Origin of the sequence: Bacillus sp. FSL K6-1003 (assembly GCF_037964945.1) — a bacterium.
Classification (GTDB): domain Bacteria; phylum Bacillota; class Bacilli; order Bacillales; family Bacillaceae; genus Bacillus; species Bacillus mojavensis.
Window position 1 is genome coordinate 1 of sequence record NZ_CP150176.1, and the last position, 57,671, is coordinate 57,671.

Consider the following 57,671-nt stretch of genomic DNA (forward strand, 5'->3'; position numbering starts at 1 on the left):
ATGGAAAATATATTAGACCTGTGGAACCAAGCCCTTGCTCAAATTGAAAAAAAATTGAGCAAACCGAGTTTCGAGACTTGGATGAAATCAACGAAAGCCCACTCACTGCAAGGGGATACATTGACAATTACCGCTCCTAATGAATTTGCCAGAGACTGGCTGGAGTCCAGGTACTTGCATCTCATTGCAGATACTATATATGAATTAACCGGGGAAGAATTGAGCATTAAATTTGTCATTCCTCAAAATCAAGATGTCGAAGACTTTATGCCAAAACCGCAAGTCAAAAAAGCGGTAAAAGAAGATACATCTGATTTTCCTCAAAATATGCTCAACCCAAAGTATACATTTGATACTTTTGTCATCGGATCTGGAAACCGATTCGCTCACGCAGCTTCCCTAGCAGTAGCGGAAGCACCTGCAAAAGCATACAACCCTTTATTTATCTACGGAGGCGTTGGATTAGGGAAAACACACTTAATGCATGCGATCGGCCATTATGTAATAGATCATAATCCTTCTGCCAAAGTGGTTTATCTGTCTTCTGAGAAATTTACTAACGAGTTCATCAACTCTATTCGGGATAATAAAGCAGTTGATTTCCGCAATCGCTACCGAAATGTTGATGTGCTTTTGATAGATGATATTCAATTTTTAGCCGGGAAAGAACAAACGCAAGAAGAATTTTTCCATACTTTCAACACGCTGCACGAAGAAAGCAAACAAATCGTCATTTCAAGTGATAGACCGCCTAAAGAAATTCCGACACTTGAAGACAGATTGCGTTCACGCTTTGAATGGGGTCTGATTACAGATATCACGCCTCCTGATTTAGAAACGAGAATTGCGATTTTAAGAAAAAAAGCCAAAGCGGAAGGCTTGGATATTCCGAACGAGGTTATGCTTTATATCGCAAATCAAATCGACAGCAACATTCGGGAGCTGGAAGGGGCATTAATCAGGGTCGTTGCGTATTCATCTTTAATTAATAAAGACATTAATGCCGATCTGGCCGCTGAGGCATTAAAAGATATTATTCCTTCCTCAAAACCGAAAGTGATTACAATAAAAGAAATTCAGAGAGTAGTAGGCCAGCAATTCAATATTAAGCTTGAGGATTTCAAAGCAAAAAAACGGACAAAATCGGTAGCATTCCCGCGTCAAATCGCTATGTACTTATCGAGAGAAATGACTGACTCCTCTCTCCCTAAAATTGGGGAGGAATTCGGTGGCCGTGACCATACAACCGTTATTCATGCACATGAAAAAATCTCAAAACTGATGGCAGATGATGAACAGCTTCAGCAGCATGTAAAAGAAATTAAGGAACAGCTTAAATAATAGGGTCGGGGATAAATCGGGAGAAGTGTGAATAACTTTTCTAAAGTCATGCACAGTCTGTCCACATGTGGATAGGCTGTGTTTCCTGTCTTTTTCACAACTTATCCACAAATCCACAAGCCCTACTATTACTTCTACTACTTTTTTTAAAAAAAATATATATATTAATACATTATCCGTTAGGAGGATAAAAATGAAATTTACGATTCAAAAAGATCGTCTTGTTGAAAGTGTCCAAGATGTGTTAAAAGCAGTTTCATCCAGAACTACAATTCCGATTTTGACCGGTATTAAGATCGTTGCCTCAGATGAAGGGGTATCTTTTACAGGAAGCGATTCAGATATTTCCATCGAGTCTTTTATTCCGAAAGAAGAAGGAGATAAAGAAATCGTTACGATTGAACAGCCAGGCAGCATTGTATTACAAGCCCGCTTCTTTAGCGAAATTGTAAAAAAACTCCCGATGGCAGCTGTAGAAATCGAAGTGCAAAATCAATATCTGACGATTATCCGCTCTGGAAAAGCCGAATTTAACCTAAATGGACTTGATGCTGATGAATATCCGCATTTGCCGCAGATCGAAGAGCATCATGCGATTCAGATTCCTACGGATTTGTTAAAAAACCTAATTAGACAAACAGTGTTTGCGGTGTCCACCTCAGAAACACGTCCTATATTGACAGGTGTAAACTGGAAAGTGGAGAAAAGTGAATTATTATGCACTGCGACGGATAGCCACCGTTTGGCTTTAAGAAAAGCCAAACTTGATATTTCAGAAGACAGATCCTATAACGTCGTGATTCCGGGTAAGAGCTTAACTGAACTCAGCAAAATTTTAGATGACAACCAAGAACTAGTAGATATCGTCATTACAGAAACCCAGGTTCTGTTTAAAGCAAAAAACGTCTTGTTCTTCTCGCGCCTGCTGGATGGAAATTACCCAGATACAACGAGCCTTATTCCGCAAGAAAGCAAGACAGAAATCATTGTGAACACAAAAGAATTCCTTCAGGCGATTGATCGTGCATCTCTATTAGCCAGAGAAGGACGCAATAACGTGGTGAAGCTTTCTGCAAAGCCTGCTGAATCAATTGAGATTTCTTCTAATTCACCTGAAATCGGAAAAGTTGTGGAAGCAGTTCTTGCAGATCAGATTGAGGGTGAGGAATTAAATATCTCTTTTAGTCCAAAATATATGCTGGATGCATTAAAGGTGCTTGAAGGAGCAGAGATACGTGTCAGCTTTACAGGAGCTATGAGACCTTTCTTAATTCGCACGCCGAATGATGAAACAATCGTACAGCTTATCCTCCCTGTCAGAACCTATTAATCCGATATACGGCTGCCGACCTGTTCGGCAGCTTTTCTATTCGGTATCTGCTCCGTCAAGTTTTCCCTTTCCCTAATTCGTTTTTTTTTAGTACAATTAGATATTAGTGATATTTGAAAGAGGTCGATATAATGGCAAATCCGATTTCTATTGATACAGAGATGATTACACTCGGTCAATTTCTGAAATTAGCCGATGTGATTCAGTCAGGCGGTATGGCAAAGTGGTTTTTGAGCGAGCATGAAGTGCTTGTAAACAATGAGCCGGACAATCGCCGCGGCAGAAAGCTGTATGTTGGAGATGTGGTAGAGATTGAAGGATTTGGTTCATTTCAAGTCGTCAATTAAAGCGGGTGACACTGATTGCATATCCAGAACTTAGAACTGACATCTTACCGCAACTACGAACATGCTGAACTTCAATTTGAAAATAAAGTAAATGTGATCATTGGAGAAAATGCCCAGGGGAAAACAAACCTCATGGAAGCGATCTATGTCTTGTCCATGGCGAAATCGCATCGGACTTCAAATGACAAAGAACTTATCCGATGGGACAAAGACTATGCTAAAATAGAGGGAAGAGTGATGAAGATAAACGGAGCGATTCCGATGCAGCTCGTCATCTCCAAAAAGGGTAAAAAGGGCAAGGTCAATCATATCGAACAGCAAAAGCTCAGCCAGTATGTCGGTGCCCTCAACACCATCATGTTTGCGCCGGAAGATTTAAACCTTGTAAAGGGAAGCCCTCAAGTGAGACGGAGGTTTCTTGACATGGAAATCGGCCAAGTTTCTCCCGTCTACCTGTATGACCTTTCTCTTTACCAGAAGATTCTTTCCCAGCGAAATCATTTTCTGAAGCAGCTGCAAACAAGAAAACAAACTGACAGAACAATGCTTGATGTTCTGACTGATCAGCTTATTGAAGTTGCCGCAAAAGTCGTCGTAAAACGTCTGCAATTCACGGCACAGCTCGAAAAATGGGCGCAGCCTATCCATTCGGGCATCTCAAGAGGGCTTGAGGAACTGACGCTGAAGTACCATACGGCTCTTGAGGTATCAGATCCTGAAGACTTGTCGAAAATAGGAGATAGCTATCAAGAAGCGTTTTCTAAATTAAGAGAAAAAGAAATTGAGCGTGGCGTCACGCTGTCTGGACCTCATCGGGATGATGTTCTTTTCTATGTGAACGGACGCGATGTGCAGACGTACGGTTCTCAAGGACAGCAGCGGACGACGGCATTATCCCTTAAGCTGGCTGAGATTGACCTGATCCATGAAGAAATCGGAGAATATCCCATTTTACTATTGGATGATGTGCTGAGTGAGCTGGATGATTATCGCCAATCGCACTTGCTTCATACCATCCAGGGCCGTGTACAAACGTTTGTCACAACGACAAGCGTTGATGGCATTGATCACGAAACCTTACGGCAAGCAGGAATGTTCCGTGTGCAAAACGGTGCGTTAGTGAAGTGAAGAAATGAGGTGGGCAATTGTATATTCATTTAGGTGATGATTTTGTGGTTTCAACATGCGATATTATTGGCATTTTTGATTTTAAAGCCAACATGTCGCCAATTGTTGAAGAATTTCTGAAAAAACAGAAACACAAGCTGGTGCCTTCCGTAAACGGCACACCCAAATCTATCGTAGTCACGGTTCAGAATATATATTACTCTCCCTTATCTTCCAGCACATTAAAAAAACGTGCGCAATTTATGGTTGAAATAGATTCTTAGTGATTTTTATAACGAATATATTGTTTAAGAAAAGTGTAGGTGAATAACGTGGCTATGGAACAGCAGCAAAATAGTTATGATGAAAATCAGATACAGGTACTAGAAGGATTGGAAGCTGTTCGTAAAAGACCGGGGATGTACATCGGTTCAACTAACAGTAAAGGTCTTCACCATCTGGTATGGGAAATTGTCGACAATAGTATTGACGAAGCCCTGGCCGGTTATTGTACAGATATCAATATCCTAATTGAAAAAGACAACAGCATCACAGTAATTGATAATGGCCGCGGGATTCCAGTCGGTATTCATGAGAAAATGGGCCGTCCTGCGGTTGAAGTCATTATGACTGTGCTTCACGCCGGAGGGAAATTTGACGGAAGCGGATATAAAGTGTCCGGAGGTTTGCACGGTGTAGGTGCCTCGGTCGTTAACGCGTTATCAACAGAGCTTGATGTGACTGTTCACCGTGACGGAAAAATCCATCGTCAAGTCTATAACCGCGGTATCCCGGTTTCTGATCTCGAGGTTATTGGCGAAACGGATCATACCGGAACGACTACACATTTTGTTCCAGATCCTGAAATTTTCACGGAAACAACTGAGTATGAATATGATCTGCTTGCTAACCGTGTTCGTGAACTAGCCTTTTTGACAAAAGGCGTAAACATCACGATTGAAGATAAACGTGAAGGACAAGAACGCAAAAATGAGTATCATTACGAAGGCGGAATAAAAAGCTATGTAGAGTATTTAAACCGCTCCAAAGAAGTTGTCCATGAAGAGCCGATTTATATTGAAGGCGAAAAGGACGGCATTACGGTTGAAGTCGCTCTGCAATACAATGACGGCTACACAAGCAATATTTACTCATTTACAAACAATATCAACACGTACGAAGGCGGTACCCATGAAGCCGGTTTTAAAACAGGGCTGACTCGTGTCATCAATGATTACGCCAGAAAAAAAGGACTCATAAAAGAAAATGATCCAAACTTGAGCGGAGATGATGTGAGAGAAGGGCTTACCGCGATTATCTCGATCAAACACCCGGATCCGCAGTTCGAAGGCCAAACGAAAACAAAATTAGGCAACTCAGAGGCACGGACTATCACAGATACGTTATTTTCTGCGGCGTTGGAAACATTTATGCTGGAAAATCCAGATGCGGCCAGAAAAATCGTTGACAAAGGTTTAATGGCAGCAAGAGCAAGAATGGCTGCGAAAAAAGCACGTGAATTAACGCGCCGCAAAAGCGCTTTGGAGATTTCAAACCTTCCCGGTAAATTAGCGGACTGCTCTTCGAAAGACCCGAGCATCTCCGAGTTATATATCGTAGAGGGTGACTCTGCCGGAGGATCTGCAAAACAGGGGCGTGACAGACATTTCCAGGCCATTTTGCCGCTTAGAGGTAAAATCCTGAACGTTGAAAAAGCAAGGCTTGATAAAATTCTTTCTAACAACGAAGTTCGTTCTATGATTACTGCACTCGGCACAGGTATCGGGGAAGATTTCAACTTGGAAAAAGCCCGTTATCACAAAGTTGTCATTATGACAGATGCCGACGTTGACGGCGCGCACATCAGAACATTGCTGTTGACGTTCTTTTACAGATATATGCGTCAGATTATCGAAAACGGCTATGTGTACATCGCGCAGCCGCCGCTCTACAAAGTCCAGCAGGGTAAACGTGTTGAATATGCCTACAATGACAAGCAGCTTGAGGAACTGTTGCAAACTCTTCCTCAAACGCCTAAGCCTGGATTGCAGCGTTACAAAGGTCTTGGTGAAATGAATGCCACCCAGCTTTGGGAGACAACTATGGATCCGAGCTCAAGAACGCTTCTGCAGGTGACTCTAGAGGATGCAATGGATGCAGATGAAACGTTCGAAATGCTGATGGGAGACAAAGTAGAACCGCGCAGAAATTTCATAGAAGCAAATGCGAGATACGTGAAAAATCTCGACATCTAATAATAAAAAGCCTTATTTCCAATTAGAAATAAGGCTTTTTTCTGAACTGGACAGTACCCAGGAATTCTTATAAAACCTATATATTCTAGTAATTTAATGTGTATAAGTATAAGTTTATTGATATAATGGAGAATAGCGAAATCGTATTGAAGATCATAATGGACAATCTACTCCCACATAATTTCATGTGATACTTCAGGGAGGTTTTTTAATGAGTGAACAAAACACACCAAAAGTTCGTGAAATAAATATCAGTCAGGAAATGCGCACGTCCTTTCTGGATTATGCGATGAGCGTTATCGTATCCCGGGCACTGCCGGATGTGCGTGACGGTTTAAAACCGGTTCACAGACGGATTTTATACGCGATGAATGATTTAGGCATGACGAGTGACAAGCCGTATAAAAAATCGGCTCGTATCGTCGGAGAAGTTATCGGGAAATACCATCCTCACGGTGATTCAGCGGTATATGAATCTATGGTCAGAATGGCGCAGGATTTCAACTACCGTTATATGCTTGTCGACGGTCATGGAAACTTTGGTTCTGTAGACGGAGACTCAGCCGCTGCGATGCGTTACACCGAAGCCAGAATGTCTAAGATCGCCATGGAAATTCTGCGAGACATTACAAAAGACACGATTGATTATCAAGATAACTATGATGGGTCAGAGAGAGAACCTGTTGTCATGCCGTCAAGATTCCCAAACCTGCTTGTAAATGGAGCAGCCGGAATTGCAGTCGGAATGGCTACAAATATTCCGCCGCACCAGCTTGGAGAAATTATTGACGGAGTGCTTGCTGTAAGCGAGAACAAGGACATAACAATCCAAGAGCTGATGGAATTCATTCCTGGACCGGATTTCCCGACTGCCGGACAAATTTTAGGCAGAAGCGGAATCCGCAAGGCATATGAATCCGGAAGAGGTTCTATTACGATTCGGGCAAAAGCAGAAATTGAAGAAACTTCTTCAGGGAAAGAAAGAATTTTAGTAACAGAACTCCCTTATCAGGTGAATAAAGCGCGTCTAATTGAGAAGATTGCTGATCTTGTCAGGGATAAGAAAATTGAAGGAATAACTGATTTGCGTGATGAATCTGACCGTAACGGTATGCGGATTGTCATTGAAATCAGACGAGATGCCAATGCGCATGTTATCCTGAACAACCTGTACAAACAGACAGCCCTGCAAACTTCCTTCGGGATTAATATGCTGGCGCTTGTTGACGGCGAGCCGAAGGTATTAAATTTAAAGCAATGCCTGGTGCATTACCTCGATCACCAAAAAGTCGTTATCAGACGCCGTACTGCTTATGAATTGCGTAAAGCGGAGGCGAGAGCGCATATTTTGGAAGGATTAAGGATTGCTCTTGATCATCTTGATGCAGTTATATCCCTTATCCGTAGCTCTCAAACGGCTGAAATTGCGAGAACAGGGTTAATTGAACAATTCTCGCTGACCGAAAAGCAAGCCCAAGCTATTCTAGACATGAGGCTCCAGCGTTTAACAGGATTGGAAAGAGAAAAGATTGAAGAAGAATACCAATCCCTTATTAAATTAATTGCAGAGCTTAAAGAAATCTTAGCCAATGAAGAAAAAGTGCTTGAGATCATCCGTGAAGAGCTTACAGAAATTAAAGAGCGTTTCAACGATGAAAGACGCACTGAGATCGTTACTGCCGGTCTTGAAACAATTGAAGATGAAGATCTCATCGAAAGAGAGAACATCGTTGTCACCCTGACACATAACGGATATATCAAACGTCTGCCTGCTTCGACCTACCGCAGTCAAAAGCGCGGAGGAAAAGGCGTTCAGGGAATGGGAACAAACGAAGATGATTTCGTTGAACATTTGATCTCTACTTCAACACATGACACGATTCTCTTCTTCTCCAACAAAGGGAAAGTGTATCGTGCAAAAGGGTATGAAATCCCTGAATACGGTAGAACCGCTAAGGGAATCCCGATTATCAATCTGTTGGAGGTAGAAAAAGGTGAATGGATTAACGCAATTATCCCAGTCACTGCATTCGAAGAAGATCTCTATCTCTTCTTCACAACAAAACATGGGATTTCAAAACGCACTTCACTGTCTCAGTTTGCTAATATCCGTAACAACGGCTTAATTGCGCTGAGCTTGCGGGAAGATGATGAATTAATGGGTGTCCGGCTTACTGACGGCACAAAACAAATCATCATCGGAACGAAAAACGGCCTGCTGATTCGTTTCTCTGAAACAGATGTTAGGGAAATGGGAAGAACAGCGGCAGGCGTAAAAGGCATCACCCTTACTGACGACGATATTGTCGTCGGCATGGAAATATTAGAGGAAGAATCTGATGTCCTTATCGTGACTGAGAAAGGTTACGGTAAACGAACTCCGGCTGAAGAATACAGAACCCAAAGCCGAGGCGGAAAAGGACTGAAAACATGTAAAATCACGGAGAACAACGGCCATTTAGTAGCAGTGAAAGCTACCAAAGGTGAAGAGGATCTGATGATTATTACTGCCAGCGGTGTACTGATCAGAATGGATATCAATGATATCTCAACTACCGGACGCGTAACTCAAGGCGTACGTCTCATCAGAATGGCGGAACAAGAGCATGTTGCCACAGTCGCATTAGTTGAGAAAAACGATGATAATGAAGAAAACGAGCAAGAAGAGACGCAAGAAAGTTAAAGAAAAAGCGCGGCTATATCAGCTGCGCTTTTTTATATCAAAAACTCTTTACAGTGAGAAGAATTATGGTATAATCATTTCTGTTGTCTTTTAAAAAAGACATGACATTACTAGATGAAAACATTTTTTTTAAAAAAGTGTTGACCTAGTTAACTAAAAATGTTATTATTAAGTAGTCGCTTCGAGAGAGGCGCGCAAAGTTCTTTGAAAACTAAACAAGACAAAACGTACCTGTTAATTCAAGTTTTAAATAAATCGCACAGTAATGTGCGTAGTCAGTCAAACTAAGGCCTGCAGGATGCAGGTCGCGCAGATGTTACCACAGGATGTGGCGAACTTAATCTGTGATCCATTATCGGAGAGTTTGATCCTGGCTCAGGACGAACGCTGGCGGCGTGCCTAATACATGCAAGTCGAGCGGACAGATGGGAGCTTGCTCCCTGATGTTAGCGGCGGACGGGTGAGTAACACGTGGGTAACCTGCCTGTAAGACTGGGATAACTCCGGGAAACCGGGGCTAATACCGGATGCTTGTTTGAACCGCATGGTTCAAACATAAAAGGTGGCTTCGGCTACCACTTACAGATGGACCCGCGGCGCATTAGCTAGTTGGTGAGGTAACGGCTCACCAAGGCAACGATGCGTAGCCGACCTGAGAGGGTGATCGGCCACACTGGGACTGAGACACGGCCCAGACTCCTACGGGAGGCAGCAGTAGGGAATCTTCCGCAATGGACGAAAGTCTGACGGAGCAACGCCGCGTGAGTGATGAAGGTTTTCGGATCGTAAAGCTCTGTTGTTAGGGAAGAACAAGTACCGTTCGAATAGGGCGGTACCTTGACGGTACCTAACCAGAAAGCCACGGCTAACTACGTGCCAGCAGCCGCGGTAATACGTAGGTGGCAAGCGTTGTCCGGAATTATTGGGCGTAAAGGGCTCGCAGGCGGTTCCTTAAGTCTGATGTGAAAGCCCCCGGCTCAACCGGGGAGGGTCATTGGAAACTGGGGAACTTGAGTGCAGAAGAGGAGAGTGGAATTCCACGTGTAGCGGTGAAATGCGTAGAGATGTGGAGGAACACCAGTGGCGAAGGCGACTCTCTGGTCTGTAACTGACGCTGAGGAGCGAAAGCGTGGGGAGCGAACAGGATTAGATACCCTGGTAGTCCACGCCGTAAACGATGAGTGCTAAGTGTTAGGGGGTTTCCGCCCCTTAGTGCTGCAGCTAACGCATTAAGCACTCCGCCTGGGGAGTACGGTCGCAAGACTGAAACTCAAAGGAATTGACGGGGGCCCGCACAAGCGGTGGAGCATGTGGTTTAATTCGAAGCAACGCGAAGAACCTTACCAGGTCTTGACATCCTCTGACAATCCTAGAGATAGGACGTCCCCTTCGGGGGCAGAGTGACAGGTGGTGCATGGTTGTCGTCAGCTCGTGTCGTGAGATGTTGGGTTAAGTCCCGCAACGAGCGCAACCCTTGATCTTAGTTGCCAGCATTCAGTTGGGCACTCTAAGGTGACTGCCGGTGACAAACCGGAGGAAGGTGGGGATGACGTCAAATCATCATGCCCCTTATGACCTGGGCTACACACGTGCTACAATGGACAGAACAAAGGGCAGCAAAACCGCGAGGTTAAGCCAATCCCACAAATCTGTTCTCAGTTCGGATCGCAGTCTGCAACTCGACTGCGTGAAGCTGGAATCGCTAGTAATCGCGGATCAGCATGCCGCGGTGAATACGTTCCCGGGCCTTGTACACACCGCCCGTCACACCACGAGAGTTTGTAACACCCGAAGTCGGTGAGGTAACCTTTATGGAGCCAGCCGCCGAAGGTGGGACAGATGATTGGGGTGAAGTCGTAACAAGGTAGCCGTATCGGAAGGTGCGGCTGGATCACCTCCTTTCTAAGGATATTTACGGAATATAAGACCTTGGGTCTTATAAACAGAACGTTCCCTGTCTTGTTTAGTTTTGAAGGAACTTTGTTCCTTGAACAAGTTAAGATGGGCCTGTAGCTCAGCTGGTTAGAGCGCACGCCTGATAAGCGTGAGGTCGGTGGTTCGAGTCCACTCAGGCCCACCATCTTATACAAATGGGGCCTTAGCTCAGCTGGGAGAGCGCCTGCTTTGCACGCAGGAGGTCAGCGGTTCGATCCCGCTAGGCTCCACCAACGTGTTCTTTGAAAACTAGATAACAGTAGACATCACATTCAATTAGTAACACAAGATATCACATAGTGATTCTTTTTAACGGTTAAGTTAGAAAGGGCGCACGGTGGATGCCTTGGCACTAGGAGCCGATGAAGGACGGGACGAACACCGATATGCTTCGGGGAGCTGTAAGCAAGCTTTGATCCGGAGATTTCCGAATGGGGAAACCCACCACTCGTAATGGAGTGGTATCCATATCTGAATTCATAGGATATGAGAAGGCAGACCCGGGGAACTGAAACATCTAAGTACCCGGAGGAAGAGAAAGCAAATGCGATTCCCTGAGTAGCGGCGAGCGAAACGGGATTAGCCCAAACCAAGAGGCTTGCCTCTTGGGGTTGTAGGACACTCTATACGGAGTTACAAAGGAACGAGGTAGATGAAGAGGTCTGGAAAGGCCCGCCATAGAAGGTAACAGCCCTGTAGTCAAAACTTCGTTCTCTCCAGAGTGGATCCTGAGTACGGCGGAACACGTGAAATTCCGTCGGAATCCGGGAGGACCATCTCCCAAGGCTAAATACTCCCTAGTGACCGATAGTGAACCAGTACCGTGAGGGAAAGGTGAAAAGCACCCCGGAAGGGGAGTGAAAGAGATCCTGAAACCGTGTGCCTACAAGTAGTCAGAGCCCGTTAACGGGTGATGGCGTGCCTTTTGTAGAATGAACCGGCGAGTTACGATCCCGTGCAAGGTTAAGCAGAAGATGCGGAGCCGCAGCGAAAGCGAGTCTGAATAGGGCGCATGAGTACGTGGTCGTAGACCCGAAACCAGGTGATCTACCCATGTCCAGGGTGAAGTTCAGGTAACACTGAATGGAGGCCCGAACCCACGCACGTTGAAAAGTGCGGGGATGAGGTGTGGGTAGGGGTGAAATGCCAATCGAACCTGGAGATAGCTGGTTCTCTCCGAAATAGCTTTAGGGCTAGCCTCAAGGTAAGAGTCTTGGAGGTAGAGCACTGATTGGACTAGGGGCCCCTACCGGGTTACCGAATTCAGTCAAACTCCGAATGCCAATGACTTATCCTTGGGAGTCAGACTGCGAGTGATAAGATCCGTAGTCGAAAGGGAAACAGCCCAGACCGCCAGCTAAGGTCCCAAAGTATACGTTAAGTGGAAAAGGATGTGGAGTTGCTTAGACAACCAGGATGTTGGCTTAGAAGCAGCCACCATTTAAAGAGTGCGTAATAGCTCACTGGTCGAGTGACTCTGCGCCGAAAATGTACCGGGGCTAAACGTATCACCGAAGCTGCGGACTGTTCTTCGAACAGTGGTAGGAGAGCGTTCTAAGGGCTGTGAAGCCAGACCGGAAGGACTGGTGGAGCGCTTAGAAGTGAGAATGCCGGTATGAGTAGCGAAAGAGGGGTGAGAATCCCCTCCACCGAATGCCTAAGGTTTCCTGAGGAAGGCTCGTCCGCTCAGGGTTAGTCGGGACCTAAGCCGAGGCCGAAAGGCGTAGGCGATGGACAACAGGTTGATATTCCTGTACCACCTCCTCACCATTTGAGCAATGGGGGGACGCAGGAGGATAGGGTAAGCGCGGTATTGGATATCCGCGTCCAAGCAGTTAGGCTGGGAAATAGGCAAATCCGTTTCCCATAAGGCTGAGCTGTGATGGCGAGCGAAATTTAGTAGCGAAGTTCCTGATTCCACACTGCCAAGAAAAGCCTCTAGCGAGGTGAGAGGTGCCCGTACCGCAAACCGACACAGGTAGGCGAGGAGAGAATCCTAAGGTGATCGAGAGAACTCTCGTTAAGGAACTCGGCAAAATGACCCCGTAACTTCGGGAGAAGGGGTGCTCTGTTAGGGTGCAAGCCCGAGAGAGCCGCAGTGAATAGGCCCAGGCGACTGTTTAGCAAAAACACAGGTCTCTGCGAAGCCGTAAGGCGAAGTATAGGGGCTGACGCCTGCCCGGTGCTGGAAGGTTAAGAGGAGCGCTTAGCGTAAGCGAAGGTGCGAATTGAAGCCCCAGTAAACGGCGGCCGTAACTATAACGGTCCTAAGGTAGCGAAATTCCTTGTCGGGTAAGTTCCGACCCGCACGAAAGGCGCAACGATCTGGGCACTGTCTCAACGAGAGACTCGGTGAAATTATAGTACCTGTGAAGATGCAGGTTACCCGCGACAGGACGGAAAGACCCCGTGGAGCTTTACTGCAGCCTGATATTGAATGTTGGTACAGCTTGTACAGGATAGGTAGGAGCCTTGGAAACCGGAGCGCCAGCTTCGGTGGAGGCATCGGTGGGATACTACCCTGGCTGTATTGACCTTCTAACCCGCCGCCCTTATCGGGCGGGGAGACAGTGTCAGGTGGGCAGTTTGACTGGGGCGGTCGCCTCCTAAAAGGTAACGGAGGCGCCCAAAGGTTCCCTCAGAATGGTTGGAAATCATTCGCAGAGTGTAAAGGCACAAGGGAGCTTGACTGCGAGACCTACAAGTCGAGCAGGGACGAAAGTCGGGCTTAGTGATCCGGTGGTTCCGCATGGAAGGGCCATCGCTCAACGGATAAAAGCTACCCCGGGGATAACAGGCTTATCTCCCCCAAGAGTCCACATCGACGGGGAGGTTTGGCACCTCGATGTCGGCTCATCGCATCCTGGGGCTGTAGTCGGTCCCAAGGGTTGGGCTGTTCGCCCATTAAAGCGGTACGCGAGCTGGGTTCAGAACGTCGTGAGACAGTTCGGTCCCTATCCGTCGCGGGCGCAGGAAATTTGAGAGGAGCTGTCCTTAGTACGAGAGGACCGGGATGGACGCACCGCTGGTGTACCAGTTGTTCTGCCAAGGGCATCGCTGGGTAGCTATGTGCGGACGGGATAAGTGCTGAAAGCATCTAAGCATGAAGCCCCCCTCAAGATGAGATTTCCCATTCCGCAAGGAAGTAAGATCCCTGAAAGATGATCAGGTTGATAGGTCTGAGGTGGAAGTGTGGCGACACATGGAGCTGACAGATACTAATCGATCGAGGACTTAACCTAATTTCTAATGATGTCATATCTGTTATCTAGTTTTGAGAGAACACTCTCAATTGTTTGGTGGCGATAGCGAAGAGGTCACACCCGTTCCCATGCCGAACACGGAAGTTAAGCTCTTCAGCGCCGATGGTAGTCGGGGGTTTCCCCCTGTGAGAGTAGGACGCCGCCAAGCAAGGGTGAAACCCAGCTCTTTGAGCTGGGTTTTTTGTTTATACATATTGCTGCAGGAATTTCAAAATGTATTTAGGGAATTTGTTTTCCGTTACCATTAAAAACTGCTGAATGAACACGTAATCATCACTGACATGCTGCGTTAATAGCTCATACCACCATTCTGTCTCATACCTCGCAATCATTCCTATGTTGTACAAAATTAAATAGTGGATTGTTATTTCAGGAAGTTTTAGAAATTGATCTCGTTTAGAAGGAATATAATATTGTCTTTTGTCCATATCAAATAATAGGCTGATTGAGGTCCATGGATTTATGTCTTGCCGTGAAAGATGGAACTGAAGATCATCTTTATCTTTCTTCAAAAAGGTCCATTGAAAATGATGAGACATATATTCAACAAATCGTGAATCGGACATCTTATAATGAATCACGATATCCTCTGGTATAGAAACCATGTCCTTTTCCTTCCGAATCTTTGTAATAAATCGTTCCTTTTTCTGGAAATAAAAAATATCACTTAACTCTGGTATAGCGGCTAATAACTTTTTCATAGTATACCGTTCATCTTCTATACCTGATTGACCAAATAAGTGTTTCATGAAGTGCATACATAATCCGTTGCGTTGTATTTTTACTTCATCATCGCTAAAACAATAATTTTGCTTCTTTCTTTTACGTGCTGTGACGCCATGTGCGAGAACAGATGTATGGCTTGGGTAGTGAGGATCCTGTGTGATGAGACAGGCTTTGATCAGCTGTGACATCCCGTAAAATAAAAGAATCGGTTTGATTTCTAAAGGCGAGCAAGAGGCTTGCTTATAAAATGATTCAGCATGCTTCAAGAAGAAAATAAACCGCTCGCTGTTTTTAAAAGAGTTCCGTTTCGCCTCATCTGCACCATTTAAGACATAGACTTTTTCTAGAAATTTCTGGGTTGATTCTACGGAATAAAATAGCGCTAAGTCTTTCCATTCATGATATGTCATATGTATTTCTAATTCCTTTCCGTTATCTAAATATTTCAACTCTTTTCGGGTTCCTTGACATGCTCTTGGCTTGTTGATAATCTACATATAATATTTTGCCGAAAAGAGGGGGATTTACTAATGTGGGAAAGTAAATTTTCAAAAGAAGGCTTAACGTTCGACGATGTGCTGCTTGTACCAGCTAAGTCAGAGGTACTTCCGCGTGATGTGGATTTATCTGTTGAACTTACAAAGACGTTAAAGCTGAATATTCCTGTCATCAGCGCAGGTATGGATACTGTAACAGAATCAGCAATGGCAATTGCAATGGCTAGACAGGGCGGCTTGGGCATTATTCATAAAAATATGTCGATCGAGCAGCAGGCTGAACAAGTTGATAAAGTAAAACGCTCTGAACGAGGCGTTATTACAAATCCCTTCTTTTTAACTCCTGATCACCAAGTTTATGATGCGGAGCATTTGATGGGGAAATACAGAATTTCCGGTGTTCCGATTGTAGATAACGAAGAAGACCAAAAGCTTGTCGGAATTATCACGAACCGCGACCTTCGCTTTATTTCTGATTACTCAATGAAAATCAGCGATGTCATGACAAAAGAAGAACTTGTCACTGCACCGGTTGGAACGACTTTAGACGAAGCTGAAAAGATTTTGCAGAAACATAAAATTGAAAAGCTTCCACTCGTTGACGATCAAAATAAATTAAAAGGTCTTATCACGATTAAAGACATTGAAAAAGTTATCGAATTCCCTAACTCATCTAAAGACATTCACGGACGTCTGATCGTTGGTGCGGCAGTTGGCGTAACTGGGGACACGATGACACGCGTGAAAAAGCTTGTAGAAGCCAATGTGGATGTCATTGTGATCGACACAGCACACGGGCATTCTCAAGGCGTGTTAAACACAGTGACAAAGATCCGTGAAACGTATCCTGAATTAAATATTATCGCTGGAAACGTAGCAACTGCTGAAGCAACAAAGGCACTCTTCGAAGCTGGTGCTGATATAGTCAAAGTAGGAATCGGACCGGGTTCCATTTGTACTACTCGTGTTGTAGCGGGTGTTGGTGTACCTCAAATCACAGCGATTTATGACTGTGCGACTGAAGCAAGAAAACATGGCAAAACAATTATCGCAGACGGCGGAATTAAATTCTCTGGCGATATTGCAAAAGCATTGGCAGCCGGCGGACATGCTGTTATGCTTGGAAGCTTGCTGGCAGGTACGTCAGAAAGCCCTGGTGAAACTGAAATCTACCAAGGCAGAAGGTTCAAAGTATACCGCGGTATGGGATCTGTTGCTGCAATGGAAAAAGGAAGTAAAGACCGTTACTTCCAAGAAGAAAACAAAAAATTCGTTCCAGAAGGAATTGAAGGACGCACACCTTACAAGGGACCGGTTGAAGAAACAGTTTATCAGCTAGTTGGCGGTCTTCGTTCTGGTATGGGATATTGCGGATCTAAAGATCTTCGTGCTTTAAGAGAAGAAGCTCAGTTCATTCGTATGACTGGTGCAGGCCTTCGTGAAAGTCATCCGCATGATGTACAGATTACAAAAGAATCACCTAACTATACAATTTCATAAATAAATTGTTACAAATTAAAAACATTTGACAGGGTCTCTGACTCTGTCTATTTTTTTTATACTGATTATGATAGAATTTATACTGTTGTGCATTGAAAATGTCCTTAACGGCTTAATTATAGATGAAGAAAAATGAAATACGGAGGTCGTACGATTGAACATCAAGAAATGTAAACAGCTATTGATGTCATTGGTTGTTTTAACACTGGCCGTAACTTGCCTGACTCCAATGTCAAAAGCAAAGGCTGCCAGCGATCCAATTGATATCAACGCATCAGCTGCTATTATGATCGAAGCTTCTTCAGGTAAAATTCTTTACAGCAAAAATGCAGAGAAAAGACTGCCAATTGCAAGTATGACAAAAATGATGACAGAGTATCTATTATTAGAAGCAATTGATGAAGGCAAAGTAAAATGGGATCAAACCTATACGCCTGATGACTATGTGTATGAGATTTCCCAAGATAACAGTTTATCAAACGTTCCTCTTCGGAAAGACGGAAAATACACAGTAAAAGAACTTTATCAAGCGACAGCAATCTATTCTGCAAATGCGGCTGCGATTGCCATTGCAGAGGTTATTGCAGGCTCTGAAACAAAGTTCGTTGAAAAAATGAATGCAAAAGCAAAAGAACTGGGATTAACAGATTACAAATTTGTTAATGCAACAGGTCTTGAAAACAAGGATCTCCACGGCAAGCAGCCTGAAGGGACAAGCGTAGATGAAGAAAGTGAAGTTTCTGCTAAGGACATGGCTATTCTTGCAGATCACTTGATTACTGATTACCCTGAGATTTTAGAAACTTCCAGCATCTCAAAAATGAAGTTCAGAAAAGGCACAGATGATGAAATGGACATGCCGAACTGGAACTTTATGCTGAAGGGTCTTGTCAGTGAGTATAAAGGTGCAACTGTAGATGGACTGAAAACAGGTTCTACTGACTCTGCGGGTTCATGTTTTACAGGAACAGCTGAAAGAAACGGTATGCGTGTCATCACTGTAGTGTTAAACGCAAAAGGCAACATTCACACTGGCCGTTTCGATGAAACGAAAAAGATGTTTGATTATGCTTTCAATAATTTCTCTATGAAAGAAATTTATGCTGAAGGCGATCAGGTAAAAGGCCATAAAACCGTTTCTGTAGATAAAGGTAAAGAGAAAGAAGTAGGCATTGTGACAAGCAAGGCATTTTCTCTTCCTGTCAAAAATGGTGAAGAAAAGAATTACAAAGCAAAAGTCACTTTAAACAAAGACACCTTGACTGCCCCTGTGAAAAAAGGGACGAAGGTTGGGAAACTGACTGCAGAATATACAGGTGATGAAAAGGACTATGGATTCCTTAGCAGCAGCCTGGCAGGAGTAGACCTTGTGACAAAAGAAAATGTAGATAAAGCAAACTGGTTTGTTTTAACAATGCGCAGCATCGGCGGATTTTTTGCTGGTATCTGGGGAAGCATTGTTGATACAGTAACTGGCTGGTTTTAATGAATGGAAAGAGCTCTGATTAATGTTAGGGCTCTTTCGCTTAATATACTGAAAAAACCCAATTTTTAATAAAAAATGATTTTCAAAGCCCTAAAAACCGAATAAAATAAGTAATATCCATATGAATTATTGGATTTCTAGGATACAATAAGAAGTAGAAATCATATAACTATACCTTGATTAGGGGGACCAAAAAATGGCTCAAACAGGTACTGAACGAGTAAAACGCGGAATGGCAGAAATGCAAAAAGGCGGCGTCATCATGGACGTCATCAATGCAGAACAAGCGAAGATTGCTGAAGAGGCTGGAGCTGTCGCTGTAATGGCGCTAGAACGTGTACCAGCTGATATTCGTGCGGCTGGAGGAGTTGCCCGTATGGCAGACCCTACTATCGTGGAAGAAGTAATGAATGCTGTATCCATCCCTGTAATGGCAAAAGCGCGTATCGGACATATTGTTGAAGCGCGTGTGCTTGAGGCTATGGGTGTTGACTATATTGATGAAAGTGAAGTTCTGACTCCAGCTGACGAAGAATTTCATTTGAATAAAAATGAATATACAGTTCCTTTCGTGTGCGGCTGCCGTGATCTAGGCGAAGCAACACGCCGTATTGCTGAAGGTGCTTCTATGCTACGTACAAAAGGGGAGCCTGGAACAGGTAATATCGTCGAAGCTGTTCGCCATATGCGCAAGGTAAACGCTCAAGTACGCAAAGTGGTTGCAATGAGCGATGATGAGCTAATGACTGAAGCGAAAAATTTGGGAGCGCCTTATGAGCTGCTTCAACAAATTAAAAGAGACGGTAAACTTCCTGTTGTTAACTTTGCGGCTGGCGGCGTAGCGACTCCTGCAGATGCAGCACTTATGATGCAGCTTGGCGCTGACGGTGTATTTGTTGGTTCTGGTATCTTCAAATCAGACAATCCTGCAAAATTTGCAAAAGCAATTGTGGAAGCAACAACTCACTTCACTGATTATAAATTGATTGCAGAGCTTTCAAAAGAGCTTGGAACTGCAATGAAAGGGATTGAAATCTCAAATTTACTTCCAGAACAGCGTATGCAAGAACGCGGCTGGTAAGAATATAGGAGAGCTGCGATATGTTAACAATAGGTGTACTAGGACTTCAAGGAGCAGTAAGAGAGCATATCCATGCAATTGAAGCATGCGGTGCAGCTGGACTTGTTATTAAACGCCCAGAGCAGCTAAACGAAATCGATGGTTTAATTTTGCCGGGCGGAGAAAGCACGACAATGCGCCGTTTAATTGATACGTATCAATTCATGGAGCCATTGCGTGAGTTTGCTGCTCAGGGAAAACCGATGTTTGGGACATGTGCCGGGTTAATTATATTGGCAAAAGAAATTGCCGGTTCAGATAACGCTCATTTAGGTTTGCTGAATGTGGTTGTTGAACGGAATTCGTTTGGCCGGCAGGTCGATAGCTTTGAAGCTGATTTAACCATTAAAGGGCTGGACGAACCTTTTACTGGCGTATTCATCCGTGCGCCGCATATCTTGGAAGCCGGTGAAAATGTTGAAGTAATTTCTGAGCATAACGGACGCATTGTTGCGGCTAAACAGGATAATTTCTTGGGCTGTTCGTTCCATCCGGAGCTGACAGAGGATCATCGGGTGACAAAGCTGTTCGTTCAAATGGTTGAGGAATACAAGCAAAAAGCCCTTGTATAAAACAGTTGAAAGCTGTGGAAACTTATAGTACATTATAAACACAAATAAAGATCGAAAAGCGTTGATAGGAACTAGTAGGAAGCCTCTCTTTCTAAGAGAGCCGATGGTTGGTGCGAATCGGTGAAAGATGCTGTCTGAATCCATCCTTGAGCGAAATGCTGAATGAAGTAGGCGTTTACGGGATAACCGTTATGTGTGAAAGCGGAAAACAAGTCTATGGCTTGTTTTCAATCAGGGTGGCAACGCGAGAGCTCTCGTCCCTTTCATGGGGATGAGGGCTCTTTTTATTTTCGATAATTCAATGAATTTAATGAAAAAAGGAGTGTTTCGCATGCTTGATACGAAAATGCTGAGAGTGAATTTTCAAGAAATTAAAGCAAAGCTTGTACACAAAGGCGAAGACTTAACAGATTTTGATAAGTTCGAGGAGCTTGATGATAAAAGACGAGAGCTTATCGGAAAAGTAGAAGAGCTAAAAGGAAAACGGAATGAAGTATCTCAGCAGGTAGCTGTTTTGAAACGCGAGAAAAAAGACGCGGATCATATCATTAAAGAAATGCGTGAAGTCGGCGAGGAAATTAAAAAACTTGATGAAGAATTAAGAACAGTGGAATCTGCCCTTGAAACCATTCTTCTCTCAATCCCGAATATTCCTCACGAATCAGTGCCAGTCGGTGAAACAGAAGATGATAACGTGGAAATCCGGAAATGGGGTGAAACACCTTCATTTGCATACGAGCCAAAACCGCATTGGGATATTGCTGATGAGCTTGGCATTCTTGATTTTGAACGTGCTGCGAAGGTGACAGGAAGCCGCTTCGTGTTTTATAAAGGCTTAGGTGCTCGCTTGGAGCGTGCGCTTTATAATTTTATGCTAGACCTTCATGTGGATGAGTATAACTATACTGAGGTCATCCCGCCTTATATGGTAAACCGCGCAAGCATGACGGGAACAGGCCAGCTTCCAAAGTTCGAAGAGGATGCGTTTAAGATCAGAGAAGAGGATTACTTCTTGATTCCGACTGCTGAAGTGCCGATCACAAACATGCATCGGGATGAAATTCTGTCAGGAGACAGCCTGCCGATTAATTATGCGGCATTCAGTGCCTGCTTCCGCTCAGAAGCTGGTTCAGCAGGGCGCGATACACGGGGATTAATCCGTCAGCACCAGTTTAATAAAGTAGAGCTTGTGAAGTTTGTAAAGCCGGAAGATTCTTATGAAGAGTTAGAAAAGCTCACAAACCAAGCTGAGCGTGTGCTTCAGCTGTTGGAACTTCCATACCGTGTAATGAGCATGTGTACGGGTGATTTAGGATTTACAGCTGCGAAAAAATACGATATAGAAGTATGGATTCCGAGCCAAGACACTTATCGTGAAATTTCTTCTTGCAGCAACTTCGAAGCGTTCCAAGCCAGACGTGCGAACATTCGTTTCAGACGTGAAGCGAAAGGCAAACCAGAGCATGTACACACATTGAACGGCTCAGGTCTGGCAGTCGGAAGAACAGTTGCTGCTATTTTAGAAAATTATCAGCAGGAAGACGGAAGCGTCATTATACCAAAAGTGCTTCGTCCTTATATGGGAAATAGAGAAGTCATCAAAGCGTAATGCTGAAAAGGTGTGCCTGATAAGGCACGCCTTTTCGGTATTTAAACCGAACATTTTTATAAAAACAAAAAAAGTTTTTAAAAATGCTTGACCATCACAAAACATTCATGATATAGTAAGTCTTGTCGACACGGAGGAATACCCAAGTCCGGCTGAAGGGATCGGTCTTGAAAACCGACAGGGGTGTCAAAGCCCGCGGGGGTTCGAATCCCTCTTCCTCCGCCATATTGATTTTAATTCTAATGAAACTCAAGCATATATTGGAGATTGTTTTGTCCGTTGCACCTTTTGCAACGGATTTTTTAATATCATAAAAAAGTGAATCTCAGGTCATGAGATTCACTTTTTTTTCGTTTCATGAATGACAGTTGCAATTTGATCAACAATGTTCTCGATAGAACTTTCATCATTCTTCAGATCATAATCCTCAATACGGATTTTCAGGACAGGACAGGCGTTAAAACCGCTGATCCAGTTTTCGTAACGTGTGTGCATTTCTTCCCAATAAGACCGGTCTGTTTGAAGCTCCATTTCACGTCCGCGTTCTTCAATACGGGCTAATATGTTTTCCAGATCGCCTTCTAAATAGATCAGCACATCAGGATGCGGGAAATACGGTGTCATGACCATTGCTTCAAACAGGCTTGTATACGTTTTATAATCAATCTTTGACATCGTCCCTTTGTCAGCGTGCATTTTTGCGAAAATCCCAGTATCCTCATAAATAGAACGATCCTGTACAAACCCTCCGCCGGCTTCAAAAATATTTTTCTGTTCTTTGAAACGTTCAGCTAAGAAATAGATTTGCAGATGGAAGCTCCAGCGTTCAAAATCATGATAGAATTTTTCTAAGTAGGGGTTATGATCGACTTCTTCAAGAGAAGTTTTAAAGCCAAGCCGTTTAGCCAATGCTCTTGTTAAAGTTGATTTCCCGACACCTACTGTTCCTGCTACTGTAATGATTGAATTCTTAGGGATATGATGTTCTTTCATTTTATAAGCTCCTTTACATGGGCGGCAATACGTTCAAAATCGCTCTTATTCAAAACGAAATCCTTTGAATCGCCATCTATTGTTAACACCGTAAGACCTGGATCTGCTTCCTGCAGCTGCTTGATGGCGATGTCATAATCTGCGATCAGCTGTTCCAAATAGCTGGTTTCAATTTTTTTCTCAAAGGGGCGCCCGCGTTTTTCAATGCGGTGTAACAATGTGGGCAGACTTGCCTTTATGTAAATGATGACATTTGGCTTTGGAAGATCATCGGTAAGAAGATGATAAATCTTTCTGTATTTGTTGAGCTGTTGTTCAGATAGCGTTCGTTCCGCAAAAATCACATTTTTATAAATGTGATAATCAGCTATTACAGGCTGTCCTTCATTTAAAAAGTGAAGGCTGGTATCCTCAAGCTGTTTGTATCTGTGACAAAGAAAAAACATCTCAAGCTGGAAGCTCCATTCCTCTATATTGTCATAAAACTTATCAAGGTATGGGTTATCCTCAACAATCTCACTGATCATAGGGAATCCAAGCTCTTGTGAAAGCATCGTCGCGAGCGTTGTTTTTCCTGCCCCGATAGGACCTTCAACTGCGATAAAAGGGGCTGTATTCATTGGAATCCTCCTTATTTCTAAAAAACGTCCGTCAATTGCTGACCTTCATATTGTATCACAACCCTTGGATTCCCCTATGAAAAAAAGACGTTTCCAAATTAACGGAACGTCTTTTTGACAACTTGAAATTGATCAGAAAGCAGCAGCCAGTTTTGAGGAAAGGAAAGTCCCAGCTTCCAATAACTAATGCCTCTTAAATTCAGCTCTTTAATCAGATTGAATTTGGCTTGGATCGATCGGGCATCCTCAAACCATACCTCATGCCTTCTGTTTTCTGCATCAGTATAGCGAAAGAAAGGGGCTTGAGCGGTTTCGTCATACTGGATGTCGGCATTGTTTTGATCAGCTATGACAATGGCTTGCTGAGGGCTTATCGCTCTTGCCGGATTTCCTCCTGCTGTATAAGGCAGTGTCCAGTCATACCCATATAAATTCTGTCCCATGACAATTTTATTCGCAGGCATTTCTGTCAAAGCATATTCTATGACGTCTCGAACAGGCCCAATTGGAGAAACAGCTTGAGCTGGCCCGCCGCTATAGCCCCATTCATATGTCATGAGGACAACAAAGTCGACAATTTGGCCATGGGCTCTGTAATCATGAGCTTCATACCATCTCCCCTGCTGTGTTGCACTTGTTTTAGGGGCAAGCGCCGTAGAAATTTCTAAGCCTTCTCGATGGAAAAGATCCCTTGCCTCGCGGAGAAATTGATTATATGCCTCTCTATCCTGGGGCCGTAAGTATTCAAAGTCAAAATGAATAGCACGGAAGCCATATCTTCTGGCATTCTCGACTATTTCATTCAAAAGTCTTCTTTTCACAGTATTGTCGTTCAAAAGGATCCGGCCGAGCTCATCGCTGAATGCCTGGTTTTCTAGGTTTGTTATAATCATCATCATTGTCGTGTCTTGATTCTCTGCAATGCTTCTTAAATTCGTTAAAGGCGGTGCGACTAAGGTACCATCACGCTGTGCCTGGAAACTGAATGCGCCAAGGTACGTTAAGTAGGGCGACGCTTCTCTGGCCGCCTGCTGGAGATTTTCGCTGACTTGATTTCCGCGGGGCTCCAAATAAGCACTTGATTCGATGTCTCGTTTAGGAACTGGAGGAATGTATAAACGGAAACCAATCTGCAGTACGGTATTTAACTGGATGCGGTTCACCCTGGCAAGCTCGGCTGCTGTCGTATTGAATTGCCGTGCGATGGATGTCAGGGTATCGCCTTGTTGAACATCATAAAACTGGCCAGCTATTGGAATGACAATGGTTTGTCCGACAACAAGGCTGCCGGGATTCGGTATTTCATTCGTTTCTGTAATTTCATTTACAGTTGTTCTGTATTGTGAAGCGATAGCAGTAAGAGTGTCACCTTGTTTCACTACATAAATTTGAATGAAAAACGCCTCCTTTCATATCGCTACAATGTATGAAAGGAAAGCGCTAATCATGTTTGTTTTTCAGTAATTTGTTCTTCCGTTTTAATTTCTGCGAAAAGAACATTTTCCATCATAGTTAGGGCAAATTCATTATCCTTATCGCTGTTAGAAGCAATGCAGTCCTTAGGTATCGTAATGCTGTATTCTCTCATGTAAGCATCATTAGCAGTGAATAGCACGCATATATTCCCCGCTATACCTGTTAAGACAATGCGTTTCACCTGTAATTCAGTAAGGAGGGTATGGAGGGCTGTTTCATAAAAAGCGGAGTGTTTCGGTTTGATTAGAAAATAGTCGGCATCCTCGGGTGATATCTTTTCAATAATGGCCTTGCTCTTCTCGTTTTCACATTCTTGCTGGATATTTTGGATATCCGCTTGCCAAAGCCCGTAATGATCATTAATGTATATAATCGGCCAGTCATTTTGTCTCGCGTGCTTTTTTAATGATAAAATGTGAGGAACGATTTTTTCTGTTTTGTTGGCGAGGCTTTCTCCCATATCGAATTCAAAATTATTGATCATGTCGACAATGAGAAGAGCTGTGTCTGCTTTAGACATCGACAGTCTCCTTTCTGTTTAAGTTATAATTAATATGTAGCCTTTTTAGGTAAGGAAAAAACTTTGAAAAGAGAGCTAACCTTATGAATCAAGATGAACTTTATATGAAAGAAGCAATAAAAGAAGCGAAAAAAGCTGAAGCGAAAGGCGAGGTGCCGATCGGCGCTGTGCTTGTCTTGAATGATGAAATCGTGGCACGCGCGCACAATTTAAGAGAAACAGAGCAGCGGTCTATCGCTCATGCGGAAATGCTTGTGATTGATGAAGCGTGCAAGTCACTTGGAACATGGAGACTGGAGGGGGCAACTCTTTACGTTACCCTTGAGCCTTGTCCGATGTGTGCTGGAGCCGTCGTGCTTTCACGCGTGGAAAAAGTGGTGTTTGGCGCTTTTGATCCAAAAGGAGGCTGTTCAGGCACGTTAATGAACCTTCTTCAGGAAGAACGCTTTAATCATCAGGCTGAAGTGGTGAGCGGTGTGCTAGAGGAAGAATGCGGAGGAATGCTCAGTGCATTTTTCAGAGAGTTGAGAAAAAAGAAGAAAGCTTCTAGGAAAAACTTGTCTGAGTAGTAAGGTTGCAATTTTTAGGGGAAAAGGATATACTTATGTGTGCATCGTCATAGATGCGACAAAAAATTTGATATTTATTTTGCCGTGCTAAGCGGGGAGGTAGCGGTGCCCTGTACCCGCAATCCGCTCTAGCGGGGCCGAATCCCTTCTCGAGGTTCGTTTACTTTAAGGTCTGCCTTAAGTAAGTGGTGTTGACGTTTGGGTCCTGCGCAATGGGAATTCATGAACCATGTCAGGTCCGGAAGGAAGCAGCATTAAGTGAAACCTCTCATGTGCCGCAGGGTTGCCTGGGCCGAGCTAACTGCTTAAGTAACGCTTAGGGTAGCGAATCGACAGAAGGTGCACGGTAAATCAATCATCAAATTTTCAAACTCACCTAATATTAGGTGAGTTTTTTGTTATGTAAAAGAGCTTTTGGAATCGATACACGGTTCATGTATAATGGGAATGATGAATAACGGAGGAGGGCGCACCCGTGAGTTACCAAGCTTTATATCGAGTATTCAGGCCTCAGCGCTTTGAAGATGTGGTTGGACAAGAGCACATTACAAAAACGCTGCAAAATGCCCTTTTGCAAAAGAAATTTTCTCATGCTTATCTGTTTTCCGGGCCAAGGGGTACGGGAAAAACCAGTGCGGCCAAAATATTTGCCAAAGCTGTCAACTGTGAACACGCTCCTGTTGATGAGCCATGTAACGAATGTGCTGCCTGTAAAGGGATAACAAACGGGTCCATATCCGATGTCATAGAAATTGATGCCGCTTCTAACAACGGTGTTGATGAAATTCGTGACATCCGCGACAAAGTGAAGTTTGCCCCGTCGGCCGTCACATATAAGGTATATATCATAGATGAGGTGCATATGCTGTCTATCGGCGCCTTTAACGCGTTATTAAAAACGTTAGAAGAGCCGCCTGAGCATTGTATTTTCATTTTAGCAACAACAGAACCGCACAAAATTCCTTTAACCATTATATCCAGATGTCAGCGTTTTGACTTCAAGCGAATTACATCCCAAGCGATTGTCGGACGTATGAACAAAATAGTTGATGCTGAAGAGCTGCAGGTTGAAGAAGGAGCGCTCGACATTATTGCGAGTGCTGCAGATGGCGGTATGAGGGATGCTTTGAGCCTTCTTGATCAGGCAGTCTCATTCAGCGTTGACGAGCTAAAAGTTGATGATGCGCTTCTGATTACCGGAGCCGTTTCTCAGTTATATATAGGAAAGCTTGCGCAATCTCTGCATGAAAAACATGTTTCTGAAGCTTTGGAAACATTGAATGAGCTGCTTCAGCAAGGGAAAGACCCGGCGAAGCTGATAGAGGATATGATTTTCTATTTCAGAGACATGCTGCTGTTCAAAACAGCTCCTGGCTTAGAGGGTGTACTGGAAAAAGTAAAAGTCGATGAAACGTTCCGAGAATTGAGTGAACAAATTCCGACTCAGGCGATATATGAAATGATCGATATCCTGAACAAGAGCCACCAGGAAATGAAATGGACGAACCATCCCCGTATCTTCTTTGAGGTGGCTGTGGTGAAGATTTGTCAGACGTCTCATCAACCAGCTGCTGCGGATCTGCCTGAAGTTGATATGCTGATGAAAAAGATCCAGCAGCTTGAGCAAGAAGTAGAACGGCTCAAAACCACCGGCGTAAAAGCAGCGGCGGAAAGTCCGAAAAAAGAGGGACCGCGTGCGCCAAAAGGCGGAAAATCCAATTACAAAGCGCCGGTAGGCAGAATTCATGAGATTTTAAAGGAAGCAACGAGGACGGACCTTGATCAGCTCAAAAGCAGCTGGGGCAAGCTTCTGGCTCATTTGAAACAGCAAAACAAAGTATCTCATGCTGCGCTGCTGAATGACAGTGAACCTGTGGCTGCAGCTTCTACAGCATTTGTACTGAAATTCAAATATGAAATACATTGTAAAATGGTCGCGGAGGATAACAACGGAGTCCGGACTAATCTTGAACAGATTTTAGAATCAATGCTCGGTAAAAGAATAGATTTGATTGGCGTTCCAGAAGCACAATGGGGTAAAATAAGAGAAGAATTTTTAGTAGATCATCAGCAGGAAAATGAAGGATCAAATGAACCGGCTGAAGAAGATCCGCTTATTGCCGAGGCGAAAAAGCTTGTCGGAGCGGATTTAATTGAAATAAAAGACTAACAATATGAAAGAGAGTGAATGCTATGCGTGGCGGAATGGGAAATATGCAAAAAATGATGAAGCAAATGCAAAAAATGCAAAAGGATATGGCCAAGGCTCAAGAAGAGCTTGCAGAAAAGGTAGTTGAAGGAACTGCAGGCGGCGGTATGGTAACAGTAAAAGCAAACGGGCAAAAAGAAATTCTGGATGTCATCATTAATGAAGACGTAGTTGACCCGGAAGATATCGAAATGCTTCAGGATTTAGTGCTTGCTGCAACAAATGAAGCCTTGAAAAAAGTTGACGAGATCACAAACGAAACAATGGGTCAATTTACAAAAGGAATGAACATGCCAGGTTTGTTCTAGGGGGATAAAAGAAAATGCAATATCCTGAACCAATATCAAAGCTGATCGACAGCTTTATGAAATTGCCAGGGATCGGACCGAAAACAGCGGTTCGTCTGGCTTTTTTTGTTCTAGGTATGAAAGAAGATGTGGTATTAGATTTTGCGAAGGCATTGGTAAATGCGAAACGCAATCTGACATATTGTTCAGTTTGCGGGCATATTACAGATCAGGACCCTTGTTATATATGTGAAGATACAAGAAGGGATAAGTCCATTATCTGTGTTGTGCAAGACCCTAAGGATGTTATTGCTATGGAGAAAATGAAAGAATACAACGGACAGTATCATGTTCTCCACGGCGCCATTTCCCCAATGGACGGCATCGGACCAGAGGATATAAAGATACCAGAATTGTTAAAACGATTACAGGATGATCAAGTGACAGAAGTGATTCTCGCAACAAACCCTAATATAGAAGGGGAAGCAACAGCGATGTATATATCAAGGCTCTTGAAGCCATCTGGTATTAAGCTCTCCCGTATTGCCCACGGACTGCCCGTCGGCGGTGACTTGGAATATGCTGATGAGGTCACTCTTTCTAAAGCACTTGAAGGAAGACGTGAATTGTAAGGGAGGAAAAAGCGATCCATGGGTTTTCTTCGCAAGAAAACATTGAGAAGAGAGTTTGATGAAAAACTAATCGAGCAGCTTTTTAAGCAAAAGGAAGAGTGGAATAGGCAAAAGAAGCTGGTCGAGAAAAGCCTTGAGCCATCAGCTGAGGTTTTATGCGAGCTGAAAGTAGCTGAAGCGAAATATTTTTTTTACTTGAGGGAAGCGAAACAGCGAAATTTGACAATCAGCCGGTGGAAGTAAGTGGTCTAAACTCCTGGATCTTCTCATAAGCTTGTACTAGAACAAGCGAAGGGGATGAGAAGATTCATGGAGCCTATTTTCATTATAGGGATTATTTTAGGACTAGTTATTCTTCTGTTTTTATCAGGTTCACCTGCAAAGCCGCTAAAGTGGATTGGTATAACTGCTGTTAAATGTGTAGCGGGTGCTTTGTTGTTGGTATGTGTGAACATGTTCGGAGGCAGCCTTGGCATCCATGTGCCGATTAATATTGTCACAACAGCCATAAGCGGAATTTTGGGCATACCGGGAATAGCAGCGTTAGTAGTGATTAAGCATTTTATTGTTTAATTCATATTATATGTTGACTTTAAGACGTAAGGGTGTTATTCTAATATACGTCGCTGATGATGGATAAGCTTTTTAAAGAAATTACGAAAAAAAGTTGTTGACGGAAACAGCAGAAAATGTTATGATAATAAAGTCGCTTAAAGAGTGATTGCAAAGTTCTTTGAAAACTAAACAAGACAAAACGTACCTGTTAATTCAAGTTTTATTATAAAATCGCACAGCGATGTGCGTAGTCAGTCAAACTACTTTATCGGAGAGTTTGATCCTGGCTCAGGACGAACGCTGGCGGCGTGCCTAATACATGCAAGTCGAGCGGACAGATGGGAGCTTGCTCCCTGATGTTAGCGGCGGACGGGTGAGTAACACGTGGGTAACCTGCCTGTAAGACTGGGATAACTCCGGGAAACCGGGGCTAATACCGGATGCTTGTTTGAACCGCATGGTTCAAACATAAAAGGTGGCTTCGGCTACCACTTACAGATGGACCCGCGGCGCATTAGCTAGTTGGTGAGGTAACGGCTCACCAAGGCAACGATGCGTAGCCGACCTGAGAGGGTGATCGGCCACACTGGGACTGAGACACGGCCCAGACTCCTACGGGAGGCAGCAGTAGGGAATCTTCCGCAATGGACGAAAGTCTGACGGAGCAACGCCGCGTGAGTGATGAAGGTTTTCGGATCGTAAAGCTCTGTTGTTAGGGAAGAACAAGTACCGTTCGAATAGGGCGGTACCTTGACGGTACCTAACCAGAAAGCCACGGCTAACTACGTGCCAGCAGCCGCGGTAATACGTAGGTGGCAAGCGTTGTCCGGAATTATTGGGCGTAAAGGGCTCGCAGGCGGTTCCTTAAGTCTGATGTGAAAGCCCCCGGCTCAACCGGGGAGGGTCATTGGAAACTGGGGAACTTGAGTGCAGAAGAGGAGAGTGGAATTCCACGTGTAGCGGTGAAATGCGTAGAGATGTGGAGGAACACCAGTGGCGAAGGCGACTCTCTGGTCTGTAACTGACGCTGAGGAGCGAAAGCGTGGGGAGCGAACAGGATTAGATACCCTGGTAGTCCACGCCGTAAACGATGAGTGCTAAGTGTTAGGGGGTTTCCGCCCCTTAGTGCTGCAGCTAACGCATTAAGCACTCCGCCTGGGGAGTACGGTCGCAAGACTGAAACTCAAAGGAATTGACGGGGGCCCGCACAAGCGGTGGAGCATGTGGTTTAATTCGAAGCAACGCGAAGAACCTTACCAGGTCTTGACATCCTCTGACAATCCTAGAGATAGGACGTCCCCTTCGGGGGCAGAGTGACAGGTGGTGCATGGTTGTCGTCAGCTCGTGTCGTGAGATGTTGGGTTAAGTCCCGCAACGAGCGCAACCCTTGATCTTAGTTGCCAGCATTCAGTTGGGCACTCTAAGGTGACTGCCGGTGACAAACCGGAGGAAGGTGGGGATGACGTCAAATCATCATGCCCCTTATGACCTGGGCTACACACGTGCTACAATGGACAGAACAAAGGGCAGCAAAACCGCGAGGTTAAGCCAATCCCACAAATCTGTTCTCAGTTCGGATCGCAGTCTGCAACTCGACTGCGTGAAGCTGGAATCGCTAGTAATCGCGGATCAGCATGCCGCGGTGAATACGTTCCCGGGCCTTGTACACACCGCCCGTCACACCACGAGAGTTTGTAACACCCGAAGTCGGTGAGGTAACCTTTATGGAGCCAGCCGCCGAAGGTGGGACAGATGATTGGGGTGAAGTCGTAACAAGGTAGCCGTATCGGAAGGTGCGGCTGGATCACCTCCTTTCTAAGGATATTTACGGAATATAAGACCTTGGGTCTTATAAACAGAACGTTCCCTGTCTTGTTTAGTTTTGAAGGAACTTTGTTCCTTGAATAAGTTAAGATGGGCCTGTAGCTCAGCTGGTTAGAGCGCACGCCTGATAAGCGTGAGGTCGGTGGTTCGAGTCCACTCAGGCCCACCATCTTATACAAATGGGGCCTTAGCTCAGCTGGGAGAGCGCCTGCTTTGCACGCAGGAGGTCAGCGGTTCGATCCCGCTAGGCTCCACCAACGTGTTCTTTGAAAACTAGATAACAGTAGACATCACATTCAATTAGTAACACAAGATATCACATAGTGATTCTTTTTAACGGTTAAGTTAGAAAGGGCGCACGGTGGATGCCTTGGCACTAGGAGCCGATGAAGGACGGGACGAACACCGATATGCTTCGGGGAGCTGTAAGCAAGCTTTGATCCGGAGATTTCCGAATGGGGAAACCCACCACTCGTAATGGAGTGGTATCCATATCTGAATTCATAGGATATGAGAAGGCAGACCCGGGGAACTGAAACATCTAAGTACCCGGAGGAAGAGAAAGCAAATGCGATTCCCTGAGTAGCGGCGAGCGAAACGGGATTAGCCCAAACCAAGAGGCTTGCCTCTTGGGGTTGTAGGACACTCTATACGGAGTTACAAAGGAACGAGGTAGATGAAGAGGTCTGGAAAGGCCCGCCATAGAAGGTAACAGCCCTGTAGTCAAAACTTCGTTCTCTCCAGAGTGGATCCTGAGTACGGCGGAACACGTGAAATTCCGTCGGAATCCGGGAGGACCATCTCCCAAGGCTAAATACTCCCTAGTGACCGATAGTGAACCAGTACCGTGAGGGAAAGGTGAAAAGCACCCCGGAAGGGGAGTGAAAGAGATCCTGAAACCGTGTGCCTACAAGTAGTCAGAGCCCGTTAACGGGTGATGGCGTGCCTTTTGTAGAATGAACCGGCGAGTTACGATCCCGTGCAAGGTTAAGCAGAAGATGCGGAGCCGCAGCGAAAGCGAGTCTGAATAGGGCGCATGAGTACGTGGTCGTAGACCCGAAACCAGGTGATCTACCCATGTCCAGGGTGAAGTTCAGGTAACACTGAATGGAGGCCCGAACCCACGCACGTTGAAAAGTGCGGGGATGAGGTGTGGGTAGGGGTGAAATGCCAATCGAACCTGGAGATAGCTGGTTCTCTCCGAAATAGCTTTAGGGCTAGCCTCAAGGTAAGAGTCTTGGAGGTAGAGCACTGATTGGACTAGGGGCCCCTACCGGGTTACCGAATTCAGTCAAACTCCGAATGCCAATGACTTATCCTTGGGAGTCAGACTGCGAGTGATAAGATCCGTAGTCGAAAGGGAAACAGCCCAGACCGCCAGCTAAGGTCCCAAAGTATACGTTAAGTGGAAAAGGATGTGGAGTTGCTTAGACAACCAGGATGTTGGCTTAGAAGCAGCCACCATTTAAAGAGTGCGTAATAGCTCACTGGTCGAGTGACTCTGCGCCGAAAATGTACCGGGGCTAAACGTATCACCGAAGCTGCGGACTGTTCTTCGAACAGTGGTAGGAGAGCGTTCTAAGGGCTGTGAAGCCAGACCGGAAGGACTGGTGGAGCGCTTAGAAGTGAGAATGCCGGTATGAGTAGCGAAAGAGGGGTGAGAATCCCCTCCACCGAATGCCTAAGGTTTCCTGAGGAAGGCTCGTCCGCTCAGGGTTAGTCGGGACCTAAGCCGAGGCCGAAAGGCGTAGGCGATGGACAACAGGTTGATATTCCTGTACCACCTCCTCACCATTTGAGCAATGGGGGGACGCAGGAGGATAGGGTAAGCGCGGTATTGGATATCCGCGTCCAAGCAGTTAGGCTGGGAAATAGGCAAATCCGTTTCCCATAAGGCTGAGCTGTGATGGCGAGCGAAATTTAGTAGCGAAGTTCCTGATTCCACACTGCCAAGAAAAGCCTCTAGCGAGGTGAGAGGTGCCCGTACCGCAAACCGACACAGGTAGGCGAGGAGAGAATCCTAAGGTGATCGAGAGAACTCTCGTTAAGGAACTCGGCAAAATGACCCCGTAACTTCGGGAGAAGGGGTGCTCTGTTAGGGTGAAAGCCCGAGAGAGCCGCAGTGAATAGGCCCAGGCGACTGTTTAGCAAAAACACAGGTCTCTGCGAAGCCGTAAGGCGAAGTATAGGGGCTGACGCCTGCCCGGTGCTGGAAGGTTAAGAGGAGCGCTTAGCGTAAGCGAAGGTGCGAATTGAAGCCCCAGTAAACGGCGGCCGTAACTATAACGGTCCTAAGGTAGCGAAATTCCTTGTCGGGTAAGTTCCGACCCGCACGAAAGGCGCAACGATCTGGGCACTGTCTCAACGAGAGACTCGGTGAAATTATAGTACCTGTGAAGATGCAGGTTACCCGCGACAGGACGGAAAGACCCCGTGGAGCTTTACTGCAGCCTGATATTGAATGTTGGTACAGCTTGTACAGGATAGGTAGGAGCCTTGGAAACCGGAGCGCCAGCTTCGGTGGAGGCATCGGTGGGATACTACCCTGGCTGTATTGACCTTCTAACCCGCCGCCCTTATCGGGCGGGGAGACAGTGTCAGGTGGGCAGTTTGACTGGGGCGGTCGCCTCCTAAAAGGTAACGGAGGCGCCCAAAGGTTCCCTCAGAATGGTTGGAAATCATTCGCAGAGTGTAAAGGCACAAGGGAGCTTGACTGCGAGACCTACAAGTCGAGCAGGGACGAAAGTCGGGCTTAGTGATCCGGTGGTTCCGCATGGAAGGGCCATCGCTCAACGGATAAAAGCTACCCCGGGGATAACAGGCTTATCTCCCCCAAGAGTCCACATCGACGGGGAGGTTTGGCACCTCGATGTCGGCTCATCGCATCCTGGGGCTGTAGTCGGTCCCAAGGGTTGGGCTGTTCGCCCATTAAAGCGGTACGCGAGCTGGGTTCAGAACGTCGTGAGACAGTTCGGTCCCTATCCGTCGCGGGCGCAGGAAATTTGAGAGGAGCTGTCCTTAGTACGAGAGGACCGGGATGGACGCACCGCTGGTGTACCAGTTGTTCTGCCAAGGGCATCGCTGGGTAGCTATGTGCGGACGGGATAAGTGCTGAAAGCATCTAAGCATGAAGCCCCCCTCAAGATGAGATTTCCCATTCCGCAAGGAAGTAAGATCCCTGAAAGATGATCAGGTTGATAGGTCTGAGGTGGAAGTGTGGCGACACATGGAGCTGACAGATACTAATCGATCGAGGACTTAACCTAATTTCTAATGATGTCACATCTGTTATCTAGTTTTGAGAGAACACTCTCAATTGTTTGGTGGCGATAGCGAAGAGGTCACACCCGTTCCCATGCCGAACACGGAAGTTAAGCTCTTCAGCGCCGATGGTAGTCGGGGGTTTCCCCCTGTGAGAGTAGGACGCCGCCAAGCAAGGGTAAAACCCAGCTCTTTGAGCTGGGTTTTTTGTTTGTCCATGTACAAGTGAAATCGAAACTATACAAACACCGACAGCTTATATAGCCCATATACTGATCTCAAGATTCCAAAAGATCTAAATAATGTATACAATATCAGGTTTCAGGAAAGGCTAATTGTACGGAGGTGGGGACGATGGACGAAACGGTTAAACACCATCAAACATGTATTATATGCGAACAAGAGAAAAGCAGAGGGATTCATCTTTATACAAAATTCATATGCTTAGATTGTGAGAGAAAAGTAATTTCTACAGCAACTTCCGATCCTGACTATGCCTTTTATGTTAAGAAACTAAAGAGCATTCATACACCGCCATTATACTCTTAGACCTGAGAAGGTCTTTTTTTGTGCCATTTTTCACTTTATATAAAGGCAATGGATACGATAAAAGAACATGAAACTTGTTTAGGGACTGAACGTAGTAGATAATAATGTTAAATATGAAATACTCACAGGAGTCGATGATGTTGATGCATAGAATTCTTCAATTTTTGATATGGAGTTTCACAAGCAGTGCGACTTTTGTTTTCATAGGGTTTTTGAGTTTTTTTGGTTTTAACCAAACACTTTTTTTATCTTTTGTATATGGCGTCTCATCAGCAGCTCTCGTATACACAGCGGGTTTGTGGAATTCTAGGCGGTTATTTCTTAAAAGACATGAACTGACGGGAAGAGAATATGCGTACATTAAGAAAAATCTTGAGGAAGCAAGACAAAAGATAATCCGTCTAAGAAAAGCCTTATTTCAAGCGAAAAATATCCAGATGTTTAAGCAAAATGCAGAAATGCTTAGACTTGTGAGAAGGATCTATATGTTAACCAAAAAAGAGCCAAAACGGTTTTATCGGGCTGAGCGTTTCTTTTATCAGACTCTAGATTCTGTTGTGGAACTGACGGAGAAATATGCTTTTCTTTCTTCTCATCCGAAAAAAAACAAAGAACTTTCGATGTCTTTGAGTGAAGCACGTATCACACTTGCTGAATTGACGAAGCGTTTAGAAGAAGATTTAACTCAATTAATGGGCGACGAAATTGGTGAACTGCAATTTGAATTAGATGCAGCAAAGCATTCTTTGAAAAAATAGTGGAAGGGAGCAAGGACGGTGAATAAAGATCGAAGTGACCTTCAAATAGACGGAGTGTTGGCAGACCCTTTTGGAGATATCAAAATACCAAAGGGGGAGGCTGTTGAATCAGAGAAGCAGCCAGTGCGTCTTGTCGATGTTCTGCCTGAAGAAAACAAAGAAAAAGCATACCAGTTGTCTCAACAGATCGATCATAACAATATGAACAGTATTGTCTTGTACGGCTCACAAGCCCAGTCTAAGCTGCTGAATTTTTCTCATACGATGATTGATCATGTTCAAAAGAAGGACGTCGGCGAAATCGGTGAAATCCTTGGTGAACTGATGAAAAAGCTGGAGCAAGTAAACCCAGATGAACTGCAGACTAAGAAAAAAGGTTTCTTGGCACGCATGTTTGGGAAAGTGTCTCATTCTCTTCAGGAGGTTCTGTCAAAGTATCAAAAGACCAGTGTGCAGATAGACAGAATCAGTTTAAAACTTGAGCATTCAAAACATGCATTAATCAGTGATAATAAGCTGTTAGAGCAGTTATATGATAAAAACAAAGAATATTTTTCTGCACTGAATGTTTATATTGCTGCTGGTGAATTGAAGCTTGATGAATTAAGAACGAAAACAATTCCTGAACTGAAACGACAGGCCGAATCAAGCGAACATAATCAAATGGCCGTTCAAGAAGTAAACGATTTGATCCAGTTTGCTGACCGATTGGATAAAAGGGTGCACGACTTGCTATTGAGCAGGCAAATTACTATACAAAGTGCTCCGCAAATCAGGTTAATTCAAAATACGAATCAGGCATTAGCTGAAAAAATCCAGTCATCCATAGTAACTGCAATCCCCCTTTGGAAAAACCAAGTAGCGATTGCATTGACACTTTTACGGCAGCGAAACGCTGTGGATGCACAGCAAAAAGTATCCGATACAACCAATGAACTTTTGCTAAAAAACGCGGAGCTTTTAAAAACCAATACGATTGAAACAGTGAAAGCAAATGAACGAGGGCTTGTTGATATTGATACCTTAAAGAAGGTACAGGAAAGCTTAATCAGTACGCTTGAAGAAACGCTGACGATTCAAGAAGAAGGGCGGATCAAACGCCGACAGGCTGAAGAAGAGCTCATGATGATGGAAGGCGATTTGAAGCAAAAGCTGCTCGCGATAAAGGAAAGGTAGTTTACCAGTAAGACTTAGCTTTAAGTTCTGTCATAGGAACGATATAATAAAGAGTAAGAATACACATTCAAAAGGATTGTTTTAATGAACACACCTTTATATCATGCACTGATTCAACATGCGAGAAGGAATTCTCATTCATTTCACGTTCCGGGACATCACAATGGAGATGTCTTTTTTGATGAGGCTAAGACCATATACAACCCGCTTCTTACAATTGATCTGACTGAGCTATCGGGGCTTGATGATTTGCATCATCCTTCAGGAGTAATTAAGGAAGCCCAAGATCTTGTCAGCCAATTGTATGGAGCGGCAGAAAGTTTTTTTCTTGTAAACGGCACGACTGTCGGCAACTTAGCGATGATTTTATCAGTTTGTGATCCTGGAGATACGATCCTGATCCAAAGAAACTGCCATAAATCTGTCTTTCATGCTGTTGATTTGGCTGGAGCTGAGCCGGTTTATCTCGCACCTGACATTGATGAATTCATGCATGTGCCTACGCATGTTCCGCTTGATACGATAAAAGAAGCTCTAAAGGCATATCCACATGCGAAGGGACTGGTGCTGACCAATCCGACTTATTATGGACATAGCGCGGATTTGACTGAAATCATTTCAGAGGCCCATCAATACGGGATTCCTGTGCTGGTGGATGAAGCGCATGGCGCGCACTTTGTTTTAGGGGAGCCTTTTCCGGCTTCAGCGTTGCAAATGGGAGCAGATATTGTTGTCCAGTCGGCGCACAAAACGCTGCCTGCCATGACGATGGGGTCTTATTTGCACCTCAATAGCAACAGGATTGAACGAAACAGGGTAGCGGATTACTTGAATCGTTTACAAAGCAGCAGCCCGTCTTATCCGATAATGGCTTCATTGGATCTTGCTCGCGCTTATGTGCAGCATATGATAGAGGAACATAAGCTTTCTGACGTTCTGCAGCATATTCAATCGATTAAACAAACGTTTGATTCACTTACATATGCTGAAACGGTTGAACCGGCCAATCAACGGCTTTCCACTGATCCGCTGAAGCTCACCATTCGTTCCAAATGTGGCCATTCAGGTTTTACACTGCAAAAAATATTAGAGCGTGTCAACATATTCACAGAGCTTGCCGATGAAAATCAGGTTTTGCTTGTTCTCCCTTTGGGAGGAAAACGGAGAATCGATGCGGAAACAATTAAGAACATTGATCATGAGATCGAAAAGACTCCATCTGATCAGATAAATGTTTCAGCAGAATGGGTAGCACAGCCTATTACTGTCTTGCCTTATCAAAGAAAGGTTTTAAACACGTTACAGAAAGAATATGTGAATTTCAATGAAGCGGCAGGCCGGCTGAATGCAGAGGATGTTATACCTTATCCGCCGGGAATTCCGATGATTATGGCAGGCGAAAGAATCACAAGAGAAAGCGTGCAAAAGCTCAGCCGCTTGATCAGCATGAAAACGCATGTTCAAGGGAATATGAAAATCAATGAGAAGCAATTACTTGTTTATATAGAAGAGGAGAAATCATGAGCGGTTTATTTATTACATTTGAAGGTCCTGAAGGCGCGGGAAAAACAACTGTATTACAGGAAATGAAAAAGATACTGACAGCAGAGGGCCTTCAGGTTACAGCAACACGGGAACCAGGCGGCATAGATATCGCAGAACAAATTCGAGAAGTTATTCTAAACGAGAACAACACGTTAATGGATCCAAAAACAGAAGCTCTCTTATATGCAGCTGCAAGACGTCAGCATTTAGTTGAAAAAGTAAAACCTGCTTTAGAGCAGGGGAATATTGTACTTTGTGACAGATTCATTGACAGTTCACTCGCATACCAAGGATATGCAAGAGGCCTTGGGATTGATGAGGTTCTTTCGATTAACCAATTCGCCATTGGGGATATGATGCCTCATGTCACAATATATTTTTCAATTGATCCGGAAGAGGGCCTGAAGCGTATTGATGCGAACGACTCTCGGGAGAAAAATCGGCTCGATCTGGAAAAGTTGAGCTTTCATACAAAAGTTCAGGAAGGTTATCGGGAGCTGATGAAGCGTTTTCCAGAAAGATTCCATTCAGTTGATGCCGCTCAATCGAAAGACCTCGTTGTTCAGGACGTTCAAAAGGTTATCAATGAAGCGTTGAAAAAAATTCAATTGTGACCTGTTTCTCATTAGTTGATATAATAATGTAAACGAGATCATTGTTGTTTCCAATCTAAAGGAGGCCTTTACAGATGAAATTAATAGTGGCAGTTGTACAAGATCAGGACAGCAACCGACTTTTGAAAACTTTAACAGATCACAACTTTAGAGTCACAAAGCTTGCGACGACAGGAGGATTTCTTAAATCAGGCAATACAACGTTTATGATTGGTGTCGAGGATATACGCGTCGATAAAGCATTGAGTCTCATTAAAGAAAACGGACAGAAACGTGATCAGATGATTGCTCCTGTATCTCCAATGGGCGGAAATGCTGATTCATATGTCCCTTATCCAGTCGAAGTTGAAGTTGGCGGAGCGACAGTATTTGTCCTTCCAGTCGATGAATTTCATCAATTTTAAGGATTTGAAACTGTGAAAATCAATAAAGATATACGCACATTTATAGATAATAAGCAGCTTCCTTCTATGAAAACAGCTGAGATTTCAGCATCTTTTAAAACATCAATGGAGAACCAAAGCAGCAAATTAAAGTTTGATCAGCTGACCAGGCTGTTAACAGACATAGAAGCATTTGGGAAAAGACTGACGAAATCAAGGAATTTTAAAGACTTGGCAAGATTTAAAGGGCTTGTGAAACGTTTTGTCAAAGAAGCTGTTGACAGCGGTCTTTCACATGAGACGTCGAAAAGCTTTGATCTTTACGGAAACAGCAGAACACTGGGACTTGTGAAAGAAATAGACGAGAAATTGATAAAGCTTACAGAAGAGATGATGGATCTGGAAAAACCGGCAATTGATTTGCTGGAGCGTATTGGCGAAATAAAAGGTTTATTAATTAACCTTTACACATAGAGAGTGATACAATGGCAATATCCTGGAAGGAAATGACCGAGCTTCAGCCCAGAGTAATGAAGCTTTTATATAATAGTATTGAGAAGGACAGATTATCACACGCTTATTTATTTGAGGGCAAAAAAGGAACAGGCAAGCTGGAGGCCGCAATGCTTCTTGCGAAAAGCTTTTTTTGTCTGGAAGCCGGAGCAGAGCCTTGTGAGAACTGCAGAAATTGTAAGCGGATTGAGTCGGGGAACCACCCTGATCTCCATCTGGTCCAGCCTGATGGGTTATCGATTAAAAAGGCACAAATTCAAGCGCTGCAAGAAGAGTTTTCAAAAACAGGGCTTGAATCGCATAAAAAGCTGTATATCATATCACATGCAGATCAAATGACGGCTAATGCCGCAAACAGCCTGCTGAAGTTTTTAGAGGAACCGAACAGAGACACAATGGCCATCCTTATCACTGAGCAGCCTCAAAGGTTAATGGATACCATCATTTCAAGATGCCAAACCCTTCCTTTTCAGCCTTTGCAGCCCAAAGCAATTGAAGACCGACTGATAGAACAGGACGTCTCGCCTTATATGGCGAGGCTCCTGGCGAACATGACCAACAATGTAGCAGAAGCAGTCGAATTAAGTCGAAATGATGAGTTTGCAGAGTCTAGAGCGAAAGTGATAAAATTGTATGAAGTCTTACACCAGCGGAAAGGACATGCCTTTTTCTTTATTCAAGATCAATGGATGCCCTTTTTCAAAGAAAAAACCCATCAAGAAATGGGTCTTGATATGCTCTTATTGATATATCGCGATGTGTTGTCCATCCAAATAGGAAATGAAGATAAATTGATTTATCAAGACTTATTCCAATCAATAAAACAGCATGCGCTACAATCAACACAACAAAGCGTTACGAACCAGATACTTGCTGTTTTAGAAGCAAAGAAACGGCTTCATTCCAATGTGAATGTGCAGGGACTAATGGAGCACTTGGTGTTAATGTTGCAGGAGGGATAAGCTTGTACAATGTAATTGGCGTCCGCTTTAAGAAAGCGGGTAAAATATATTATTTCGATCCGAATGGATTTCATATAGAACAAGACAGCTGCGTCATTGTAGAAACTGTCAGAGGCGTTGAGTACGGCCAGGTTGTTGTCGCGAATAAACAGGTGGATGAGCATGATGTTGTGCTTCCGCTCCGTAAAGTGATACGCGTGGCTGACGAGCGCGATCTTCTCATTGTAGAAGAAAATAAACAAGAAGCTTTATCAGCATTTGAAATATGCCAAAAGAAAGTAATAGATCACGGCTTGGATATGAAGCTGGTCGATGTGGAGTTTACGTTCGACCGCAATAAAGTAATTTTTTACTTCACTGCTGACGGCCGAGTAGACTTTAGAGAACTTGTAAAGGATTTAGCCTCCATCTTCAAAACAAGGATTGAGCTTCGCCAAATTGGAGTGAGAGATGAGGCAAAAATGCTCGGAGGAATTGGCCCTTGCGGCAGAATGCTTTGCTGTTCAACATTCCTCGGAGATTTTGAACCTGTGTCTATTAAGATGGCGAAGGATCAGAACCTATCTTTAAATCCAACAAAGATTTCTGGTCTTTGCGGACGTCTGATGTGCTGTCTGAAATACGAAAACGATGAGTATGAGACTGCAAAGGAACAGCTTCCGGATATAGGGGAAATGATTACGACAGCAAACGGGCCTGCGAAAGTCGTCGGGCTGAATATTCTGGAACGGGTGCTTCAGGTGGAACTGATGAACCGTGAAAAAGTGATAGAATATACTTGGGAAGAGCTCTTGGAAGAGGGCGTCGTATCCGCACAAACCACAGATTAACGAGGTGTGGAACCTTGGATAAAAAAGAGTTATTTGATACCGTCATTAACTTAGAAGAACAAATCGGCTCGCTTTACCGGCAGCTGGGGGATTTAAAGCAGCATATCGGTGAGATGATTGAAGAAAATCATCATCTACAGCTTGAAAATAAGCATTTGCGTAAACGGCTGGACGATACGACGCAACAGATTGAAAAGTTTAAAGCTGATAAAAAAGAATCAAAAACACAGAAGACAGAGCAAGCTGATATAGGGGAAGGATATGATAATCTGGCACGTCTGTATCAGGAAGGGTTCCATATCTGTAACGTCCACTATGGAAGCGTCAGAAAAGAAGATTGTCTCTTCTGTCTGTCATTCTTAAATAAAAAATAAGGAAAAAGGCTTCCGCATCAGACGGAAGCCTTTTTCAAAGGTGCTGGAAAGGATAAGAAAATGGTTTCATTACATGACGATGAAAGATTAGACTATTTGCTGGCAGAGGACATGAAGATCATACAAAGTTCAACGGTGTTTGCTTTTTCGTTGGACGCTGTGCTTCTCTCCAAATTTGCTTATGTTCCGATTCAAAAAGGAAAAATTGTTGATTTGTGCACTGGCAACGGCATTGTGCCACTGCTGCTGAGTACAAGGTCAAAAGCCGAAATTCTTGGAGTTGAAATTCAGGAAAGACTGCATGATATGGCTGTCCGCAGTGTGGCGTATAATGAGCTGCAGGATCAAATTCAAATCATACATGATGATCTGAAAAACATGCCTGAAAAGCTGGGGCATAATAGATATGATGTTGTTACCTGCAACCCGCCTTATTTTAAAACACCGAAACAGGCCGAACAAAATTTGAATGAGCACCTCCGTATCGCAAGACATGAAATTCACTGTACATTGGAAGATGTCATTTCTGTCAGCGGTAAATTGCTAAAGCAAGGCGGAAAGGCAGCGCTCGTTCATCGGCCGGGCCGGCTTCTCGAAATTTTTGAATTGATGAAGGCTTATCAAATTGAGCCGAAGCGTGTTCAGTTTGTCTATCCGAAACAAGGGAAGGAAGCCAATACTATTTTGGTTGAAGGCATAAAAGGCGGGCGGCCAGATTTGAAAATACTTCCTCCGCTGTTCGTGTATAACGAACAAAACGAATACACAAAAGAAATCAGGACCATTTTATATGGAGATAAATAACCATTTCTTTTATGTTGTACAGTGCAAAGACAACAGCTGGTATGCAGGGTATACCAACGATCTGCAGAAACGGCTGAAAACTCACAACGATGGAAAGGGCGCAAAGTATACAAAAGCGAGACGCCCGGTTGATTTAATTTTTGCTGAGGCATTTGCAACGAAGCGGGAAGCCATGCAGGCGGAATATTACTTTAAAAAACTGACCCGCAGAAAAAAAGAGCTTTATATAGAAGAAAAACGGAACAGCAAGGAGGCTGTATATGTTAAGGCGCCAGATGAGCTTTAATGGTAAGTCGGATATGGGGATTCTTTATTTGGTTCCGACACCTATCGGAAATTTAGAGGATATGACGTTTCGAGCGATCGAAACACTGAAATCAGTGGATGCGATTGCTGCAGAGGATACGAGGCAAACAAAAAAGCTTTGCCATGTATATGAAATTGAAACCCCGCTTGTCAGTTATCACGAACACAATAAAGAAAGCAGCGGCCACAAAATCATTGAATGGCTGAAGTCCGGGAAGGACATAGCGCTGGTCAGTGACGCCGGGCTGCCGACAATTTCTGATCCGGGAGCGGAAATCGTCAAGGACTTTACAGAAATGGGCGGTTATGTTGTTCCTCTGCCGGGGGCCAATGCCGCATTAACAGCGCTTATCGCTTCAGGAATTGTACCGCAGCCTTTCTTTTTCTACGGATTTCTCAACAGGCAGAAAAAAGAAAAGAAGAAAGAACTCGATGTCCTCAAAAAACGACAAGAAACGATTGTTTTTTATGAAGCACCTCACCGATTGAAGGAAACCTTGTCTGTGATGTTAGAGATATTAGGAGACCGGGACATTGCGGTGACGCGTGAACTTACTAAGAAATATGAAGAGTTTATAAGAGGAACGATATCAGAAGTGATAGACTGGGCAAATGAGGATCAGATCCGCGGAGAGTTTTGTCTTGTGGTCGAGGGCAATAACTCTGAGGAACAAGATGAAGAAACACATTGGTGGGAGAACCTCTCTGCAAAAGAACATGTCGAGCATTATATCTCAAAGGGAGCAACCTCAAAAGAAGCCATTAAAAAAGCGGCCGTAGATCGTAACGTCCCAAAACGTGAAATGTATGATGCATACCATATTCAGCAATAAAAAAAACGTTCTTGTGTCATAACAAGAACGTTTTTTGTGTAAAAAATGATTATTTAAGGTTTTGAAGCTGGTTTTGGATTTCGCTGATGATTTGCTCAGCGCCTTCTTTGCTTAGTACCAATTTGCCGCCGGCAAGTTTAAGGTTATCGTCAGAAACTTCACCAGTTACTTGGCAAGTCATGTTTGGTTTATATTTTTTAAGGATGATTTTTTCATCATCAACATAAATTTCAAGAGCATCTTTTTCTGCGATTCCAAGAGTACGACGCAATTCGATAGGAATCACTACACGTCCTAATTCATCAACTTTACGTACAATACCAGTAGATTTCATAAACATTCTCCTCCCAAGAGATAATTATTGTTTAAGTTATATTTTTCTTCGTCATTATTCGACAAAATCCTTACCTTCATAGCATAACAAGGTTTCCAATAATCGTCAATCCTTTTGTTTACTATTGATTGTAAGATTTAGTTCTTATAGTCAGTAATGGCTTTGAAACTACCGGATTAACAGCATTTTATAATTTTCTAATAAAGCTATTATCCTATGAAAAATCCTTTTAAATCAAGACTTTCGAACCAAGGTTTTTTATACCGTATGATTATATACGACAAAATTCGACATGAACAGACTTTTTTTATTTTTATTAAAGGTTTTTAATTTTAATTATTCTTTTTAGGGGCATACGTATATATCCTTGATCTTAAAGGCTAAGATGGTATCATAGATAAAGGATAAATATAAAAATAGATAATCATATATGTTTTGCACTTTTCGCCGCTCTCGTCCTTTGGGCGGGAGCTTTTTGACATTCTGATTGGGAGGTTTCAAGATGCCGCAAGAAAACAATACATTTTACATTACAACACCGATTTATTATCCGAGCGGAAAATTACATATCGGCCATGCGTATACAACAGTCGCTGGTGACGCAATGGCTCGCTACAAACGATTAAAAGGCTTTGATGTGCGCTATTTAACGGGAACGGATGAGCATGGGCAGAAGATCCAACAAAAAGCTGAACAGGAAAACATTACGCCTCAAGAGTATGTGGATCGCGCAGCGGCAGATATTCAGAAACTGTGGAAACAGCTTGAAATCTCAAACGATGACTTTATCCGCACAACTGAAAAACGGCATAAAGTTGTCATAGAAAAGGTGTTCCAAAAGCTTCTTGAAAACGGGGACATCTATCTTGATGAATACGAGGGCTGGTACAGTATTCCTGATGAAACATTCTACACGGAAACTCAGCTTGTAGATATTGAACGAAATGAAAAGGGTGAGGTTATTGGCGGGAAAAGCCCTGACAGCGGCCACCCTGTCGAATTGATCAAAGAGGAATCCTATTTCTTCCGTATGGGGAAATATGCTGACCGTCTTTTGAAATTCTATGAAGAAAATCCAACCTTCATTCAGCCGGAGTCACGTAAAAACGAGATGATTAACAACTTCATCAAACCCGGCCTTGAGGATTTAGCTGTTTCACGCACCACATTTGACTGGGGTGTGAAGGTGCCGGAAAATCCAAAACATGTTGTATATGTTTGGATCGACGCACTATTCAACTATTTAACAGCACTCGGTTATGATACAGAAAATGATGAGCTTTATCAAAAATATTGGCCAGCCGATGTTCACTTAGTTGGTAAGGAAATTGTACGGTTCCATACCATTTATTGGCCAATTATGCTAATGGCTCTGGACCTTCCGTTGCCCAAGCAAGTATTTGCGCATGGCTGGCTTTTGATGAAAGATGGAAAAATGTCGAAATCCAAAGGGAATGTTGTTGATCCAGTCACGCTCATCGAACGCTACGGTTTAGACGAGCTTCGTTATTACCTGCTTCGTGAAGTGCCATTTGGATCTGACGGTGTTTTCACGCCGGAAGGTTTTGTTGAACGAATTAACTATGACTTAGCGAATGATTTAGGTAACCTTTTGAATCGTACTGTTGCCATGATCAATAAATACTTTGACGGGCAAATCGGTTCTTATAAAGGTGCCGTAACGGAATTTGACCAGACGCTTTCTTCCGTGGCTGAGGAAACAGTGAAATCCTATGAAAAAGCAATGGAAAAGATGGAATTCTCGGTCGCTCTTTCAACATTATGGCAGTTGATCAGCCGAACTAATAAATACATTGACGAAACGGCTCCATGGGTTCTTGCCAAAGATCCAGAAAAAGAAAATGAACTGCAGTCGGTTATGTATCACCTTGCTGAATCATTGCGTATTTCAGCCGTACTGCTTCAGCCGTTCCTGACAAAAACACCGGTAAAAATGTTTGAGCAGCTGGGCATCACGGATGATGCTTTAAAAGCCTGGGACAGCATTACAGCTTTCGGTCAGCTTAAAGACACAAAAGTACAAAAAGGCGAACCTTTATTCCCGCGTTTAGAAGCAGAAGAAGAAATTGCGTACATTAAAGGGAAAATGCAGGGCTCAGCTCCAGCTAAAGAAGAGAAAAAAGAAGAAGAGCCGCAAGAGGTCGACCGTTTACCTGAAATTACGATTGATCAGTTCATGAATGTAGAACTTCGTGTGGCAGAGGTTATAGAAGCAGAGCCGGTGAAAAAAGCAGATCGTTTACTGAAACTCCAGCTTGACCTTGGCTTTGAGAAACGCCAAGTCGTTTCCGGTATTGCAAAACATTATAAACCTGAACAGCTTATTGGAACAAAACTCGTATGTGTAACAAATCTAAAACCGGTTAAGCTGAGAGGAGAGCTCTCTCAAGGAATGATCCTTGCAGGAGAAGCAGACGGCGTATTAAAAGTCGTATCCATCGATCAGTCCTTACCGAAGGGCACAAGAATTAAATAATGATAAACAAAAGGTGTTTCACGTGTAACAATTCGTCGAACACCTTTTGTGTTTCGACAAGAAAGGAGTTTTTCATTTATGTTATTTGACACACATGCGCATTTAAATGCAGAACAATACAATACAGATCTAGAAGAGGTTATTGAGCGGGCGAAAGCTGAAAAAGTGGACCGGATTGTAGTCGTCGGTTTTGACCGGCCGACCATTACCCGGGCGATGGAAATGATTGAGGAATATGATTTTATATATGCTGCCATCGGCTGGCACCCAGTTGACGCCATTGACATGACAGAGGAAGATTTGGCTTGGATTAAAGAGCTTTCTGCTCATGAAAAAGTGGTAGCGATAGGTGAAATGGGTCTGGATTATCATTGGGATAAATCTCCTAAAGAAGTTCAAAAAGAAGTATTTAGAAAACAAATTGCCCTCGCAAAAGAGGTCAATCTCCCTATTATTATCCACAACCGTGATGCAACAGAGGATGTCGTTACCATTTTGAAAGAGGAAGGCGCAGACGAAGTCGGCGGCATCATGCATTGTTTTACGGGCAGTATTGAAGTGGCAAGAGAATGTATGAAGATGAATTTTTATTTGTCATTTGGCGGTCCTGTCACCTTCAAAAATGCGAAGAAACCAAAGGAAGTTGTAAAGGAAATTCCGAATGATAGGCTGCTGATTGAAACTGACTGTCCGTTTCTTACCCCAACTCCTTTTCGAGGGAAAAGAAATGAGCCAAGCTATGTGAAATATGTGGCAGAACAGATTGCTGAATTAAGAGGAACAACCTTTGAAGAAATTGCATCAATTACGACTGAAAATGCAAAAAGACTTTTCCGTATAAACTGACAAAAAAAGCTAGCGGGTTTTGTAAGAGCTTGTCCGTTCCGGTGTTTTTCCATAAATGTTCTACATGCTTTCTTCTCCTCATAGGATAGGTTTGTCGACAAGTCTTTCTTCCGTTTCTCGGTGTGTTTCAGGATAATGAAGAAGACACTGAGCTTTTAGGGGAACGAGAAGGGAGGGTTGACAGCCTTTTAGATACTCTATATAATCTCTCCGAGGAGAAGGAGGCGTTTTTCATCACACAAAAAATGAAAAAGCTGTTTTCCGTAAAGCTTAGCAAAAGCAAAGTCATTCTGGTTGCTGCTTGTTTGCTGCTGGCGGGAGGCGGGACTGCGTACGCAGCTCATGAGCTGACGAAACAATCAGTCTCAGTTTCTATCAACGGCAAAAAGAAAAATATACGCACACATGCAAAAACAGTCGGTGATCTTTTAGAAGCACTTGATATAAAGACAAGAGATGAAGACAAGATCACACCTGCTAAACAGACACAGATAACAGCAGATATGAATGTTGTGTATGAGGCTGCAAAACCTGTGAAGCTTACTTTAAACGGGAAAGAAAAGACATTATGGTCAACAGCAAAAACGGTCGGTGCATTACTGGACGAACAAGATGTTGATGTAAAAGAACACGATCAGATTGATCCCGCAATAGATACAGAAGTTTCGAAAGACATGAAAATTAACATAGAACCTGCGTTCCAAGTCACTGTGAATGATGCAGGGAAAGAAAAGAAGATCTGGACGACTTCGACTACGGTCGCTGACTTTTTAAAACAGCAAAAGATGAACATAAAAGACGAAGATAAAATCAAGCCTGCGTTAGATGAAAAGCTAACGAAAGGAAAGGCTGATATTACAATAACTCGTATCGAAAAGGTCACCGATGTAGTTGAAGAGAAAATAGCGTTTGATGTGAAAAAACAAGAAGACGCTTCTCTTGAAAAAGGGCAAGAAAAGGTCGTCCAAAAAGGAAAAGAAGGCAAGCTCAAAAAACATTATGAAGTCGTAAAGGAAAACGGCGAAGAAGTTTCCAGAGAGCTTGTAAAAGAAGAAACAGCCGAGCAAAGCAAAGATAAAGTGGTTGCGATCGGCACAAAGCAAAGCAGTCCGAAGATTGAAAAGGTCAGTGCTTCCGGCGATTCAAAACCAGTTGTGTCTCGGAGCAATGAATCAACAGGTAAAGTCATGACAGTTTCATCTACAGCTTATACGGCAAGCTGCAGCGGATGTTCAGGACATACGGCTACAGGCGTTAATCTGAAAAATAATCCTAATGCAAAAGTCATCGCAGTAGATCCAAATGTCATTCCGCTAGGCTCAAAAGTCCACGTTGAAGGATATGGATACGCCGTTGCTGCTGATACGGGCTCAGCGATTAAAGGGAATAAAATAGACGTCTTTTTCCCTGAGAAATCATCGGCTTACCGATGGGGAAATAAAACAGTCAAAATTAAAATCTTGAATTAATATATACTTATCTATACAGAGGGTTTTGCGCCCTCTGTTTTTTTCGTTATAATAGACGAAGTGTATTTTCTGCTTATTAGACGCTCGACATATGAAAAAGTTTCATCAATATACAAAAGTTTTTATTTTGTCTTGGAGGAAATAATGAAAATTAAAGAGATCATTGTGGTCGAGGGGCGTGACGATACGGCCCGCATCAAATTGGCTGTTGATGCAGACACAATTGAAACAAATGGTTCAGCCATCGGTGATCATGTGATTGAACAAATCCGTTTGGCTCAGGAAACCAGAGGCGTTATCATCTTAACGGACCCGGATTTCCCGGGAGAAAAAATACGCAAAACCATTTCCGAGGCTGTACCCGGCTGTAAGCATGCATTCCTGCCAAAGCACCTTGCGAAACCTAAAAACAAACGGGGAATTGGCGTAGAACACGCATCAATTGAAAGCATCAGGGCATGTTTAGAAAACGTGCATGAAGAAATGGAAGCACAGCCGAGTGAAATTTCTGCTGAAGACCTAATTCACGCCGGGCTGATTGGCGGATCTGAAGCAAAACGCCGCCGTGAACGTCTTGGTGATCTGCTGAAAATCGGATATACAAATGGCAAACAGCTTCAAAAACGGCTGCAAATGTTTCAAATTAAAAAAAGTGATTTTATGAGTGCGCTCGATACCGTCATGCGGGAGGAACAGAATGAATAAAGATATTGCGACACCGATAAGAACGAAAGAGATACTAAAAAAATACGGTTTTTCTTTTAAAAAGAGTTTGGGGCAGAATTTCTTAATTGATACAAACATTTTAGACAGAATTGTCGACCACGCCGAAGTGACGGAGAAAACCGGTGTCATTGAAATCGGCCCGGGGATCGGGGCTTTGACTGAACAGCTTGCCAAGCGGGCAAAAAAGGTCGTGGCATTTGAAATTGATCAGCGTTTATTGCCGATCCTTAAAGACACGCTCTCCCCATATGACAATGTCACTGTCATTCATCAAGACGTACTTAAGGCAGACGTGAGATCGGTCATTGAAGAGCAATTTAAAGACTGTGATGAGGTGATGGTTGTAGCCAACCTACCTTATTATGTGACAACGCCGATTATCATGAAGCTGCTTGAAGAAAACCTCCCGCTGAAAGGGATTGTCGTTATGCTGCAAAAGGAAGTAGCTGAACGTATGGCTGCTGATCCTTCATCTAAGGAGTACGGTTCACTTTCTATTGCTGTGCAATTTTATACAGAAGCCAAAACGGTGATGATCGTTCCGAAAACGGTATTTGTTCCTCAGCCTAATGTAGATTCAGCAGTCATTCGGCTGATTCGTCGCGACGGCCCGGCAGTGGATGTAGAAAACGAAGCCTTTTTCTTTCAGTTAATTAAGGCGAGCTTTGCTCAGCGCCGCAAAACGTTGCTTAATAACTTAGTGAACAATCTGCCTGATGGTAAAGCAAAAAAACCAATGATTGAGCAAGTGCTGGAAGAAACGAATATTGACGGCAAGCGCCGAGGTGAATCCTTGTCTATTGAGGAATTCGCTGCGCTGTCTAACGGATTGTACAAAGCCCTTTTTTAAAAGGGCTTTTTGTTTTCGCACCACATGGACTGCCGCTACATAGGCTAGAGAAGGACCTTAAATTCAATGATAAGAAAAACTTGCACTCAGCGAAAAAAGGCGCTTTTCTCAAGGCTCTTTCTTTCATGATGAGGCTTAGTCTATGTGTGGAGTGAGGAACGTGCAATTTAAAATAGGGGATATGGTAGCCAGAAAATCCTATCAAATGGATGTTTTGTTTCGCATATTAGCGATAGAACAAACAAGTACAGGGAATTCAATCGCCATTTTGCATGGTGACGAAGTCAGGCTGATTGCTGATGCGGATTTTTCTGATTTGGTGGCTGTGCAAAAAGATGAGCAGCTGATGCGAAAAAAGAAAGATGAGAGCAGAATGAATGAATCACTTGAGCTGCTCCGTCAGGATTATAAGCTGCTGAGAGAGAAACAGGAGTACTATGCAACAAGCCAGTACCAGCATCAGGAGCATTATTTTCATATGCCGGGCAAGGTGCTTCATATGGACGGTGATGAGGCGTATTTGAAAAAATGCCTGAGTGTCTATAAAAAAATCGGTGTGCCGGTTTACGGCATTCATTGTCACGAAAAGAAAATGTCTGCTTCTATAGAAGAATTGCTCGACAAATATCGACCTGACATCCTGGTGATTACCGGCCATGATGCATACTCGAAGCAAAAGGGCGGCATTGATGATTTGAGCGCATACAGACATTCGAAACACTTTGTCGAAACCGTTCAGAAAGCCCGAAAAAAAATCCCTCACTTAGATCAGCTAGTTATTTTTGCGGGGGCTTGCCAATCCCATTTTGAATCACTTATAAGAGCGGGAGCCAATTTCGCGAGTTCTCCTTCAAGAGTAAACATCCATGCTCTTGATCCTGTATATATCGTGGCGAAAATCAGCTTTACGCCTTTTATGGAAAGAGTCAACGTATGGGAAGTGCTCCGGAATACACTGACAAGAGAGAAAGGACTTGGAGGCATTGAAACAAGAGGAGTATTGAGGGTCGGAATGCCTTATAAGTCCAATTAGCCCCGGATAGATGATTTATTCGGGGTTTTTATTTTACATAATGATACATAATTTACCGAAACTTGCGGAAAATATTTGAGGAATCATAGAATTTTGTCAAAATAATTTTGTTGACAACGTCTTATTAACGTTGATATAATTTAAATTTTATTTGACAAAAATAGGCTCGTGTTGTACAATAAATGTAGTGAGGTGGATGCAATGGCGAAGACGTTGTCCGATATTAAAAGGTCGCTTGATGGGAATTTAGGTAGAAGGCTGACGTTAAAAGCAAACGGTGGCCGCCGAAAAACGATTGAGCGTTCGGGCATTTTAGCTGAGACGTACCCTGCTGTTTTTGTGATACAACTAGATCAAGACGAGAACTCGTTTGAAAGAGTTTCATACAGTTATGCTGATATTTTGACTGAGACTGTTGAACTGACATTTAATGATGACGCAGCAAGCTCAGTAGCATTTTAACGGGCAGTGAACTTTTTGTTTACTGCTTTTTGTTTTGTCTTTTTTTGATTTCCATTAATTCTCTCGATACTTTCACTGTCATTAAACAAAAGATAAAAACGGTCACATTTTATCGTGACGTGCACGAATCGTTATCATCTCTAAAAAAGGGGTTGTTTCGTTTGGGCAGACGTCGTGGAGTTATGTCAGATGAGTTTAAATATGAGCTGGCTAAGGACCTTGGTTTTTACGACACTGTAAAAAATGAAGGTTGGGGAGGCATTCGTGCCCGCGATGCCGGTAACATGGTAAAACGGGCAATTGAAATCGCCGAACAGCAGATGGCTCAGAATCAGAATAACCGATAAGGAATGTGACCCGGGGGACGTATGGTTCCCCGGTTTTTGATTTTGGTTGTAAATACATAATGGCTCCAATATGGATATGTTCATCCCGCACTTCAAATGTGATACAATGTTCATACTTATGTTTAGATGGAGAAGTAGGTGAAAGCTATGCGTATTTTAGAAAAAGCGCCAGCCAAGATCAATCTGTCACTCGACGTTACCCGAAAACGCCCGGATGGTTATCATGAAGTCGAAATGATTATGACGACAATTGATTTAGCGGATCGGATTGAATTGACGGAGCTGGCAGAAGATGTAGTAAGGGTTTCATCCCACAACCGCTTTGTGCCCGATGATCAGAGAAACTTAGCTTATCAGGCTGCCAAGCTCGTCAAAGACAGATACAACGTGAAAAAGGGAGTTTCCATCATGATCACGAAGGTGATTCCCGTGGCTGCCGGCCTTGCCGGCGGAAGCAGTGATGCGGCTGCAACGCTCAGAGGACTGAACAGACTGTGGAATTTAAATCTTTCTGCAGAAACGCTGGCGGAGCTGGGAGCGGAAATTGGCTCAGACGTCTCGTTTTGCGTCTATGGCGGAACTGCGCTTGCCACTGGACGCGGTGAAAAGATCAAACACATCAGCCCGCCTCCGCATTGCTGGGTCATTTTGGCGAAGCCAACAATTGGAGTTTCTACGGCCGAGGTCTACAGACAGCTAAAGCTTGATGAGGTGGAACACCCGGATGTAAACGGTATGATTGACGCGATTGAGGAAAAGAGCTTTCAAAACATGTGCAGCCGTTTGGGGAATGTGCTTGAGTCTGTAACGCTTGATATGCATCCAGAAGTCGCGATGATCAAAAACCAGATGAAACGCTTTGGCGCAGATGCCGTGTTAATGAGCGGAAGCGGTCCGACTGTGTTTGGACTGGTTCAATATGAGTCTAAGGTACAGAGGATTTATAACGGGTTAAGAGGCTTCTGCGATCAGGTATATGCGGTGAGAATGATCGGCGAACAGAACGCTCTTGATTAAATCCGTATGTTAAGTTATATTGATCTTAAAATATTCGGATTTTGGGGGTAAGTTCATGAAGTTTCGTCGCAGCGGCAGATTGGTGGACTTAACAAATTATTTGTTAACCCATCCGCACGAGTTAATACCGTTAACCTTTTTTTCTGAGCGGTATGAATCTGCAAAATCATCGATCAGTGAAGATTTAACAATTATAAAGCAAACCTTTGAGCAGCAAGGGATCGGTACTTTACTTACTGTTCCCGGCGCTGCCGGAGGTGTCAAATATATTCCGAAAATGAAGCAGGCTGAAGCTGAAGAATTCGTTCAGACACTTGGACAGTCATTGGCGAATCCTGAGCGCATCCTTCCGGGCGGTTATGTGTATTTAACGGATATCTTAGGAAAGCCATCTGTTCTCTCCAAGGTTGGCAAGCTGTTTGCTTCTGTATTTGCGGACCGCGAAATTGACGTTGTCATGACCGTTGCCACGAAAGGCATCCCTCTCGCGTATGCAGCTGCGAGTTATCTGAATGTGCCTGTCGTCATTGTGCGCAAGGATAACAAGGTAACTGAGGGCTCCACGGTCAGCATTAATTACGTGTCAGGCTCCTCAAACCGCATTCAAACGATGTCACTTGCAAAAAGAAGCATGAAAACGGGTTCAAACGTACTTATTATTGATGACTTTATGAAAGCAGGCGGCACAATTAATGGTATGATTAGCCTGTTGGATGAGTTTAATGCGAATGTAGCGGGGATCGGCGTCTTGGTCGAAGCCGAAGGAGTAAATGAACGTCTTGTTGATGAATATATGTCACTTCTAACTCTTTCAACGATCAACATGAAAGATAAGTCCATTGAAATCCAGAATGGCAATTTTCTGCGTTTTTTTAAAGACAATCTTTTGAAGAATGGAGAGACAGAATCATGACAAAAGCAGTCCACACAAAACATGCCCCAGCGGCAATCGGACCTTACTCACAAGGGATCATCGTCAATAATATGTTTTACAGCTCAGGCCAAATTCCTTTGACGCCTTCAGGTGAAATGGTGAACGGTGATATTAAGGAGCAGACACATCAAGTGTTCAGCAACTTAAAAGCGGTGTTGGAAGAAGCAGGTGCTTCTTTTGAAACAGTCGTAAAGGCAACTGTATTTATCGCGGACATGGAACAGTTTGCGGAAGTGAACGAAGTGTACGGACAATATTTTGACACGCACAAACCGGCGAGATCTTGCGTTGAAGTTGCGAGACTTCCAAAGGACGCATTAGTCGAAATCGAAGTGATTGCGTTAGTAAAATAATAAGAAAAGTGATTCTGGGTTTGCTCGGAATCACTTTTTTATTTACCTTATGCCTGAAATAAAAGCGTTATGACCTAATTGTGTATTTATATCCTATTTTTTCAAAAAATATTTTAAAAAACAGCAGGAATTCAGAAAAAATCGTGGAATTGATACACTAATGCTTTTATATAGGGAAAAGGTGGTGAACTACTGTGGAAGTTACTGACGTAAGATTACGCCGCGTGAATACCGATGGTCGCATGAGAGCGATTGCATCCATCACGCTGGATCACGAATTTGTTGTACATGATATTCGTGTGATTGATGGAAACAATGGTCTTTTCGTTGCGATGCCGAGTAAACGCACCCCTGATGGAGAGTTCCGCGATATTGCTCATCCTATTAATTCAAGCACGCGTGGAAAGATTCAAGATGCCGTGTTAAATGAGTATCATCGTCTGGGTGACACTGAAGCATTAGAATTCGAAGAAGCTGGAGCTTCTTAAAAAATAACCAAAAAGCAAGGACTGCTGATGGGGCTGAGACAAGCCTTTTTCCGGCAGTCCTTTTTAATTCTGATTTTTCAAACTAAAATGCACCAATAGAAAATTCTTGCACTTCATGAAGTCTCCTTGAAATCAACTGATATTTAGGATATATTTTTCTATGGATAAAAGGGATATTGGAGGCCATTAAATGGATAAGCGGTTTGCAGTTGTTTTAGCGGCTGGACAAGGAACGAGAATGAAATCAAAGCTTTACAAAGTCCTTCATCCAGTTTGTGGTAAGCCTATGGTAGAGCACGTCGTAGACGAAGCTTTAAAGCTCTCTTTAACGAAGCTTGTCACGATTGTCGGACATGGTGCGGAAGAAGTGAAAAAGCAGCTTGGGGATAAAAGCGAGTATGCGCTTCAAGCAGAACAGCTTGGCACTGCTCATGCTGTAAAACAGGCACAGCCATTTCTTGCTGACGAAAAAGGTGTAACGATTGTCATTTGCGGAGATACGCCGCTTTTAACAGCGGAGACAATGGAAGCTATGCTGAAAGAACATACACAAAAAGAAGCAAAAGCTACAATCTTGACTGCTGTTGCAGAAGATCCGACTGGATACGGCCGAATCATTCGCGGTGAGAGCGGAGCGGTTCAAAAAATCGTGGAGCACAAGGACGCTTCAGAAGAAGAACGTCTTGTGACTGAAATTAATACTGGAACGTATTGTTTTGATAATGAAGCTCTATTCCGGGCCATTGACCAAGTATCGAACGATAATGTTCAAGGCGAGTATTATTTACCGGATGTGATAGAGATCCTCAAAAATGAAGGCGAAACTGTTGCCGCTTACCAGACTGGTAACTTCCAAGAAACGCTCGGAGTTAATGATAGAGTTGCTCTTTCTCAGGCTGAATTGTTTATGAAAGAGCGGATTAATAAACGGCATATGCAAAATGGTGTTACGCTGATTGACCCGATGAATACGTATATTTCTCCTGAAGCTGTCATCGGAAGCGATACTGTGATTTATCCTGGAACTGTGATTAAAGGTGAGGTGCAAATCGGAGAAGATACGATTATCGGCCCTCATACTGAGATTATGAATAGTTCCATTGGAAGCCGTACTGTGATTAAACAATCGGTAGTCAACAACAGTAAAGTGGGGAATGATGTAAACATAGGACCTTTTGCTCACATCAGACCTGATTCTGTCATCGGGAATGAAGTGAAGATCGGGAATTTTGTTGAAATCAAAAAGACGCAATTCGGAGACCGAAGCAAGGCTTCTCATTTAAGCTATGTCGGGGATGCCGAAGTAGGCACAGACGTCAACTTGGGCTGCGGTTCAATTACTGTTAATTATGATGGAAAGAATAAATATTTAACGAAAATTGAAGACGGCGCATTTATCGGCTGCAACTCCAATTTGGTTGCCCCTGTCACAGTCGGAGAAGGTGCTTATGTAGCGGCAGGCTCAACTGTTACGGAAGATGTACCTGGAAAAGCACTTGCTATCGCCAGAGCGAGACAAGTAAATAAAGACGATTATGTGAAAAAAATTCATAAAAAATAATCCTAAATTCGGAGGTTTATCCATGTCTAATCAATACGGAGATAAGAATTTAAAGATTTTTTCTTTGAATTCTAATCCAGAGCTTGCAAAAGAAATCGCAGATATAGTTGGAGTTCAATTAGGGAAGTGTTCTGTCACAAGATTTAGTGATGGGGAAGTCCAAATTAATATCGAAGAAAGTATTCGCGGATGTGACTGTTACATCATCCAGTCTACAAGTGATCCCGTTAACGAGCATATTATGGAACTGTTGATTATGGTAGATGCGCTGAAACGCGCTTCAGCAAAAACCATTAACATTGTGATCCCTTACTACGGTTATGCGCGTCAAGACAGAAAAGCTAGATCCCGTGAGCCAATCACAGCAAAACTTTTCGCAAACCTGCTTGA

The 57,671-nt window shown here is 43.7% G+C and carries 51 protein-coding genes, 5 tRNA genes, 6 rRNA genes, 1 other RNA gene and 1 other annotated feature (1 of these 64 running past the window's edge); of the genes, 57 read left to right on the plus strand and 6 right to left on the minus strand.

All coding sequences use genetic code 11. The annotated features are described in order from the left end of the window. From dnaA to rrf (NSU16_RS00060), 12 genes are all read left to right on the plus strand, one after another. Window positions 1-1,341 carry a chromosomal replication initiator protein DnaA gene (gene dnaA / locus NSU16_RS00005; protein ID WP_010332673.1) on the plus strand — a complete coding sequence of 447 codons (1,341 nt, stop codon included), beginning with the start codon at window positions 1-3 and terminating at the stop codon, window positions 1,339-1,341. Window positions 1,342-1,534: 193 nt separating this feature from the next. After that, window positions 1,535-2,671 (plus strand): DNA polymerase III subunit beta, encoded by a 1,137-nt coding sequence (gene dnaN, locus NSU16_RS00010; RefSeq protein ID WP_010332674.1) that lies wholly within the window; start codon window positions 1,535-1,537, stop codon window positions 2,669-2,671. Between the two features lie 131 nt (window positions 2,672-2,802). Beyond that, on the plus strand, window positions 2,803-3,018 hold the full coding sequence (gene rlbA, locus NSU16_RS00015; RefSeq protein ID WP_003219264.1) for a ribosome maturation protein RlbA: 216 nt from the start codon (window positions 2,803-2,805) through the stop codon (window positions 3,016-3,018). A 15-nt stretch (window positions 3,019-3,033) separates the two neighbouring features. After that, window positions 3,034-4,146 carry a DNA replication/repair protein RecF gene (gene recF / locus NSU16_RS00020; protein ID WP_326204312.1) on the plus strand — a complete coding sequence of 371 codons (1,113 nt, stop codon included), beginning with the start codon at window positions 3,034-3,036 and terminating at the stop codon, window positions 4,144-4,146. Between the two features lie 17 nt (window positions 4,147-4,163). Then, complete coding sequence (remB, locus tag NSU16_RS00025; RefSeq protein ID WP_010332676.1) at window positions 4,164-4,409, plus strand: extracellular matrix regulator RemB; 246 nt, start codon at window positions 4,164-4,166, stop codon at window positions 4,407-4,409. A gap of 54 nt (window positions 4,410-4,463) precedes the next feature. After that, window positions 4,464-6,380 (plus strand): DNA topoisomerase (ATP-hydrolyzing) subunit B, encoded by a 1,917-nt coding sequence (gene gyrB, locus NSU16_RS00030; protein WP_010332677.1) that lies wholly within the window; start codon window positions 4,464-4,466, stop codon window positions 6,378-6,380. A 211-nt stretch (window positions 6,381-6,591) separates the two neighbouring features. Continuing rightward, entirely contained in the window at window positions 6,592-9,063 is a 2,472-nt protein-coding gene (gene gyrA, locus NSU16_RS00035; RefSeq protein ID WP_168746733.1) for a DNA topoisomerase (ATP-hydrolyzing) subunit A, read from the plus strand. A 352-nt stretch (window positions 9,064-9,415) separates the two neighbouring features. Further along, a 16S ribosomal RNA gene (locus tag NSU16_RS00040) occupies window positions 9,416-10,965 on the plus strand. Between the two features lie 101 nt (window positions 10,966-11,066). After that, window positions 11,067-11,143, plus strand: a tRNA-Ile gene (locus NSU16_RS00045). A 12-nt stretch (window positions 11,144-11,155) separates the two neighbouring features. Beyond that, window positions 11,156-11,231 (plus strand) — tRNA-Ala (locus NSU16_RS00050). An 81-nt stretch (window positions 11,232-11,312) separates the two neighbouring features. Next, window positions 11,313-14,240 (plus strand): 23S ribosomal RNA (locus NSU16_RS00055). Between the two features lie 53 nt (window positions 14,241-14,293). Beyond that, window positions 14,294-14,409: ribosomal RNA gene (gene rrf / locus NSU16_RS00060) — 5S ribosomal RNA — on the plus strand. Together the 16S, 23S and 5S rRNA genes with 2 tRNA genes alongside form the textbook arrangement of a ribosomal RNA operon. 37 nt (window positions 14,410-14,446) lie before the next feature. Here the strand turns inward: rrf (NSU16_RS00060) and NSU16_RS00065 are convergent. Beyond that, entirely contained in the window at window positions 14,447-15,397 is a 951-nt protein-coding gene (locus tag NSU16_RS00065) for a YaaC family protein (protein ID WP_198098583.1), read from the minus strand. 120 nt (window positions 15,398-15,517) lie between these two features. Here NSU16_RS00065 and guaB point away from each other — a divergent pair, with 120 nt between their 5' ends. From guaB to NSU16_RS00095, 6 genes are all read left to right on the plus strand, one after another. Further along, window positions 15,518-16,984, plus strand: a complete 1,467-nt coding sequence (guaB, locus tag NSU16_RS00070; protein WP_010332733.1) for an IMP dehydrogenase — start codon at window positions 15,518-15,520, stop codon at window positions 16,982-16,984. A gap of 154 nt (window positions 16,985-17,138) precedes the next feature. Beyond that, window positions 17,139-18,470 carry a D-alanyl-D-alanine carboxypeptidase gene (gene dacA / locus NSU16_RS00075; RefSeq protein ID WP_339191844.1) on the plus strand — a complete coding sequence of 444 codons (1,332 nt, stop codon included), beginning with the start codon at window positions 17,139-17,141 and terminating at the stop codon, window positions 18,468-18,470. 196 nt (window positions 18,471-18,666) lie between these two features. Continuing rightward, complete coding sequence (pdxS, locus tag NSU16_RS00080; RefSeq protein ID WP_024123589.1) at window positions 18,667-19,551, plus strand: pyridoxal 5'-phosphate synthase lyase subunit PdxS; 885 nt, start codon at window positions 18,667-18,669, stop codon at window positions 19,549-19,551. A gap of 20 nt (window positions 19,552-19,571) precedes the next feature. Continuing rightward, complete coding sequence (gene pdxT / locus NSU16_RS00085) at window positions 19,572-20,162, plus strand: pyridoxal 5'-phosphate synthase glutaminase subunit PdxT (protein ID WP_168746736.1); 591 nt, start codon at window positions 19,572-19,574, stop codon at window positions 20,160-20,162. Window positions 20,163-20,214: 52 nt separating this feature from the next. Then, window positions 20,215-20,427 (plus strand) — a binding site (T-box leader). Window positions 20,428-20,493: 66 nt separating this feature from the next. After that, a complete protein-coding gene (gene serS / locus NSU16_RS00090) occupies window positions 20,494-21,771 on the plus strand; it encodes a serine--tRNA ligase (RefSeq protein WP_339191845.1) in 1,278 nt (425 codons plus the stop codon). A 132-nt stretch (window positions 21,772-21,903) separates the two neighbouring features. Beyond that, a tRNA-Ser gene (locus tag NSU16_RS00095) sits at window positions 21,904-21,996 on the plus strand. A gap of 114 nt (window positions 21,997-22,110) precedes the next feature. Here NSU16_RS00095 and dck read toward each other — a convergent pair. The 4 genes from dck to NSU16_RS00115 all read right to left on the minus strand — a co-directional run bounded on the left by dck (window position 22,111) and on the right by NSU16_RS00115 (window position 25,380). Beyond that, window positions 22,111-22,764 (minus strand): deoxyadenosine/deoxycytidine kinase, encoded by a 654-nt coding sequence (gene dck / locus NSU16_RS00100; protein ID WP_029441179.1) that lies wholly within the window; start codon window positions 22,762-22,764, stop codon window positions 22,111-22,113. Then, on the minus strand, window positions 22,761-23,384 hold the full coding sequence (gene dgk, locus NSU16_RS00105; RefSeq protein WP_010332739.1) for a deoxyguanosine kinase: 624 nt from the start codon (window positions 23,382-23,384) through the stop codon (window positions 22,761-22,763). Before dgk ends, dck begins: the two co-directional genes overlap by 4 nt. A 98-nt stretch (window positions 23,385-23,482) precedes the next feature. After that, on the minus strand, window positions 23,483-24,772 hold the full coding sequence (locus NSU16_RS00110; RefSeq protein WP_081720751.1) for a glycoside hydrolase family 18 protein: 1,290 nt from the start codon (window positions 24,770-24,772) through the stop codon (window positions 23,483-23,485). 56 nt (window positions 24,773-24,828) lie between these two features. Continuing rightward, window positions 24,829-25,380 (minus strand): isochorismatase family cysteine hydrolase, encoded by a 552-nt coding sequence (locus NSU16_RS00115; RefSeq protein WP_339191846.1) that lies wholly within the window; start codon window positions 25,378-25,380, stop codon window positions 24,829-24,831. An 83-nt stretch (window positions 25,381-25,463) separates the two neighbouring features. Here NSU16_RS00115 and tadA point away from each other — a divergent pair, with 83 nt between their 5' ends. The 25 genes from tadA to rsmI all read left to right on the plus strand — a co-directional run bounded on the left by tadA (window position 25,464) and on the right by rsmI (window position 44,364). Further along, window positions 25,464-25,949 carry a tRNA adenosine(34) deaminase TadA gene (gene tadA, locus NSU16_RS00120; protein ID WP_339191847.1) on the plus strand — a complete coding sequence of 162 codons (486 nt, stop codon included), beginning with the start codon at window positions 25,464-25,466 and terminating at the stop codon, window positions 25,947-25,949. 82 nt (window positions 25,950-26,031) lie between these two features. Next, window positions 26,032-26,296: signal recognition particle sRNA large type (ffs, locus tag NSU16_RS00125), an RNA gene on the plus strand. A 128-nt stretch (window positions 26,297-26,424) separates the two neighbouring features. Continuing rightward, entirely contained in the window at window positions 26,425-28,119 is a 1,695-nt protein-coding gene (dnaX, locus tag NSU16_RS00130; RefSeq protein ID WP_339191848.1) for a DNA polymerase III subunit gamma/tau, read from the plus strand. Window positions 28,120-28,142: 23 nt separating this feature from the next. Continuing rightward, window positions 28,143-28,466, plus strand: coding sequence for a YbaB/EbfC family nucleoid-associated protein (locus NSU16_RS00135; RefSeq protein ID WP_010332744.1), 324 nt, complete (start codon window positions 28,143-28,145; stop codon window positions 28,464-28,466). A gap of 14 nt (window positions 28,467-28,480) precedes the next feature. Continuing rightward, window positions 28,481-29,077, plus strand: a complete 597-nt coding sequence (gene recR / locus NSU16_RS00140) for a recombination protein RecR (protein WP_003242386.1) — start codon at window positions 28,481-28,483, stop codon at window positions 29,075-29,077. 18 nt (window positions 29,078-29,095) lie between these two features. Beyond that, window positions 29,096-29,320: a YaaL family protein gene (locus tag NSU16_RS00145; protein WP_010332745.1), complete on the plus strand. Its 225-nt coding sequence runs from the start codon at window positions 29,096-29,098 to the stop codon at window positions 29,318-29,320. A 66-nt stretch (window positions 29,321-29,386) separates the two neighbouring features. Next, the gene (gene bofA / locus NSU16_RS00150) at window positions 29,387-29,650 is read left to right on the plus strand and encodes a sigma-K factor-processing regulator BofA (protein ID WP_010332746.1); all 264 of its coding nucleotides are present in this window, start codon (window positions 29,387-29,389) and stop codon (window positions 29,648-29,650) included. A 247-nt stretch (window positions 29,651-29,897) separates the two neighbouring features. After that, window positions 29,898-31,447: ribosomal RNA gene (locus NSU16_RS00155) — 16S ribosomal RNA — on the plus strand. 101 nt (window positions 31,448-31,548) lie between these two features. After that, window positions 31,549-31,625 (plus strand) — tRNA-Ile (locus tag NSU16_RS00160). Window positions 31,626-31,637: 12 nt separating this feature from the next. Further along, window positions 31,638-31,713, plus strand: a tRNA-Ala gene (locus NSU16_RS00165). 81 nt (window positions 31,714-31,794) lie between these two features. Then, window positions 31,795-34,722, plus strand: a 23S ribosomal RNA gene (locus NSU16_RS00170). A 53-nt stretch (window positions 34,723-34,775) separates the two neighbouring features. Further along, window positions 34,776-34,891: ribosomal RNA gene (gene rrf, locus NSU16_RS00175) — 5S ribosomal RNA — on the plus strand. Window positions 34,892-35,071: 180 nt separating this feature from the next. Continuing rightward, a complete protein-coding gene (locus tag NSU16_RS00180; protein WP_024123601.1) occupies window positions 35,072-35,266 on the plus strand; it encodes a sigma factor G inhibitor Gin in 195 nt (64 codons plus the stop codon). Between the two features lie 143 nt (window positions 35,267-35,409). Next, window positions 35,410-36,024 (plus strand): 5-bromo-4-chloroindolyl phosphate hydrolysis family protein, encoded by a 615-nt coding sequence (locus NSU16_RS00185; protein ID WP_339192616.1) that lies wholly within the window; start codon window positions 35,410-35,412, stop codon window positions 36,022-36,024. Window positions 36,025-36,042: 18 nt separating this feature from the next. After that, window positions 36,043-37,200 (plus strand): toxic anion resistance protein, encoded by a 1,158-nt coding sequence (locus NSU16_RS00190; RefSeq protein ID WP_268506006.1) that lies wholly within the window; start codon window positions 36,043-36,045, stop codon window positions 37,198-37,200. 84 nt (window positions 37,201-37,284) lie between these two features. After that, the gene (locus tag NSU16_RS00195; RefSeq protein WP_339191849.1) at window positions 37,285-38,724 is read left to right on the plus strand and encodes an aminotransferase class I/II-fold pyridoxal phosphate-dependent enzyme; all 1,440 of its coding nucleotides are present in this window, start codon (window positions 37,285-37,287) and stop codon (window positions 38,722-38,724) included. Next, entirely contained in the window at window positions 38,721-39,359 is a 639-nt protein-coding gene (tmk, locus tag NSU16_RS00200) for a dTMP kinase (protein WP_326331339.1), read from the plus strand. Before NSU16_RS00195 ends, tmk begins: the two co-directional genes overlap by 4 nt. A 74-nt stretch (window positions 39,360-39,433) precedes the next feature. Continuing rightward, window positions 39,434-39,763, plus strand: a complete 330-nt coding sequence (darA, locus tag NSU16_RS00205) for a cyclic di-AMP receptor DarA (protein ID WP_003218295.1) — start codon at window positions 39,434-39,436, stop codon at window positions 39,761-39,763. Window positions 39,764-39,775: 12 nt separating this feature from the next. Next, a complete protein-coding gene (locus NSU16_RS00210; protein WP_010332684.1) occupies window positions 39,776-40,216 on the plus strand; it encodes a YaaR family protein in 441 nt (146 codons plus the stop codon). Between the two features lie 11 nt (window positions 40,217-40,227). After that, window positions 40,228-41,217: a DNA polymerase III subunit delta' gene (holB, locus tag NSU16_RS00215; protein ID WP_339191850.1), complete on the plus strand. Its 990-nt coding sequence runs from the start codon at window positions 40,228-40,230 to the stop codon at window positions 41,215-41,217. A gap of 2 nt (window positions 41,218-41,219) precedes the next feature. Next, window positions 41,220-42,047, plus strand: coding sequence for a competence/sporulation regulator complex protein RicT (gene ricT, locus NSU16_RS00220; RefSeq protein ID WP_010332686.1), 828 nt, complete (start codon window positions 41,220-41,222; stop codon window positions 42,045-42,047). A 14-nt stretch (window positions 42,048-42,061) separates the two neighbouring features. Beyond that, window positions 42,062-42,421, plus strand: a complete 360-nt coding sequence (gene yabA / locus NSU16_RS00225; RefSeq protein WP_010332687.1) for a replication initiation-control protein YabA — start codon at window positions 42,062-42,064, stop codon at window positions 42,419-42,421. Between the two features lie 60 nt (window positions 42,422-42,481). Then, the gene (locus tag NSU16_RS00230) at window positions 42,482-43,225 is read left to right on the plus strand and encodes a tRNA1(Val) (adenine(37)-N6)-methyltransferase (protein ID WP_339191851.1); all 744 of its coding nucleotides are present in this window, start codon (window positions 42,482-42,484) and stop codon (window positions 43,223-43,225) included. After that, window positions 43,212-43,511, plus strand: coding sequence for a GIY-YIG nuclease family protein (locus tag NSU16_RS00235; protein WP_339179241.1), 300 nt, complete (start codon window positions 43,212-43,214; stop codon window positions 43,509-43,511). Before NSU16_RS00230 ends, NSU16_RS00235 begins: the two co-directional genes overlap by 14 nt. Further along, window positions 43,486-44,364 (plus strand): 16S rRNA (cytidine(1402)-2'-O)-methyltransferase, encoded by an 879-nt coding sequence (rsmI, locus tag NSU16_RS00240; protein ID WP_168746747.1) that lies wholly within the window; start codon window positions 43,486-43,488, stop codon window positions 44,362-44,364. Before NSU16_RS00235 ends, rsmI begins: the two co-directional genes overlap by 26 nt. Window positions 44,365-44,413: 49 nt before the next feature. Here rsmI and abrB read toward each other — a convergent pair whose 3' ends face one another. Next, window positions 44,414-44,704 carry a transition state genes transcriptional regulator AbrB gene (abrB, locus tag NSU16_RS00245; protein ID WP_003226760.1) on the minus strand — a complete coding sequence of 97 codons (291 nt, stop codon included), beginning with the start codon at window positions 44,702-44,704 and terminating at the stop codon, window positions 44,414-44,416. Between the two features lie 496 nt (window positions 44,705-45,200). Here abrB and metG point away from each other — a divergent pair, with 496 nt between their 5' ends. From metG to NSU16_RS00315, 14 genes are all read left to right on the plus strand, one after another. Beyond that, window positions 45,201-47,195, plus strand: coding sequence for a methionine--tRNA ligase (gene metG / locus NSU16_RS00250; RefSeq protein WP_268445186.1), 1,995 nt, complete (start codon window positions 45,201-45,203; stop codon window positions 47,193-47,195). A gap of 78 nt (window positions 47,196-47,273) precedes the next feature. Beyond that, entirely contained in the window at window positions 47,274-48,041 is a 768-nt protein-coding gene (locus NSU16_RS00255) for a TatD family hydrolase (protein WP_010332691.1), read from the plus strand. Between the two features lie 245 nt (window positions 48,042-48,286). Then, window positions 48,287-49,510, plus strand: a complete 1,224-nt coding sequence (locus NSU16_RS00260; RefSeq protein ID WP_229150235.1) for a G5 and 3D domain-containing protein — start codon at window positions 48,287-48,289, stop codon at window positions 49,508-49,510. 144 nt (window positions 49,511-49,654) lie between these two features. Next, entirely contained in the window at window positions 49,655-50,215 is a 561-nt protein-coding gene (gene rnmV / locus NSU16_RS00265) for a ribonuclease M5 (protein WP_044153503.1), read from the plus strand. Next, a complete protein-coding gene (rsmA, locus tag NSU16_RS00270) occupies window positions 50,208-51,086 on the plus strand; it encodes a 16S rRNA (adenine(1518)-N(6)/adenine(1519)-N(6))-dimethyltransferase RsmA (protein ID WP_168746752.1) in 879 nt (292 codons plus the stop codon). The genes rnmV and rsmA overlap by 8 nt, the downstream gene beginning before the upstream one ends. A gap of 160 nt (window positions 51,087-51,246) precedes the next feature. Beyond that, window positions 51,247-52,119 carry a sporulation-specific protease PrtG gene (gene prtG / locus NSU16_RS00275; RefSeq protein ID WP_010332695.1) on the plus strand — a complete coding sequence of 291 codons (873 nt, stop codon included), beginning with the start codon at window positions 51,247-51,249 and terminating at the stop codon, window positions 52,117-52,119. A 201-nt stretch (window positions 52,120-52,320) separates the two neighbouring features. Next, window positions 52,321-52,581, plus strand: coding sequence for a Veg family protein (locus NSU16_RS00280; protein WP_010332696.1), 261 nt, complete (start codon window positions 52,321-52,323; stop codon window positions 52,579-52,581). 161 nt (window positions 52,582-52,742) lie between these two features. Further along, window positions 52,743-52,928, plus strand: coding sequence for a small, acid-soluble spore protein, alpha/beta type (locus NSU16_RS00285; protein ID WP_010332697.1), 186 nt, complete (start codon window positions 52,743-52,745; stop codon window positions 52,926-52,928). A 147-nt stretch (window positions 52,929-53,075) separates the two neighbouring features. Continuing rightward, window positions 53,076-53,945 carry a 4-(cytidine 5'-diphospho)-2-C-methyl-D-erythritol kinase gene (ispE, locus tag NSU16_RS00290; RefSeq protein ID WP_268445226.1) on the plus strand — a complete coding sequence of 290 codons (870 nt, stop codon included), beginning with the start codon at window positions 53,076-53,078 and terminating at the stop codon, window positions 53,943-53,945. A gap of 55 nt (window positions 53,946-54,000) precedes the next feature. Next, window positions 54,001-54,858: a pur operon repressor gene (gene purR / locus NSU16_RS00295; protein ID WP_168746753.1), complete on the plus strand. Its 858-nt coding sequence runs from the start codon at window positions 54,001-54,003 to the stop codon at window positions 54,856-54,858. Next, a complete protein-coding gene (gene ridA, locus NSU16_RS00300) occupies window positions 54,855-55,232 on the plus strand; it encodes a 2-iminobutanoate/2-iminopropanoate deaminase (protein ID WP_003226738.1) in 378 nt (125 codons plus the stop codon). Before purR ends, ridA begins: the two co-directional genes overlap by 4 nt. A 194-nt stretch (window positions 55,233-55,426) precedes the next feature. Next, window positions 55,427-55,720 (plus strand): septation regulator SpoVG, encoded by a 294-nt coding sequence (spoVG, locus tag NSU16_RS00305; protein WP_003218346.1) that lies wholly within the window; start codon window positions 55,427-55,429, stop codon window positions 55,718-55,720. Window positions 55,721-55,910: 190 nt separating this feature from the next. Continuing rightward, window positions 55,911-57,281 (plus strand): bifunctional UDP-N-acetylglucosamine diphosphorylase/glucosamine-1-phosphate N-acetyltransferase GlmU, encoded by a 1,371-nt coding sequence (glmU, locus tag NSU16_RS00310; RefSeq protein ID WP_268445192.1) that lies wholly within the window; start codon window positions 55,911-55,913, stop codon window positions 57,279-57,281. 22 nt (window positions 57,282-57,303) lie between these two features. Then, window positions 57,304-57,671, plus strand: the 5' portion of a protein-coding gene (locus NSU16_RS00315) for a ribose-phosphate diphosphokinase (RefSeq protein ID WP_010332701.1). The gene runs 586 nt beyond the window's last position; the window shows 368 of its 954 coding nt (coding positions 1-368); its start codon is at window positions 57,304-57,306; its stop codon lies off the right edge, out of view.

Bases quoted from the DNA above. Each gene is read 5' to 3' on its own strand.
- rnmV (WP_044153503.1), top strand. From the start codon at position 49,655: ATGAAAATTAAAGAGATCATTGTGGTCGAGGGGCGTGACGATACGGCC.
- NSU16_RS00195 (WP_339191849.1), top strand. From the start codon at position 37,285: ATGAACACACCTTTATATCATGCACTGATTCAACATGCGAGAAGGAAT.
- NSU16_RS00230 (WP_339191851.1), top strand. From the start codon at position 42,482: ATGGTTTCATTACATGACGATGAAAGATTAGACTATTTGCTGGCAGAG.
- ispE (WP_268445226.1), top strand. From the start codon at position 53,076: ATGCGTATTTTAGAAAAAGCGCCAGCCAAGATCAATCTGTCACTCGAC.
- rlbA (WP_003219264.1), top strand. From the start codon at position 2,803: ATGGCAAATCCGATTTCTATTGATACAGAGATGATTACACTCGGTCAA.
- rsmI (WP_168746747.1), top strand. From the start codon at position 43,486: ATGTTAAGGCGCCAGATGAGCTTTAATGGTAAGTCGGATATGGGGATT.
- tmk (WP_326331339.1), top strand. From the start codon at position 38,721: ATGAGCGGTTTATTTATTACATTTGAAGGTCCTGAAGGCGCGGGAAAA.
- darA (WP_003218295.1), top strand. From the start codon at position 39,434: ATGAAATTAATAGTGGCAGTTGTACAAGATCAGGACAGCAACCGACTT.
- tadA (WP_339191847.1), top strand. From the start codon at position 25,464: ATGAATCAAGATGAACTTTATATGAAAGAAGCAATAAAAGAAGCGAAA.
- NSU16_RS00235 (WP_339179241.1), top strand. From the start codon at position 43,212: ATGGAGATAAATAACCATTTCTTTTATGTTGTACAGTGCAAAGACAAC.
- pdxS (WP_024123589.1), top strand. From the start codon at position 18,667: ATGGCTCAAACAGGTACTGAACGAGTAAAACGCGGAATGGCAGAAATG.
- dgk (WP_010332739.1), bottom strand. From the start codon at position 23,384: ATGAATACAGCCCCTTTTATCGCAGTTGAAGGTCCTATCGGGGCAGGA.
- guaB (WP_010332733.1), top strand. From the start codon at position 15,518: ATGTGGGAAAGTAAATTTTCAAAAGAAGGCTTAACGTTCGACGATGTG.
- NSU16_RS00180 (WP_024123601.1), top strand. From the start codon at position 35,072: ATGGACGAAACGGTTAAACACCATCAAACATGTATTATATGCGAACAA.
- gyrB (WP_010332677.1), top strand. From the start codon at position 4,464: ATGGAACAGCAGCAAAATAGTTATGATGAAAATCAGATACAGGTACTA.
- NSU16_RS00135 (WP_010332744.1), top strand. From the start codon at position 28,143: ATGCGTGGCGGAATGGGAAATATGCAAAAAATGATGAAGCAAATGCAA.
- NSU16_RS00065 (WP_198098583.1), bottom strand. From the start codon at position 15,397: ATGACATATCATGAATGGAAAGACTTAGCGCTATTTTATTCCGTAGAA.
- serS (WP_339191845.1), top strand. From the start codon at position 20,494: ATGCTTGATACGAAAATGCTGAGAGTGAATTTTCAAGAAATTAAAGCA.
- dnaA (WP_010332673.1), top strand. From the start codon at position 1: ATGGAAAATATATTAGACCTGTGGAACCAAGCCCTTGCTCAAATTGAA.
- rsmA (WP_168746752.1), top strand. From the start codon at position 50,208: ATGAATAAAGATATTGCGACACCGATAAGAACGAAAGAGATACTAAAA.
- bofA (WP_010332746.1), top strand. From the start codon at position 29,387: ATGGAGCCTATTTTCATTATAGGGATTATTTTAGGACTAGTTATTCTT.
- NSU16_RS00145 (WP_010332745.1), top strand. From the start codon at position 29,096: ATGGGTTTTCTTCGCAAGAAAACATTGAGAAGAGAGTTTGATGAAAAA.
- recR (WP_003242386.1), top strand. From the start codon at position 28,481: ATGCAATATCCTGAACCAATATCAAAGCTGATCGACAGCTTTATGAAA.
- ridA (WP_003226738.1), top strand. From the start codon at position 54,855: ATGACAAAAGCAGTCCACACAAAACATGCCCCAGCGGCAATCGGACCT.
- NSU16_RS00260 (WP_229150235.1), top strand. From the start codon at position 48,287: ATGAAAAAGCTGTTTTCCGTAAAGCTTAGCAAAAGCAAAGTCATTCTG.
- purR (WP_168746753.1), top strand. From the start codon at position 54,001: ATGAAGTTTCGTCGCAGCGGCAGATTGGTGGACTTAACAAATTATTTG.
- NSU16_RS00115 (WP_339191846.1), bottom strand. From the start codon at position 25,380: ATGTCTAAAGCAGACACAGCTCTTCTCATTGTCGACATGATCAATAAT.
- dnaN (WP_010332674.1), top strand. From the start codon at position 1,535: ATGAAATTTACGATTCAAAAAGATCGTCTTGTTGAAAGTGTCCAAGAT.
- pdxT (WP_168746736.1), top strand. From the start codon at position 19,572: ATGTTAACAATAGGTGTACTAGGACTTCAAGGAGCAGTAAGAGAGCAT.
- NSU16_RS00255 (WP_010332691.1), top strand. From the start codon at position 47,274: ATGTTATTTGACACACATGCGCATTTAAATGCAGAACAATACAATACA.
- abrB (WP_003226760.1), bottom strand. From the start codon at position 44,704: ATGTTTATGAAATCTACTGGTATTGTACGTAAAGTTGATGAATTAGGA.
- holB (WP_339191850.1), top strand. From the start codon at position 40,228: ATGGCAATATCCTGGAAGGAAATGACCGAGCTTCAGCCCAGAGTAATG.
- NSU16_RS00280 (WP_010332696.1), top strand. From the start codon at position 52,321: ATGGCGAAGACGTTGTCCGATATTAAAAGGTCGCTTGATGGGAATTTA.
- gyrA (WP_168746733.1), top strand. From the start codon at position 6,592: ATGAGTGAACAAAACACACCAAAAGTTCGTGAAATAAATATCAGTCAG.
- dck (WP_029441179.1), bottom strand. From the start codon at position 22,764: ATGAAAGAACATCATATCCCTAAGAATTCAATCATTACAGTAGCAGGA.
- metG (WP_268445186.1), top strand. From the start codon at position 45,201: ATGCCGCAAGAAAACAATACATTTTACATTACAACACCGATTTATTAT.
- glmU (WP_268445192.1), top strand. From the start codon at position 55,911: ATGGATAAGCGGTTTGCAGTTGTTTTAGCGGCTGGACAAGGAACGAGA.
- NSU16_RS00185 (WP_339192616.1), top strand. From the start codon at position 35,410: ATGCATAGAATTCTTCAATTTTTGATATGGAGTTTCACAAGCAGTGCG.